A 57,671-nucleotide genomic window follows, 5' to 3' on the forward strand; every position below is an offset into this window, starting at 1 on the left:
TTATAGAGCACCTCTATACGACCATCCACCAAGATTTCTAACCTATTCGGGCTTATAGAGCCCCTCTATACGACCATCCACCAAGATTTCTAACCTATTCGGGCTTATAGAGCCCCTCTATACGACCATCCACCAAGAGTTCTAACTTATTCGGGCTTATAGATTCCTTTTTTCCTCCTGCACATCCATCCCAAGCTTTATGTAAACTATCAGGTCACCTAGAACAAGAAAACCCAAAAAGCACTCCCCAAAGCAAAAATGCTCAAGAGAGTGCTTTTTCACATATCTTAGTAATCCGTATCAGCTGTTAATCCTTTAACAATAGCGATACCAGAGCTTGCTCCTATACGTGTAGCTCCAGCTGCGATCATTTCTTCCGCACCTTTAGCATCACGTACACCACCGGAAGCTTTTACTCCGATTTCAGGTCCTACAGTTTGTCTCATAAGAGCGATGTCTGCAACAGTTGCTCCTCCTGTAGAGAAACCAGTTGAAGTTTTCACATAGTCAGCTCCAGCTTTTACAGCCAGTTGGCATGCTCTTACTTTTTCTTCGTTTGTTAGCAGGCAAGTTTCGATGATCACTTTAGTCAAAGCGCGACCTTTTGCTGCGTCTACTACAGCACGGATGTCACGTTCAACTAGCTCATCGTCACCGTCTTTAAGTGCGCTGATGTTGATAACCATGTCCACTTCAGTGGCACCGTTATCAATGGCGTTAGTTGTTTCGAATGCTTTTACTTCTGGAGTGTTTGCTCCAAGAGGGAACCCAATTACTGTACAAACTTTAACATTGCTTCCTTCTAAAAGTTCTGCAGATGTTTTTACCCAAGTTGGGTTAACACAGACAGATGCAAAGTTGTATTCTCTCGCTTCTTGGCAAAGTACTTCTACTTGTTCTTTTTTTGTATCGGCTTTCAATAATGTATGATCAATCATTTCTCCAATGTTTGTATGCATGTTCATACTCCTTTCAAGTTAAGAGGTCTGACCTCTAACATCATAACATGTTTCAATTATTTTGGCGAGTACAATGTTAGTATTGCCTGCAACTTTTTCTTCACGACAAAAAAGTGACTCCATATTTATGGAATCACTCTCTATATTTTCTTATGAACTCAGACGAATATTTTCTTCTTCAAGTCGTGGAGCATCTTCAAGGACGCGAACGAATTGCCCCTCGTTGTAAGGATATCCAGCTTTTACAATTTTTACTTTTACAAGCTTTCCGACCATTTCTTCCGTTGCAGGGAAAACAACCTTTAGATAGTTGTCTGTGTAGCCAACATATAAGCCTTGGTCTGGTGCTTCTTTGTAGGTTTCTTCTGGAATCACTTCTAACACTTCGTCTTCAAAAGTGGAAGCATATTCTTTTGCCAGTTGATCAGAAAGTGCAATTAAGCGGTGAACTCGCTCATTTTTCACTTCTTCATCCACTTGGTCCGTCATTCTTGCAGCCGGAGTTCCTGTACGTTTAGAGTACGGGAATACGTGCAGTTCGGAGAATTTATGCTCTTTAATAAAATTGTACGTTTCCATGAACTCTTCTTCTGTTTCACCAGGGAATCCAACAATTACATCGGATGTAATCGCAAGTCCAGGTAAAGCCTCTTTCAATCGGTCCAAACGCTCTGCGAAGAATTCCATCGTGTATTTACGACGCATTCTTTTTAACACAGTATTGGAAGCTGATTGAATTGGGATATGAAGGTGGCGTACAATTTTTTCGGAATTGTTCAGAACTTCAATTACTTCGTCGGTAATTTGACTTGCTTCAATGGAGGAAATGCGGATACGTTTTAAGCCTTCCACTTTTTCATCCAATTCACGAAGAAGCATGGCAAAATTATAATCCTTCATGTCTTCTCCGTAACCGCCCGTGTGAATTCCAGTCAAGACGATTTCCTTATATCCTGCATCTACCAATTGCTGTGCTTGTGTAACAACCTCTTGCGGATCACGGGAACGCATAAGTCCACGAGCCCAAGGGATGATACAGAATGTACAGAAATTATTACAACCTTCCTGGATCTTCAAAGAAGCACGTGTACGGTCAGTAAATGCCGGCACGTCCAACTCTTCATAGACACGAGCCTTCATAATGTTGCCGACGCCATTGATTGGTTGACGCTCTTGTTTGAACTGCTCAATGTAATCAAGCATTTTCACACGGTCTTGCGTTCCAACGACTACGTCTACTCCAGGAATAGCCATAATTTCTGCAGGTGATGTTTGTGCGTAACATCCAGTTACACAGATTACGGCGTCAGGATTTTTACGGATGGCACGTCGGATCACCTGACGACTTTTTTTGTCTCCAGTATTTGTAACGGTACAGGTATTGATGACATACACATCTGAAGTACCTTCAAATTCTGTACGTTCATAATTATTTGCTTTGAAAAGCTGCCAGATAGCTTCTGTTTCATAATGATTCACTTTACACCCTAGTGTGTGAAAGGCAACAGTTGGCATGTTTTCCACCTCACATTAATTCAAAATGATACGAAATTGCGGCAAGCGCATAAAGCGGCGCCGTTTCCGTTCTTAATATTCTAGGCCCGAGCGCGCAAGGAACAAATCCATGTTCCACCAGTTTATCGATTTCCTTATCAGTAAGGCCCCCTTCAGGACCGAACACACAAAGAATTGATTCGCCGTGATGCAAGCTTTTTAGAATGTTCGCAAAAGAGGAACGCTCCCCTTCTTTTGCACTCTCTTCATAGGCAACCATTTTATAAGTATAGTCTTTACTTTTCTCTAAAAGTTGGGCAAAAGAAGCAGGTCCCTCAACCACAGGCACCATGGAACGATGGGACTGCTCAGCCGCTTCCTTAGAGATCTTATTCCAGCGTTCTACTTTCTTTTTGCCCTTCTTTTCGTCCCACTTCACAATGGAACGAGCAGCATTAAAAGGGATAAACGATTCTGCTCCAAGTTCTGTTCCCTTTTGTATCACTAGCTCCAATTTATCCCCTTTAGGCAGCCCGTTCGCAATCGTAACACGAACCGGAATTTCCGTTTCAGCCTTTTTCCATTCTACAATATCTGTTACTACCATATCATTGGTAATTTCAGCAATTTTACAAAGGGCCGTCTGCCTGGTTTCCGAACAGCTGCATAGAATTTGATCGTCCACGTTCATCCTCATAACCCGAGTTATATGATGTACATCTTCCCCTGTTATGGTAATAGATGTTTCATCTATTTGATTAGAGTTAACAAAATAACGTTGCACAATCTTCACCCTCGCTTATTCTTCTTTTTTGGCGATAAATGCGACCCAATCTTCCATCATCATCGTTTCTTGTATTTTAAAACCTGACTTAATAAGGGCATCTTTCACTTCTTGCTTTTTCATACTGATGATTCCGGAAGAAATGAATGTCCCACCGTTTTCCAACACGCGGTATACATCATCAGTGAAACGGACAATAACCTCGGCCAAAATATTAGCAACAACCACTTCAACTGGGCCTTCTACATTTTTAAGCAAGTTATTCTGTTTCACCGTCACTGTTGGATGCACTTTGTTCAGCTTGATGTTGAGTTTTGCAGATTCGACTGCAACATCATCTAAATCAAGAGCAAGTACTTCCTTTGCATCGAGCATGGCTGCTGCAATACTTAAAACACCAGAACCCGTACCTACATCAATGACTTTATCTTGAGGTTTGACCGTTCTTTCTATTGCTTGGATGCAGAGTACCGTTGTTGGGTGGGTACCCGTTCCAAACGCCATGCCCGGGTCAAGCTCAATGATTTTCTCATCGGAGTTGACTGGCTCATAGGTTTCCCAAGTAGGAACGATCGTGAACTTCTCAGAAATTTTGACTGGATTGTAGTACTTTTTCCATGCTGTAGCCCATTCTTCTTCGTTCACTTCACTGATGGAAATATTGTTCAGTCCAAGATCAATATCATAGACCAAAAGGTTATTGATTGCATCCTTTATACCTTCCACCGTTTCACCTAAAAAGCTGTTTACAGGCAGGTAGGCTTTCATTACAACGCCTTCTTCAGGGTAATCATCTGGATTGAGTTGGTATATCTCTCCGAATTGATCTTCTCTTTCTTTAGTAAGTTCGAATGGATCCTCTATAACCACCCCACTTGCACCTGCTTCGTGAAGAATATGGGATATCGGTTCCACCGCCTCATTTGTTGTATGGATACTAATTTCTGACCATTTCATACATACCAACTCCAATCCTAGCTTAATGAAAGCTATTGATACTTTTTATTCACCTTTTAGAACACGTTTTACTTTTGAGAAAAAGCTATCTTCTTGTTCGTCCGGAGCTTGCCCGCTTGTTTCGGCAAATTCACGGATTAATTGTTTTTGTTTTTCTGAAAGTTTTGTAGGGGTTACCACTCTGATCTTGATATGTTGATCCCCTTGACCATAGCCACGTACATTGGCAATTCCTTTGCCTTTTAGGCGGAAATTCGTGCCAGTTTGTGTTCCAGCCGGTACTTTCAGTTTCACTTTTCCGTGCAATGTTGGAACTTCTACCTCGTCACCAAGTGCTGCTTGCGCAAAAGTAATAGGCATTTCACAATACACATCATCGCCGTCGCGCTCAAAGAATTCATGTCTGCGAACATGGAAGACTACATACAAGTCCCCTGCAGGTCCACCGTTTACACCAGCTTCTCCTTTTCCTGCTACGCGTAATTGTTGACCTTCGTCCACACCAGCAGGGATGTTAACTTTGATTTTATTGCGCTTTTTCACACGACCTGCGCCATGGCATGTTGTACATTTGTTCGGGATGGATTTCCCTGTGCCGTTACATTTGGAACAAGTTCTTCTGTTAACGATTCGTCCAAATGGAGTGTTCTGCTCTACACTTTCCTGACCTGTTCCACGACATTGAGAACATGTTTCCACTTTCGTACCGGGTTTTGCACCTGTACCAGTACATGTATCACATGTTTCTTCCACAGGAATTTCAATGGTCGTTTCTTTTCCGAATGCTGCTTCTTCAAAAGAAAGGGTCATTGTATATTGTAGATCAGCCCCTTGTCTTGGAGCGTTTGGATCACGACGTCTTCTTCCTCCGCCTTGACCACCGAAAAACGTTTCGAAAATATCTTCAAAGCCAAAACCGCCGTCAAAACCAGCGCCACCGCCAAATCCTTGGTTAGGGTCTGTATGTCCAAATTGGTCATAGTGCGCTTTCTTTTGGTCGTCGCTCAGAACTTCGTAAGCTTCTTTGATTTCTTTGAATTTGTCCGCTGCATCGTCTGCTTTATTGATGTCCGGATGGTATTGTTTGGATAGCTTTCTGTAAGCTTTCTTTATTTCATCTTTCGACGCGCTTTTACTGACGCCAAGCACTTCATAGTAATCGCGTTTACTCATTAAATACCCACTCCCGTTTCATTCACATAAAGGTTATTGTATCACCTGAAAGAGGGAAAAAGCAATAAAAGTTATTTGCTTTAACCCTGTATCTGATTAACTCCTTGGCACCTTCCGTTTCAGGTGCTCGCTTTCCGCGGGGCGGTGCTTGAGCCTCTTCGGCAAGCCTGCGGGGTCTCAAGCTACCGCTACTCCCCCGCAGGAGTCGACCACCTTCCACTCCAGGCTCCAAGGGAATTTCTTATTTACATAAAAAGAAAGCCAAAGCCATGGCTTCGACTTTCTTTTTATCTTTATCAGAAAAGCCCTAGGACTTTATCTTACTTTTTATCGTCGTTTACTTCTTCGTATTCTGCATCGACTACGTTGTCGTCGTTGTTTGCAGCGCCTTCTGCACCTTCTGCTCCTTGAGCGGCTTGTTGTGCTTGTGCAGCCTGCTCATAAAGCTTCATGGAAAGCTGTTGTACGATTTCTTGAAGTGCATCCTTTTTCATGCGGATTTCTTCAAGGTCGCCTTTTTCGATAGCTGCTTTCAATTCTTCTTTAGCTTCTTCTGCTTTTTTCACTTCTGCTTCTTCCACTTTACCTTCTACTTCTTTAAGTGTTTTTTCAGTTGTGAATACAAGCTGATCTGCTTCATTGCGTAATTCTACTTCTTCTTTACGCTTTTTGTCTGCATCCGCATTCTCTTCCGCTTCTTGAACCATGCGGTTGATTTCGTCCTCGGATAAACCAGAAGAAGATTTGATTGTGATTGCTTGCTCTTTGTTTGTTCCAAGGTCTTTCGCACGAACGTTTACGATACCGTTTTTGTCGATGTCAAAAGATACCTCGATTTGTGGCACGCCACGTGGTGCTGGCGGGATATCTGTCAATTGGAAACGACCTAATGTTTTGTTGTCGCTTGCCATTGGACGCTCACCTTGAAGAACGTGAATGTCTACTGCTGTTTGGTTGTCAGCAGCTGTTGAGAACACTTGAGACTTACTTGTAGGAATCGTCGTGTTTCTTACAATAAGCTTTGTGAACACACTGCCCATTGTTTCAATTCCTAAAGAAAGTGGTGTTACGTCAAGAAGTACTACGTCTTTCACGTCACCAGTCAGTACTCCACCTTGAATGGCTGCACCTAGTGCAACTACTTCATCTGGGTTAACCCCTTTGTGTGGGTCTTTACCAGTTTCTTTCTTAATTGCATCTTGTACGGCAGGGATACGAGTAGATCCACCTACAAGGATTACTTTATCAAGCTCAGAAGCAGAGATACCTGCATCTTGTAACGCTTGGCGAACAGGACCCATGGTACGTTCTACAAGTCCAGCAGTAAGATCATCAAATTTTGCACGGGACATGCTCACTTCTAAGTGAAGTGGTCCAGCTTCTCCAGCTGTGATGAATGGTAGAGAAATTTGTGTGCTTGTTACACCAGAAAGGTCTTTTTTCGCCTTTTCCGCTGCATCTTTCATGCGTTGTAATGCCATTTTATCTTTAGAAAGGTCAATGCCGTTCTCTTTTTTGAATTCTGCTACAAGATAGTCAATGATAACTTGGTCAAAGTCATCTCCACCAAGACGGTTGTCACCAGCTGTAGAGCGAACTTCGAATACACCGTCTCCAAGCTCTAGTACAGAAACGTCAAACGTTCCGCCACCAAGGTCATAAACAAGGATCGTTTGATCTTCGTCCATTTTATCAAGACCGTATGCCAATGCTGCTGCAGTTGGTTCGTTGATGATACGCTCTACTTCAAGACCAGCGATTTTACCAGCATCTTTTGTAGCTTGACGTTCTGCATCATTGAAGTATGCAGGAACAGTGATAACAGCTTTTGTAACTGTTTCTCCAAGATATTCTTCTGCATAACCTTTTAAGTGTTGAAGGATGATCGCAGAAACTTCTTGTGGAGAGTACTCTTTTCCGTCAACTTCCACTTTGTAGTCTGTACCCATGTGACGCTTAACAGACATGATAGTGTTAGGGTTTGTGATGGATTGGCGTTTTGCCACTTCCCCTACTTGGCGTTCGCCGTTTTTGAAAGCAACAACAGATGGAGTTGTTCTGTTACCTTCTGGATTTGGGATTACTTTTGGTTCGCCGCCTTCAAGCACAGCTACACATGAGTTTGTTGTACCTAAGTCAATACCGATGATTTTACTCATTTTGTTTTTCCTCCTATTGCAACTTACATTAATATGTAGTTATTTTATATGTTACATTCACAGTTGATTTCCGTTGCAGACACTCGCTTTCCGCGGGGCGACCTTGAGCCTCCTCGCTTCGCTGCGGGGTCTCAACATTGTCGCTACTCCCCCGCAGGAGTCTCGTGCCTTACACTACAATCAACAAGTTATTGCTTTACTTTTACCATAGATGGGCGGATGACGCGGTCTTTGAGTTTATACCCTTTTTGGAACTCTTCCAAAACAGTGTTGGATTCCGCATCTCCTTCTTCCACCTGCATGACTGCCTGGTGTAGGTGTGGATCAAAAGACTGTCCAACTGCTTCGATGGATTCTAATCCTTCTGATTTAAGAGCCTCCACTAACTGACGGTGCACCATTTCCATGCCTTGTAAAAATGTTTTGATTTTCTCATCCTCTGAATCGACTTTAAGCGCTCGCTCAAAGTTGTCTAAGGCAGGAAGTATATCTGTAACAAGATTTTGTGCACGATATTTCTGTGCAGCTTCTTGGTCAAGTCTCACACGACGACGGTAGTTATCAAAGTCGGCTTGCAAGCGAAGTAGGCGATTTTCCGATTCTTCAAGCTTAGCTTCCAATTCGGAGATTTTTTGCTGTTCAGCAGAAACTTCTACTTCTTCCACTTTTTCCGTCGTTTCTTCCGTTGCTTCTGATGTTACTTCTTCATTTTCAACTGTTGCTTGTTCGTTCTCGTTTACCAATGGTTTCACCTCCCTCAAAGTGTAAAAATCATGATGTTTTTCCATAGCGATAGGACGGAGCAAGAACTCCATCCTCTAACAATATTTCCATGCTCAGTCCTTTTGATACAGTTTATTGACGGCCTGTGAAAGGTCGGAACTAACAAGCTGCAAGAGACTGATTACACGGGAATATTCCATTCTGGTAGGTCCAAGTAATGCGATTGTCCCAAGCTGTTCTGGTCCAATGGAATAACTGGCTGAAATAATACTGCAGCCCTCCATACCTGGGATATTATTTTCACTGCCTATCTTTATATGGATGCCAGCTTCTTTTGCACGAATATGCTGGGACAGATCCTTGCCTTGGTCAATCAATAACATCAATGAACGAATTTTATTAATGTCATTAAATTCTGGTTGGGCAAGCATATTCGTTTTGCCTCCAAAAAACACCCTATCCTTTTCTTCCATGTAAAGAGTGGAACTTAAGGATTGCAGTATGTTTTCGTAGTTTCCAATATGTGACCTTAAAAGGGTTGCCACTTCCTTATAGAGCTTGTTGATAAGCTCTGAGAGAGGCACTCCAACTAAGCGTTCATTTAAGATATTGACCATTTTTTGTATGTCGGATGAATCCATGCTTGCTGGAAAAGAAAACATACGATTTTCTACATGACCCGTATCCGTTACGATAATGGCAACTGCCTGTTCAGCATTTATAGGGATGATTTGAAGGTTCTTAAGCCTATGATCCCTGACACCCGGTCCAAGGACAATGGATGTGTATTTGGTCAGATCAGAAAGAATCTGCGCTGATTTCTGAACGGTTTTTTCTAATTCATATATTTGCTCGCGAAAGATGGATTTAATTTCAAATACATCCCTCTTTGTGAGCCTTTCTGGAGAAAGCAGGTGATCGACATAATAGCGATACCCTTTTTCTGACGGTACTCTTCCTGAGGAAGTATGTGTTTTTTCAATAAATCCTAATTCCTCCAAATCTGCCATCTCGTTTCGAATCGTGGCTGAACTGAACGAAATTTCATCTTTCTTTGAGAGCGTTCTGGAGCCAACAGGTTGTGCAGATCGGATAAAGTCGTCAATTATGACTTGCAATACTAACAACTGTCGTTCTGTAAGCACTCAGCATCACCTCTGTTAGCACTCCTATTCATCGAGTGCTAATTCTATAAATAAATTACCAAATACCAATTCACATGTCAATCAGATCGCACCAATAAAAGCTTGAAAAACTTCATTACCTAGAAATTTCCCTTTTCTCGTAAGGCGTATATGGTCATTTTCGTGTTCTAATAGGCCTTTTTTAAGATTTTCTTCAATGGGATCCTTAAAAACTGTCAGCAAATCTTCTTCAAATTTACGCTTGAATATGGAACAAGAGACTCCCTCATTTTTCCTAAGCCCAAGGAACATTTCTTCTTCCATTTTCTCCGTTTTTGTTACCTTATGCTGATCCTTATATGGAAACCTCGTATCTTCTATAGAATCCATGTACTTTTTCAAAGGACCATGATTGGCAATTCTCACTCCATCTATATATCCGTGAGCACCGGCTCCTATTCCATAATAAGCTTCATTGTCCCAATACGTAATATTGTGTTTGCTTTCATAACCCGTTTTAGCAAAGTTGGAAATTTCGTATTGCTGATAGCCGTTTTTCGCCATCTCATCCAATAGCACTTCGTACATTTCCGCTTCTTCTTCTTGAGTTGGTAAAGGAAGCTTGCCTTTGTTCATCAGATTGTAGAAAACAGTTTTGGGTTCAATAATCAAGGAATAAGCAGAATAATGCTCCATCTCTAAGGAAAAAGCCGTTTGCAATGTTTCCTTGAAATCAGCCACTGTTTGATCCGGGAGACTGTAAATCAAATCGATGCTTATATTTTTGAAACCTGCTTGTCTGGCATGTTCGATGGATTGAAACACATCCGCTTTTCTATGGGACCTACCGATTCTTTTCAAAAGATCATCATTAAAGCTTTGCACGCCAAAACTGAGCCTGTTGACACCACCTTCTTTTAAGAGACGGAGTTTATCTAAAGATAGATCACCAGGATTGGCTTCGAATGTGTATTCCATTTCAGGTTTTACCGGAAAATGCTTTTGAACCAATTCTAGCAAATACGCCAATTGTTTCTCATTTAAAGCAGTAGGCGTTCCCCCGCCGACAAAAATAGTTTGTAGTCCTGTGGCAGGGTATTGTTCTATCGTATTTTTCATTTCTGTATCCATATATGACAAGTACTCATCAACCGGCTGGTTTTTCAGAAATACTTTATTGAAATCACAATAGTGACAAATATGTTCACAAAAAGGGATATGGATATAGGCTGATTTAATCATAAGATCACACTTTCGTTTATTTACTTCGTACCTTTTAGCATAACACATGTGGCGCATGTATGAAAAAAATACCGCAGAATGAGCTGCGGTATTTTTCTTATTATTTTTTGTTGGCGTTGTCGTCCATTTTCAAGACAGCCATAAATGCTTCTTGCGGTACTTCTACAGAACCAACTTGCTTCATACGTTTTTTACCTTCTTTTTGCTTATCTAAAAGCTTACGTTTACGGGAGATATCTCCTCCGTAACATTTTGCAAGAACGTTTTTACGCATCGCTTTAATGTTTGACCTTGCAACAACTTTCTGACCTATTGTCGCTTGGATTGGTACTTCGAATTGCTGTCTTGGAATAAGTTCCTTTAGCTTTTCCACTATGATTTTTCCACGCTCATAAGCAGAATCGCGGTGAACGATAAAGGAAAGGGCATCAACCTTCTCAGCATTAAGCAGGATGTCCATTTTAACAAGATGTGAAGGTTTGTATCCAATTAGTTCATAATCAAATGATGCATAACCTTTTGTATTGGATTTCAACGCATCGAAGAAATCATAAACAATTTCTGCTAATGGAATTTCATAAATAACGCTCACGCGAATATCATCCAAGTACTGCATGTCAATGAAGTTGCCACGCTTTTCTTGGCATAATTCCATAACTGCTCCAACGTAATCATTCGGCACCATGATTGTAGCTTTTACATAAGGCTCTTCTACTCGATCGATCGACTGAGGATCCGGCATGTTAGACGGGTTGTCCACACGCAATTCCTCCCCATCTGTTAAATGTACATGATAGATAACGGAAGGTGCTGTTGTAATCAAATCAATATTAAATTCACGTTCAATACGCTCCTGGATAATTTCCATATGAAGCAATCCAAGGAATCCACAACGGAAACCGAAGCCTAATGCTTGGGATGTTTCCGGCTCATATTGAAGCGCAGAATCATTCAGTTCAAGCTTTTCAAGAGCTTCACGCAAATCATTGAATTTGGCAGAATCAATTGGGTATAGTCCACAGAAGACCATCGGATTTAATTTACGGTAACCTGGAAGAGGTTCCGCCGCTCTATTTTTCGCATGAGTGATAGTATCACCGACACGCGTGTCTCCAACATTTTTGATGGATGCAGACAGGAAACCAACATCTCCGACTGTCAGTTCATCTAGCTGGACGGCTTTCGGAGTAAACACTCCAACCTCATTTACTTCAAACTCTTTGCCGGTAGCCATCATACGAATTTTATCCCCGACTTTAACAGTACCTTCCACGATACGGATGTAAGCTACCACTCCGCGGTATGGATCAAAAAGACTGTCAAAAATCAATGCTTTTAACGGAGCATCTGGGTCACCTTGAGGGGCAGGGATTTTCTCTACTACCTGTTCTAAGATTTCACCAATACCAATACCTGCTTTCGCACTAGCCAAAACAGCGTCAGATGCATCAAGTCCGATAACATCTTCAATCTCCTGCCGAACCCTCTCAGGCTCGGCACTTGGAAGGTCAATTTTATTGATAACAGGCATGATCTCGAGTTCATTATCAAGTGCTAAATATACATTTGCAAGTGTCTGAGCTTCAATTCCTTGTGCCGCATCCACGACAAGAACCGCTCCTTCACATGCAGCCAAACTTCTGGAAACCTCATAGGTAAAGTCGACGTGTCCAGGCGTATCAATAAGATGGAAAATATATTCTTCACCATCGTTTGCTTTATATCGTAATTGAACGGCATTCAATTTAATCGTAATCCCGCGTTCACGTTCAAGGTCCATGGAATCAAGCAATTGATTCTTCATTTCCCTTTGTGTCAATGCAGACGTTTTTTCTAAAATACGGTCTGCTAATGTTGATTTCCCATGATCAATATGGGCGATGATGGAAAAGTTTCTAATCTTTGATTGTCGTTTTAACCGTGCTTCTCTGTTCATTATCTGTTTCACTCCTACACTTTCGGCAACGTACACTATTTCTGATTATATCAATACGGACAAGAAGATTCAATGAGTTTTGAAGGGTTTAAGTTTTCACAGATAAAAAGATGCTCCCACCCTGAAGAAAAATGGTGGAAGCATCACTTTTTATATCATCCTGTTTTCTCTTCGACGGTGTCTTGAACTTTGTTGAAGAGTCCGCTCATTATTCCAGAGACTCCGTCTGCTAACTTTTTGCCGGCAGATGAGAAGACATTGTAGGCTTTGATACCTTCTAGCTTTTCTTGTTTTTCTTTCATATCTTGGGTGTCTAGTTGACGTCCAAGGATTGTTCCATTATATCCTTCAGCGGATTCCGCTACATGAAATACTTCTTCTTGAAAGGCAGGATCATCGTATCCCTTCATCTTCCGCATCCCGTCATTGGCCTGTTGCATTCCCAAAAGCACTCCAAGAAACAGCACCAGGGAAATGAATAAACATTTTACCATAAACCTTTTCATCGCACTTTCAGCTCCTTACTATTTATCATTGGGCGTCCCCTTCAGGTGTCCCGTCTACCTTTTCTGCCTGCCAGTAGATTTCACCGAAAACTTCTGCAAAAATCTCAAGGGTTCGGTTCATCTCTTCAAACGTATTATCGACTCCTCCAACCTCTATCAACATGGAATTAGGAGAAAGATCTTGATTGTATATGCCATTACGAGTTTCGACAGCTGGTGGAACAAATATACCCTTGCTCAAACCGGGGTGCAGCTTTTCCAGTTTATTATGAATCTGCTCAGCCAAGTATTGGTTCTTTTCATAGTTTTGATTTTTCTTTCCTATCACAAAATACAAACGAGCATGTGGGACTCCGTTAATGTCCATCGTTGTACTTTTTCTTCTTCCTGAATCTCGGTGAACGTCAATCAGGTAATTCAGGTCTTGGTTGCCTGCCATAGCCTCTTCCACGATTGGTCTTGTTACATCATAGGATTGTCCATATACCCACCCTCTATTTTTCAACGCCAGCGCCGTATCAGTTGTATCTAAGTCTGTCCCAATTCCACGCTGAATCAATTCCTCTTGAAGTTTTTTGCCAAGCCGTGTCACATTTACTTCAGGGTGACTTGCTGCATTTGGACTTGTCACGCCTTCCAAGTATGGCAAAAATGATTCCCTCGAGTGAGAGTGATAGATAAAAACTGTTCGCTTATCACCTGTTGTCTGTGCTGGTGGAGGCGTATCTTCCCCTTCTTCTTCTTCAACTTCAATGATGGAAGCTTGTCTCTCCTCAAGCAGCACTTCCATCGGAGGGGATGATTCCACCGGCATATCTGTGTAATTGACACCTGACCCTGCAACTAAAATTTCTCCATCATAATGAGCAAAACCTGGAATTTCATTACGAATAAGACTGCGCGGGTCATCTAAGTTGAGACTTGTCGTAAGCTCAAACAAGGCGGAAGCGTAGTTCGGTGCCTTTGCTTCACTTGAAAGACCTTGCGTAAAATAGGCATTAGTATACCCGAATATATGTAACAGCGACTCCCCTGAGAATCGTTTGGAGAACTCATGAATAGAGCTTGAGCTGACTCGATATTCTGGTTTTAGAGAGGTCATGACACCGGATACCGCAAAGACGAGAATAAATCCTAAGATCACTGCTACGACTGATTTTTTTAAGCTTGTCCCATTTAATATTACGATGCGTGAGGAGCGGTAGCCCTTCATTTTCTCACCCTTTCACATACTTGTTGCTACTATATGTATGCGAAAGGGAGAAAAGTAGAACTATGCCGTTTAATGAGTATATGCGTCTACATTATCTTGATTCACATGGTAGTGCAGAGCCGCGTTTAACCCTTCTGCTATGACATTTGCCATGTCTTCTATAAAATCATCCACTTCTTTTGGAGTTACCATCAAATTATGACCAAGCGGCGAGAGAACCTCATGGATTAATCTCCGCTTTTCTTCTTCTTCAAGCGTCCCCACAATTCCAAGAAAATTCTTTCGGTGTTCTTCCCCTGGAAGGTCCTCTTCGGTAAGCTTTCTTTTTTCTCCGAACGTCATACCAGCAGGCGCAAGGGACCTTGAAGGACTATCCCCTTCTTTCATCTCTTTGCCAAAGTGCTTCAAAATGAAATCAATCGTATCACTTGCCATTGATACAGCATCGACTACAGTCGGAATACCAATAGCAATTACCGGAATTCCAAGCGTCTCCAAACTAAGTTCTTTACGTTTGTTACCAACACCGGATCCTGGATGAATGCCGGAATCGGAAATTTGGATAGTCGCATTCACACGTTCAATCGATCGCGCTGCCAATGCATCAATGGCAATGACAAAATCAGGTTTCGTCTTTTCTACCACACCTACAATGATGTCACTCGTTTCAATTCCAGTAATCCCCATCACACCAGGGATTATCGCACTTACCGGCCTAAATCCATCTTGAACTGATTCTGGCTGCAGTTTAAAAAGATGTCTTGTAATTAACAGGTTTTCACATACTAAAGGACCAAGTGCATCTGGCGTCACATTTGAATTCCCAAGCCCCACTACTAGACAGGTTGCATCCTTAGAGATATTAAGCGAGTTTAAAAATGCACTAAATTCTTTAGCAAAAACTGCTTCGACCTTCTTTTGAAGGTCACTGTCCTTCTGGCGAATCCCCGTTGTTTCAAGCGTGAGATAATTCCCTGGTTTCTTTCCAGTCATCTCAGCCCCCTTGTCAGATATAGTGACAGTGGTAATATTAACTCCATCTGTCTGCCTTTCCTTTACCACTACACCCTCAATGGATGAAACTGGTTGTGATGTTTGATTGCTTTCGTTTGTTTCATTTTTATTTTGCTGATTCTGATTTCCCCCATTTTGACGGTTTTGTTTTTCAATCGCCATCTGATTGGCTTCTATCGCCAGATCGGTTCTTACTGCGTATTTACTTAGATCTAAAGGTTGTTGCGGTTTTGGTTGAGTCATTGATGCACGCCTCCAGCATTGCCAAATTTTAGTTTTATTTTGACCTTACATTCTTTTTTCATGCATAGGAAAACCCCTGTAATTAACATTCAAGAAAATTCCCTTGACTCCCTATTGCATAATCATTATGGATTTGATAAAATATCACTTGTTCTCATAAGTAAAGAAATGTCGAGTTTATATAATCTCGATCGTCGAATTGTATGGAGGTGAAAGATATGCCAAACATTAAATCTGCTATCAAACGTGTGAAAACTAACGATGCACGTCGTGCTCATAACGCTACTATCAAGTCTTCTATGCGTACTGCTGTGAAGAAAGTAGAAGCTTTTGTTGCTAACAACGATGTTGAAGGTGCAAAAACTGCTTACCTAGAAGCTGCTAAACGTTTAGACAAAGCTGCGCAAAACGGTATCATCCACAAAAATGCAGCAAACCGTCAAAAATCTCGCCTAGCGAAAAAAGTAAACGGAGCTACTGCATAATAAAAGGGCGATCCGGACGGGTCGTTTTTTTATTTTTTGTCCTTTGGGGGTCAGACCCCCAAAGGATTTTTTTGTTTTATGTCGAATACCTTATGATACTGTGGTTTTCTGCTTTCCAGGTGGTGAGAAGTCCAAATGTCCGAAGATTTTTGGTTTTTGACCGAAGTTTCCGCGAAGTTGGCCGAAGTTTTTGCTAAGTTGACCGAAGATTCGAGCTATTTGACCGAACCAATTTTTAAAATGGCCGAACCGACATAAATATTGACCGAACAAGGTGGTGTAAATGTCCGAACCCCCTTAGAAATAGCTAAATGGTTGACCGAACCAACGAAAAAGCTGTCCGAACACTTTCGAAGAAGCTCTAAATGACCAAGAAACTACCCTTTTTTGTTAAATAACGTCCCTCAACACTCCAATTCCCAATAGCACTATTCCCAATACCCCTAAACAACAAAAAACCACCGAACACTTAATTGTTCGGCGGCTAAAACGTGTCTTATTCAATTAGTTCATTTCACCGGCGCAAGCTTAATTAGCAGCATCTCCATCGCCAGCTGTTTATCTATTTTCCCACTCTTCATTAAATAGTCAGCCTCTGCGAGATCGTCCACCATTTTCATCAATTCTGATCGCTCAAAATATCGGCCCTGCTGGGATGCAAGCTTTACACGGTAGGGATGCACCCTTAAGATCCCAGCCATTTTTTGCTGACTGTATCCTTGCTCACTTAAATCTTTCACTTGATACAATAAGCGGAATTGATTGGCAATCAACGCGTGCAGTTTGATTGGCTCTTCGTTGTTGCGGACCAAATCATAAAACAGCTCCAATGCTTCGTCCACTCGCCTATGTACCATTTTTTCAATCAATTCGAATACAGAATGTTCTATGGATTTGGCAGCCAACAGCTTGACTGTATCAACGGAAATTTCCTGCTCAGAAACGCCGATATACATCGCCATTTTATTAATTTCCTGCGAAAGCACGGACAAGTTGACACCTGCGATCTTTAGTAGTTCTTCCGCGGCTGCATCACCTAGATCGGCACCGTTTTGTATCGCTTTTTCCTTCATCCACGACTTAAGATCCCGCTCGCCCAAAGGTTGAACTTCAATTACCTCAGCCTGCTTTTTTAACTGTTTCACGATCTTTTTCCGCTCATCCAACTTCTCATAAGAGGCCTGTATAATAAATATGGTATATGGTGCAGCTTCTTGTATGTATGCAAGAAATCGGTCTGTATTATGTTCCACTTTACTTTTACTTTTTTCTGCAGTCAGAAAGAAAGGATTTGATAAGACCACCACTCTTCTTTCTCCCATGAAAGGCAATGTTTCTGCATCTTCAATAGCCACATCCACTGGTTGTTCTTCCATATCATAATAAGAAAGATTAAAATCATGCTCTTCCGCGTTTAATGCATGCTCTATAATGGAGTCTCTAATTTCTTTCATTAAGAATGCTTCCGTTCCCAATAATAAGTATATGGGCGCAAAGTGTTTGGCCTTTATTTTTTTCAATGCTTCAATTCCCATTTTTTTGCTCCCGTCATCTGTTTCTATACACCCTTATCGTACATGAGAATTATGTAGATTGACAAGCATCAAAGCCATAGCAAAATGCAAAGGAGACTAGTTCTCACCTACAAAGAACTAATCTCCATTTTATATAAACGTTAACGATGCAAGCCCCAGGTAACTCGCTCGTCAACGATTGCCCCGTTTGGGTGTAATACTATGTTCTCCCCTAAATTGCGAACTATTTGTGACAACTCTTGTCAATGGAGGAAAAGCAAAAATGTCTGGTGGATTTTTTTTGCTGTATAGCTTATACTAATGTGTGATAGGAGGGATACTTATGAACGAATTTGAGAAAAGCGTCCAAAGTAAACGTAACGATGCAGTTGATTCTGGTGTCGGTTTTATCGTATCCTTCGGTTTTTTCGCAACAATCTTTGCAATGGCAACATTGATTCAGTACCTAGGATCTTAATGACGGCATAACGATACATACCGTCGTGATTCTTTTCCAAAGCCAGTTGTGAAAAGAATGAGGATAACTCAAAAGCTTCGCTATAAAAGAGACTGCGTCTAACATGGTGCAGTCTCTTTTTCATTTTCGATACTGTATCCTATGGGATTATGGTGGAAAACGTTCCTCCCCGATGTGTAAAATCAAAGAGAATTGCACCATGGAGGTCTGTCCTATATACTTTCGCATCCATTTGTGTTAATCGGTCCAGTACGTCTTGATGCGGATGTCCAAACCGGTTATTCCTTCCTACCGAGATAACGGCAACATCCGGACGAATAGTATTCAGAAAACTGGCAGTTGAAGAGGTGTTACTTCCGTGGTGACCGACTTTCAGTACATCCACATCAAGGTTTGGATAGTGATGTAATAAGTCCCGCTCTCCTTCCTCCCCCATATCACCTGTAAAAAGCCAGTTTTTTTTACCCAACACGGCAAAAAGCACAATAGATCCTTCATTTTTACTCTCATAAAATTTAGACGGATGCAAATATAAAAAGCTCGCTTCACCATTCTTCCAACCTGTGTTAGAAACAGCCATTCCAATACTTACTCCCCTGCGCTGTGCTTCTTTCATTATCTCCTGCTCAACTTCACCTTCACCAAACCCTTTAGGAACAATGACCTCTTCTATTCCTACTTCTCCCCAAAGACTTTCCACATTGCCTGTATGATCGGAATCCCCATGCGTAAGAATCAATTTATCAAGCCGCCTTACTCCTTCTGCTTTTAAAAATGGGACCAATACATCTGAACCGCTATGAAATTCCCTCTTCCTCTTTTCCCATTCTTCTTGTGGAAAATTAAACGCACCGCCAGTATCAATCAAATAATTGCCTTTATTAAACGGCAGGCTAATAAAAATGGCATCCCCTTGACCAATATCCAACACCACTACCTTTCCATAAGGATTAAAGTAATTGATATTCCAATGAGAAATCATGCAAAGAATAAGAACAATCACAGCGGACCGTCGCTTTTTTACTTCCCACTTATAAAAAAAGAAGATGACAGAAAAACCATAGGCTGTCATTAAAAGGATGGAAGGCTTTCCGAACACCAATGTGCCTATTGGAACTTCTGCCATTCGAACTACAAATGAATTCATAATTTTTAACGGGTAGGACAAAAAAGGAACAAAGAGGGAGACATGATCTGGAGAAAGTAAAAGGATAAAAAACAGCAAAAATGAAACAGGAAGTACATAAAGGGAATAGAATGGGACAAATAGTAGATTTAAAAATGGACTCCACAGAGAGAACTGGTAAAAGTGGTATAGAAGTAAAGGCAAGGAGGCAACTTGGGCGATGATGGAGACAAAAAATAATTGAACAACGCTATTCTGCACTTTATGAAGGCTACCTGATGCTAATAGTAACGACAGACTGACCGAAAAGGAGAGCTGAAAGCCTATATGATAAAGATAATATGGACTCAAAATCAAAACAAAGATACAAGCCAAACCAATGGTATCAATAGATAAAACCTTCTTTTTCATCAGCAATAGAGTAAGCGCCACCCCTGTCATGGTTGCCGCTCTCATCACAGATGGTGCTTCGCCTGCAAGCAGGACATACAAGGGCAAAAGTAAAAGCAAAAACAGATTCATCCACTGCCTGCTAAATCCAATCCTGATTCCAAGGTAAAAAGTTGCTGCCGTGATGATTCCAACATGCAACCCGGAAATTGCCAACAGATGGACTAGTCCCAACTGCTGATAGGTATCAAGTAGACTCTCATTAAGACTGCTGCGGTCCCCGAAAATTAATGAAATCATAAAACCGGCATTCGGCTGATCCATATAGTGGCTAATTAGATTTATCCCTTGTTGCCTGATTTGTTTCATTGATGTTAAGAAGGGGGTTTTTGGTGGGGAGAGGCAGGCTTGCGGTAGTGCATTCAAAGAAAGGATCCAGTGGATTTTTTGTTCATATAAATATTTTTTGTAGTTAAATGCGTGAGGGTTACTTGCTGGTTGGGGCTGCTTTAATATTCCTGACCATATACATTTGTCCCCTACTGCCAGTTCATGGAGCTGAAACGACTCATCCTCCCGTTCCAAATAATATTCTACCATTAACACTTCATTAAGATTGCTTTTCATTTGGAAACTTGCCTTGTTTCCATCAATGATAAGTGGGGAATGGACAGTGCCTTGGAATTCAGATTCACCTTTAAGGTGCATGGAGAAATTATGATGGTCCACGTAAGTCATATAGCTATAAAAACCCACAGTGAAAAGGATGGTTAGAAAAAACAATCTTCGCGGTTTTTCATCAATACTATAGATAAGATAAAAAAATAACAGAGCAAGGAGAAGCAGCCCCCAATGGAAATCCGACCTGGAGACTGCAATGCCCAAACAACTTGCAATAGCTAAATAAGCATAAAAGCCTGTCCTTTGTTTCATCGCAAGCTATCCTTTTTTGCTGAATAAATCAGTGGAACGCTCGTACCAGCTTTTTATTTCTTCATCACTCGCACCGGAATCCTCCAGTCTTTCGATTAGACTTTTAATGAATCCTAATTTCTCCGGGTCATTCAAACTAACCGCCATCTCAGCCAGCTCCACTTGCTCCACTCTCACATCGGCTTGTTCAAACATTTCCAAAGCATATGGATGATTTTTGTACTCCATCGCGTAATAGACCGTTTTGATTCCTGCTTGAATGATGGCCTTACAGCAGTGAAGGCATGGAAAATGAGTGACATAAATTTCGGCTCCACTTGTAGGTACACCAAACTTGGAGCATTGAAGCAATGCATTCATTTCAGCGTGAATCGTTCGTACACAATGATTGTCAATGACATAACAGCCTTCATCTATGCAATGCACGCCACCTGCTATCGATCCGTTATATCCCCCTGCAATGATGCGCTTGTCACGTACGATGGTTGCTCCAACGGCAAGTCTTGTACATGTACTGCGCAATGCAAGCAAATGGCTTTGTGCCATAAAGTATTGATCCCATGATATTCTCGTCATCCTCCATCAAGCCTCCAGTTTCTTATAACAATATGCAATAACTCTAGTGTATCGGCTCTACTTGAATTTCGTCAATTCAATTGGCAACAGTAATTTCATTTCTTAACTTTTCAAAAGATTTTTGTCCGATTCCGGTAACCTGCATGATATCTTCAATATTTTTAAACAAACCATTATCGGTCCTGTGGTCTATAATGGCTTTAGCTTTGGAAGGACCAATTCCAGTTAAGCTTGTCAACTCTTCCTCGGTTGCTGTATTGATATTGACCAGACCGCCAGAGGTTCCAGGTTCTCCGCTCTCATTGGTCACCGGGTGCTGAATCACTTCCTTTATCACTTCGCCCTCCTTTGGAACAATAATGACCATTTCATCTACCAACAAGGCTGCTAAATTAACCTCATTAGTATCTGCTCCCTCCATAAAACCACCTGCCTTTTCTACCGCATCGATGATTCTGTCTCCTATTTTCATACGGTAAACGCCAGGCTCCATGACTTGACCTTTCATATCAATTAGAATTTCCTGATTGGCAATCTCAACTTCCTCCATTTCGTTCTCTTCTTCTAAGCTGATTGATTCATTTTCTTCCACTGGCACTTCTTCAATAAAACTTATTTGCTCTATAGAAGACTCTGCTTCACTCTTACTGAGACTTGACCAACCAAGTATGGAAATCAGCGCTAATACACTGATTGATACTAATACTTTAATTTTATGGACAGACCATAATTCTTTCATTGCTTTCACCTTCTATTCATAATAGTAAGCTTAAAAACATATAGTGTATGAGAAACTTTTTTGGATGGAGGAGGGAATTAACATGAAGATTGGAATGATCGGCACAGGCAACATGGGGAGAATCTTGGTTGAATCATTTGTCGACTCGAAAGCAGTACCTCCTGAGAATATTACGATTACTAATCGATCAATAGAGAAGGCGTTTAAAATACAGAGCAAATACCCAGATCTCCATGTTGCGGAGACCGCCGAAGAGGTGGTTAGAGCTGCTGATATTATTTTTTTATGTGTAAAGCCATTGGATATACACCCCCTTTTAACAAAGATAAATAAGAATCTTACTGGCGATAAATGTGTTATTTCCATTACCAGCCCAGTATCTGTAGGCCAACTGCAAACATTGGTCACTTGCCAAGTAGCTAGAATAATTCCGAGCATCACCAACCGTGCATTAGCTGGTGTCACTTTAGTAACGTTCGGGGATAATGTTGAAGAAGAATATAGAGAATATTTACTTTCCATATGTTCGCAAATATCTACTCCGATTCATATTAAGGAAAATGTTACAAGGGTTGCCTCTGACATAGTGAGCTGCGGTCCGGCATTTTTCAGCTACATTCTACAAAGATTCATTGACGGAGCAGTAAGCGAAACGGCTATTTCTAAGGAACAGGCGACGGATTTGGCAAGTCAAATGATTGTAGGGATGGGTAAGCTGATTGAAAAGGATATTTATACATTACAGACTTTACAAGAAAAGGTTTGTGTAAAGGGCGGTGTCACCGGAGAAGGCATTAAGGTGTTAGAAAACGAGCTTGGTGATGTGTTCCATCATGTGATTCAGAAGACGCATGAGAAGTTTGATGAGGACATTACAGAGGTTAAAAAACAGTTTCATTGATTAAGGTATTCGCTATCACTCGACAAATTCCTTTAAAATTTTGTAAGTTTTTCAAAAAAAAAGGCGCCCTTTGATAGGCGCCTATTTTTGTGCAACAAAAAACACTCTTTCCGCATGTTCAGCCATATATTCGGTAGAATAATCGCCGGTTATTGATCTAACGGTGAATCCTACTTCTTCTAGCCACTTTTTGTATGTTTCCACATCGAAAGTCCGTTGGAAATGCAACTCGTCAAAACGCAAATAGCGGTCTGCTTCTTCTTCTTTTACAAAAAAAGATAGTTCATGCTCCACACTATTTGGGTGCTCTCCAGGAAAACTGTTCCAAATATAAGATACATCCTCTTCCACACTTGTAAAGGTATTATTCATGAACACTTGTGTCATTTTATAAAGAGAGTGAACATCAAAGAGCAGTAGCCCGCCTTTTTTCAACTGTTTGAAAGCTGATTGAAACGTTTTTTTTACGTCACCCTCTGACTCTAAGTAGTTTAATGAGTCGCAAAAAATCGTGATGCAATCTACCTCTTCAAAGCCTTCTAACTCCGCCATATTTTGCTCGAACAGAGGGATGGAAAGCCCAGAATTCGAAGCTTTTTCATGAGCGATGGCCAACATACTTTCTGATAGATCAACTCCTGATACTTCCCATCCTTCTTGGGCAAAACGAATCGCAAGCTCTCCTGTACCACAACCAACATCTACAACGGAAAATCGTTCAGAGTCATCAGTCATGTACCTTTGTTTAACCGTTTGGACAAAGGAGACCCACTTGTCATAAGGAACATCCTGCATCAATTGGTCATATATATGGGCAAATTGTCCGTAAGCCATATTACGTTAACTCAATTTGTATATCTTCACGAGGAGCGTCTCCCCAAAGACGTTCTAAATTGTAATATCCACGCTCATCTTTATGGAATACATGTGCCACGACGTCACCTAGGTCCACAAGAATCCAGCGAGCTTCATCAAAGCCTTCCATTCTGCGTACATGTTGTCCGCTTTCTTCTGCAGCTTCTTTAATAGCACGGGCAATTGCCTGTACTTGTTTGTCTGAGTTACCGTGGCAAATCAAGAAATAATCTGAAACAAGTGAAATTCCTTGCATATTCAAAGCTACCAATTCTTCTGCACGTTTATCATCTGCAGCCTTTGCTGCAAGCTGTAATAATTCATTTGACATTTATGTTAACTTCCTTTCTTTTACCTTCATAGTCATATCGTTATAAGCATGAAACGTATCGGGATAGACTGGTTGATTTCGCGTTATTAAGTATGTGATGGTATTTTTCATGGCCTGGATAACCGCGATATCCAGCGAGCTCTTTGCAGAATCTCGAACTTGTTCAACTCCCGGAAAGTCCCGGCCAGGCTCGATATAATCTGCTACATACAAAACTTTGTCAAGTGTACTCATGTTTATCTTACCCGAAGTATGGCATCGTATCGCTTCAAGAACTTCGTTATCAGAAATTCCTGCTTCTTTTTCCACAAGGTATGCGCCTACAGGAGCATGCCATAACTCATCATGAAACTGCAATAAATCCTGAGGCATCTTCTGATCGATGATGATTCTGCGCATTTCTTCTTTACCTCTAAACTTGGCATAATCATGAAAAATTGCTGCAAGCTCTGCTTTTTCCTTATCAACATCATAGCGCTCGGCAAGTTCGATTGCAGTTTCCATGACACCAATTGTATGAACATAACGCCGCTCTGTTAATTGCTCTTTAACCAATCTTAACGCTTTTTCTCTATTCATATAGGCGTTTCTCCTCTATGATTTCTTTTACCTTATCAGGCACCAAGTATTGAGAAGTCCATCCATCACGCACTCGCTTCCTTATTAAGGTGGAGCTAATGTCCATTTCCGGTGTTTCCACCTCTAGCACTGGGAATGGAGATGAGAAAGAATATCCCGGACGCTTTACTCCTACAAATGTGACGAGTTCCAGCAATTTTTCTATGTTATGCCATTTAGGCAAAAACTCGACCATATCTGCCCCTATGATAAAGTAGAAGCGAGTTTCAGGATACTTTTTTGTTAATAACAACATTGTATCATATGTATAGGAGGGACCCTCCCTTTGAAGCTCAATGGTTTCCACCCGAAAGCACCTATTTGTCGCAACAGCAGCTTTAATCATTTCAACCCTGATGGGCGTCGGGGTTATCGATTTATTTTGCTTATGAGGAGGGATATGATTCGGCATAAACCATATCTCATCTAATGCAAGCTTCTGCCTGACATCATTTGCAATCAGAAGATGACTGATATGAGGCGGATCAAAGGTCCCGCCGATTATGCCCACTTTCTTCACGAAAATCCCTCCATCCCATTATCTTGGCAAGACGATTTGTTTGTTTTCTTTCGATTCTTTGTAAAGAATGATCGTACTCCCGATAACTTGTACTAGTTCAGCTTTCGTACCGGCAACAAGTTCTTCGGCCACATCTTTACGGTCTTCATCACAGTTTTGCAACACACTGACTTTCAGCAGTTCCCTTACTTCTAAAGCTTCTGAAATCTGCTTTGTCATATTTTCATTCACTCCGCCTTTTCCTACTTGAAAGATCGGATCAAGATGATGTGCCTCTGCTCGTAAAAATCTTTTCTGTTTACCTGTTAACATGTTTTTCCTCCTAGATGTTCTTTTACTAATTTTTTCATTCTATCTGTATCGGGTAACTTCCCTGTCCAAAGTTCAAACGCTAAAGCTGCCTGATAGGCAAACATATGGATGCCGTTTTGCGTAATAGCACCAAGTTTTTTTGCTTCCCTTAATAATTTTGTTTCTAAAGGATTATAAATTATATCACTAAAAACTGCATGTAGTTTAATAAAGTTCACCGCTAGTGGAATGTCATCAATTTTAGGGAACATCCCCACCGAAGTGGTTTGAACTACCACATCATACCTATCCAGCTCTTTTGCGGCTTGTTCCACAGTAATACTTCGTGAAATCCGTTCCAATGAGAATTCTTTCATTAAATCATCTGACTTGGATACGGTTCGATTACAAATATCGAGTTGTATCCCTTCTTCCAATGCCAAAGTGTAAAATATAGACCTAGCAGCCCCACCGGCACCGATAATAAGTACATGCTTATCTTTAAGCTCCACCACTTCTTTTAAAGCCTCAACAAAACCTCTGCCATCGGTATTATAACCGATGAGCTTTCCATTTTTATTTACCACCGTGTTAACTGCACCAATTTTCAAAGCTGCCTCATCCACACTATCTAACAGTGGAATGATCGCTTCTTTATGGGGAATGGTTACATTGAATCCATTAACACCAAGGGCACGCATACCGGCAACCGCCGTCTCTAACTCACCGGCATCTACATGAAAGGCATGATAATGCGCGTCTATTCCGTTTTGAAGAAACGCGTCATTATGGATGAGGGGAGACATGGAATGTGCAATGGGAGACCCGATTACTCCGTAAAGACTCTTCATCAGCCTTCCTCCCTTTTAGATCAACGATTTTCTTACCATGACTCCTACACCTTTTGGAACATGAGCCACCACTTTAATTCCAGGTTCATTGATTGTAACCCAACCAAGACCTGAGAAGACAATATCCGTTTTTTCATCTTTTATCGTAAACTCATGCGCAACAAGTTCGGGGAATGATTCTACAAAGTCGTTACCAGGTGGTTGCAACAAATCTCCTAAATGTTCTTTATACACATTATCTGCATTCTCAAGCTTGGTACGATGGATATAAAGGTCATTAGATACGTAGCATGTAAAGGAGTTACGTCCGCCTTTCACATAATCAAACCGTGCCAAACCACCAAAGAATAACGTTTGAGCTTCATTTAATTGAAAAATCTTTGGTTTGATTTCTTTCTTAGGAGAGATGACTTTCAATTCCTTTTTATCAACAAAATGCGCCATTTGATGACGATTAATAATTCCCGGTGTATCAAACAACGAAGCTCCGTTGTCCAATGGAATATCAATCATATCAAGTGTTGTGCCAGGAAACTGGGAGGTTGTGATAACATCTTCCTCGCCAGAGAATTCACGGATAATGCGGTTAATGAAGGTCGATTTGCCGACGTTCGTACAGCCAACCACATACACGTCCTTTCCATCTCTGTAATCTTCAATGGCCTGAGCCAATTCTTTGACACCTGTTCCTTTATCCGCACTGATTAAGAAAACATCTTCCGGTTTCATGCCAAGCTCTTTTGCGGCTTGCTTCATCCAATTGATCACTTTATTTGGCTTTACGGACTTTGGCAGCAAATCCACCTTGTTTCCAACTAATAATACTTTGTTATTGCCGACAAAACGATGTAAGCCCGGCAACCAGCTGCCGTCAAAATCAAAAATATCTACAATCTTCACCACAAGACCTTGTGTCTGACCTATGGAGTTCAATATCCGGATAAAATCATCATCAGTCAAGGAAACATCCTGTATTTCATTGTAATGTTTCAGGCGAAAGCATCTCTTACAGATAACCGCTTCCTTATTTAAAGAGGAAGGAGGTGCATACCCCAATCCTTCTGGGTTCTCTGTCTGAATGGCCACTCCGCACCCGATACATACTATTTGTTCTTCCATATTCCTTAATCCTCCCAATTAATCATACCTTTTCGCTTCATCCACGAAAGAATTCGTCTTTCTACACGGCGATTAAATTTTGTAATGAAACCGTCCGTTTGCGCAACCGGAACAACAAGAATGGTATGTAAGCCAATCCGATTGCCTCCTAGCACGTCTGTCAAAAGCTGATCTCCAATTACGACCACTTCTTGTTTTTGAAGCTTCATATCTCTCAGAGCTCTTCTGAATGCACGACGCATCGGCTTCCTTGCTCCATAGATATAGTTGATACCAAGTGGATCAGAAAACATCTTCACCCTTTTCAACTTATTATTGGAAACAATCGTCACTAAGATGCCTACCTCTTGCATTTCTTTAAACCATTCAATCAATGCAGGTGTCGCTTCCGGTCGATCCCATTCTACAAGCGTATTGTCTAAGTCTGTAATGATTCCTTTAATTCCCTTTTCTTTCAAATCCATCGGCTTTATTTCAAATACACTTTTTACGTGCTGTGCAGGCAGAAAATACTTGATCATTTAATCACCCTCAATTTGTTTCTATAGTTATCGTTGTGAACATATTTAAATGGATGTTTACGTTCAAATTAACACTTTACCATCTTACCTAAATTCCTTCTCCGTGTTAAGCATATTATTGATATTTCTAGTGTTCTCATGCTTCTGTTTTCTAATGAAAAGAATTGAAAATAAAAATTTTTCGACAAATTCCTGTCGATTTCAACACCTGTGGATAAACTTATCTACATTATACAGTGTGCCCTATAACGTTTATTGGTAATTATAAACAAAATACCCACATGTTATCCACCGTTAACTGTGGATAACAGAACGGTTGTTCTAACAAAAAATACATGGTAGAGTAATCGTACAACCTTCAGAATTTACAATTATATGCATGATAAGTGTAGAAAAGAACTAAATCTAAACATAATTCTTACAACCATACATAGTAACGTAATAATAGGAGGTGTAGGGCAGAGGCCAATCTGATGAGAAAACTTTCTGATGAACTTTTACTAGAATCCTATCACAAAGCGACCGAGTTGAAACTAAGTACAGATTTTATCCTACTGATCGAGTTAGAGATTAAACGCCGTTCCCTAAGCTACAAAATAAAAGCAACTTCCTAAAAGAGCCGGTAACCTGGCTCTTTTTTGTATGAATAGATTTCTAGCTGTTGATTGGTGCAAAAGGCGAAGACTCCAGCGGGAGAGCAGCGGCAATGTTGAGACCCCGCAGGCAAAGCCGAGGAGGCTCAAGGTCGCCCCGCGGAAAGCGAAGCCAATTGCGGAAATCAACAGCGGAGAAAAAAGAAAGAAAGCTAGTGCTCTCACTAGCTTAGCCAAGTTCCAATCTTTTGACCGACCTTTACCTCTTCCTTCTCTTTCAATGTATCCTCCATCATAAAACCATCTTTCTCAAACAATAAAATAACCGTGGAGCCAAATGAGAAGTATGCCATTTCTTCCCCTTTTACGAGCTGCTCGCTTTCATGTGTCAACTCGATGCTATTAACAAACATAGCGCCAACTTTTACAACGACAACGTGTTTACCATCGTGTTCAATTTCTGTCAACCTGCGATAGTTTTTTGCTAGTGGTTCTTTTCCGTACTTTAATCCCAATTGATTAACAGGGTAAGATTTCCCACCAAGTGTCCACTGTTTTTTGACATTCCCAGAAATAGGTGTATGAATTTTATGATAGTGGCTTGGACTCAAATAAAGGACCAAATAGGAACCACCCATATATTTTGTTGCTAACTCAGGATCTGAAAGCATTTCTCCAACAGAGTAATCGATCCCTTTTGCTCTCAGTTGCAGAGAATCTGTAATAAGCCCTTTCTTTTCAATTACCGCATCAACCGGGCTAACCACTGAGCTTTTTCCAGAATCTATCGGTCTGACATGAGGCTTTAAGTTTCGAATGAAGAATTGTTGCAAGGTAGGAAATGTATCCATCTTTTCCTGCATTTCTTCTGTATTTATATTATATACCTTCGCAAACGAAGGGATAAACCGCTTGCTAAGCTTCGAACTGGCAAAACGCTTAACAGCCATTGAAGAGATCTTATGATTGGTCAGTTCAATAGCAAGTCTGTATATACTTTTCAACAAATCGCATTCCTCCAAGATAATAATCCTATATATAAATGAGTTAATCTGCAGTGTGTGTTCTTCTACTTAAACTCCATGAGTGATATTATAACATTTGAGCTTCAGAAAAGGCATCCCTATATTCAGGGATGCCTCAACTATCTACCTATTTGTTTGTAAGTTGTAAAAACTCTTCCACATCTTCAAGCGATTTTTTTACTGCTTTTTCCCAGAAGTCTCGTTGTGTCAGATCAACACCTAAATGCTTCATTGCTAAGTCTTCCACTGTCATAGAAGCTGTATCTTTTAATAGTGCAATGTATTTTTCTTCGTAGTTCGTACCTTCTTCTAATGCTTGGGAGTAGATGCCCAATGAGAACAAGTATCCAAACGTATAAGGGAAGTTATAGAACGGTACTTGCGTTATAAAGAAGTGCATCTTGGAAGCCCAGAACGTTGGATCGTATTCCCCTAAAGCATCGCAATATGCTTCTTTTTGCGCTTCTACCATTAAATCGTTTAACTTTTCCACACTTACCAATCCGTTTTTACGCTCTTCATAGAATCTAGTCTCAAATAAGAAACGAGCATGAATATTCATGTAAAATGCTACACTGCGCTGTATTTTGTCTTCTAAAAGAGAGATCTTTTCCTGCTCATCCTTTGCATACTTAACAGCAGCATCGGCCACAATCATTTCAGCAAAAGTAGAAGCTGTCTCTGCAACATTGCTTGCGTAGAAACGATTTAAAGTTGGCACTCCATGCATGGCGTGTTGATGGAATGCATGTCCTAATTCATGTGCCAATGTGGAGACATTAGAAAGTGTTCCAGAGTATGTCATAAAAATTCTCGATTGTCCGGAGACAGGGAAACTTGTGCAGAATCCACCTGGTCGCTTTCCTGCTCTATCCTCCGCCTCAATCCAGCGGTCTTCGAATGATTTCTTTGTAAATTCTGTCAGTTCAGGACCAAACTTGGAGAACTGTTCTATTATGAATTCTGCTCCTTCTTGATAAGAAAGAATGGTTTCTTCTGAAGATAAAGGAGCGGACACATCATACATGTTCAATTTTTCAAGCCCTAATAGTTCCGCCTTGCGTTCAAGGTACTTTTTCAACGTGCCTTTATGGTCCGTGATTACTTGCCACATAGTATCTAACGTTTCTTGCTTCATTCTATTGTTCTCGAGTGGTTCTTTCAGTACAGAATCCCAGCCTCTTTGCTCATATACTTGCAGTCGGAACCCTGCGAGATGGTTTAAAGCAGATGCAATGGTTTCAGCTTGGCTTTCCCACGCTTTTTTCCACGAATCAGAAATATTCTTGCGAACACTTCGGTCTCCATTTGAAAAACGATTATGGGCTTGTCCAACGGATAACTCCTTCACTTCTCCGTTTTCTTCAACAGGTATTTTGATAGTACCAACGATAGAGTTATATAGTTTGCCCCAAGCATGATAACCATCAACAGCTAATGAAGTTACCAGTTTCTCCTGTGCTGCCGGTAATTTGTCACCAGCTCTACGTCTTCTTTCATTTAAAACATATTCTAATGGTTGAAACACATCTCTTTGGATTAGATTTGCCCATGTAGCTTCATCAATTTCAACCAACTTTTCATCTAATGCACCTAGCTGAACTTGTAATTTGGCATGCAGTTGTGCTACTTTCCCTTGAAGCTGTGAAGCAGCCTTGTCCTTAACATCCTGTGCGAGAAGACAACCGATGAAAGCAGATGCTTGTACCACTTTTTTGACGACGTTCTCATAGGAAACCAAAATCCCTTCAAGATTTTCGGTGGAGAAAACTTCTATTTGTTGCTCAAATGCAAGAAGTTCTGATTGAATTTCTGTTAAATATGTATGAAAAGCTTCTGAATTGCTTCCTCCTTGGAAAAATACATCTAAATCCCAAGTTTCACTATATGTTTTCGTTGCCACGTTGTAACTCCCCCTTTTAGTTTCATAGATTAATTATAAACGAAGAGTGTAAATATTTCTACAATTCCAAACTATTTGACTGGCGTAAATTTCGTATTGCGAAGTTTTTTTATTTAAAGATAAGAAAAAAAGCCCATGCTAGAAAGCATAAGCTTATCTGTATAAGTGGTTTTTGCAATAATAAGCGCCGCCAATAAGCAACAAGATAAACAGTATCACTAGAAGGCCATACACCCATCCACCATAAAATCCAGGTCCGCATGGTCCAGGATAAGGAGGAGGACAACACCCAAAACCTCCGTAAGGGTACCCGTACATACCAACAACCCCTTTCTCCAACTAGGTATCTACACTACTACCATATGCACATCCCACTAAAGAGACAGGGCAAACGCGGAGAAAACCACAATTAATTTTGGGAAAGTTCATGATTTTTTTGTTACAGTAATATTAAAATCCTGTGTGGGGGTCAGACCCCCACAGGATTTTCGCCCACCATGTCGAAACCCCTTGGCAGGATTAATAGCCAAGGGGTTTTTTATGTTATTGTTTCTTCTTTTCTTTTTCAGCCCGGTAAAATTCGTGGAACATTTTCATGAGGGCTCGCTTTTCGATCCTTGATACGTAACTTCTGGAAATGCCCAGTTCTTTCGCTATTTCACGTTGCGTCTTTTCATCTTTAAGATCAAGGCCAAAGCGACCGACGATAACCTCTCGTTCCCTTTCATCAAGGACGTCTATATAAACTTTTATCTTCTCCAATTCCATATTAAGCTGTATAGTATCAATGACATCTTCCGATTCTGATTTCAGCACATCGATCAAACTGATTTCGTTTCCTTCCTTATCTTGACCGATTGGATCATGTAAGGAAACATCCTTCTTCGTTTTCTTTAACGCCCTTAAATGCATCAATATTTCATTTTCAATACACCGAGCAGCATAGGTTGCTAGCTTCGTCCCTTTTCCGGAGTGAAAACTTTCGATTGCTTTAATCAATCCAATTGTCCCGATGGAAATTAGATCCTCTGAATCTTCCCCGGTATTTTCAAACTTTTTGACAATATGCGCCACAAGCCTAAGGTTATGCTCAATAAGTAGATTCCTTGCCTCTTCATTCCCTTCTGCCATCAACTTTAGGTATTTCGCCTCATCACCTGATGACAATGGTTGTGGAAATGCATTGTTCTTGACGTAAGAAACTAGAAAAACTAGTTCTTTGATTAAGTATCCTACCGATGCTAATATGCTTGACACACTTTCACCTCCATAAGAAATGCTTAGGCAAGAGCCCAGTAATAATTCTTATGTAGGAAAAGGCCATCATGTGCAAGTACACTTCAAAATAAATCCAAATTAAAATGGCATATTATCATGGCGTTAAAATGTTTTATTTATGTTACAATTCTGACGATTAATGGTACAATTTGATAAAGAGGAACAAATGTTCAAAAAATAAAAAATCCCCCTATTAAATAGGAAGATTTTAATACTTAATATAAGGATACTTTTTCAACTTGGAAGGTATGGTACCTTTACCGACTTTCACCACACTGTACTCTTGGAACAATGTTTCAAACCATTTTGAAACTTCTGCATATGTTTTATTTTTGTAATCTACAAGCTGGGCAACACGGTAATGCCTACGCGCCTTTTGCTCACGATCAACAACGATAAACCAAAAGCATGTAAGCTCAAAAGTGTTTGTACTAGTAGCCGACATGGTATCAACCTTCCTTTGTTAATTTATTTATTAATGTTGGTATGGTAATTCTTGCGTCTCATAACCACCGGTAGGTGCAGCAGAAGAAACACCTTGGGACCCAATTAATGCGAAAGAAACAAGTAAAGTAGTAATTAATAATTTTTTCATACGATATTACCTCCATCTTTGATAGAATAATTGTAAGAAAATTTTTATTCCTTAATAGGAATAATACACTATCTTTTAAAAACTTTCTTTGGTCGTTTTCAGCGATTTTATGAGATTTATAATAGTTTTTCTTCGTTTTCCTACCAAAATCGTAGGACAATATAACTCTAGGAATAATTTATAGGAAGTGAAGATTATGGATTTTTCAGTAATTGGAAAGGAAATTAAGGCTCTTCGACAAGAATTGGGGATTTCTCAAGCAGAATTAAGCAATGACATTTGTACACAATCGCAAATAAGCAAAATTGAAAAAGGAGAAGTATTTCCGTTAGCTAATACTCTCTACTTTATTGCTGAAAAGCTTGGCGTAGATGTTAACTATTTCTACGACTTAGCTACGACCCCCCACTTAGAATATGTAAAAATGGTAAAAGAACAAGTGAGATCCGCTCTAAACGAATACAACTACGAAGAAGTTTATCGAATTATCAACACCGAAAAAAAGAATCCTCTCTTTTTCAACAATAGGAAAAATTCACAATTTTTACTTTGGAATGAAGGAATATGTGTTTATTATACAAAAAAAGAGAAGGGGTCTGCACTAAAATTATTTAAAGAAGCCCTGGACTTGACTAAAATGACAAATAAACTGTTAGGCGAAAGAGAAATAGAAATAATAAATAGTATTGGTATCATCCATTCAGAAACCGGTGAATATCAAAAGGCCATTGAAACATTTAATCAGGCATTAATTAATTTTGTAAAACTTCCTTCATTCCATGACTATACAATTAAAACCAAAATTTTTTACAATAAATCTAAAGCACTGACCAATATTAATAAATATTATGAGGCTGTTGAGGAATGCCAAAAAGGAATAGCCTGGTGTGTTAAAAATAACAGTCTATATTTACTAGGTTCTCTTTATTATCATATTGGGTATAACTACTCATTTTTGGGAAAGAAAGAGGAGGCTATTACTAATTATCAAAAGGCAATTACAGTTTTTGACTTACAGAAAAATGTAGATTTTAATCTTTATATACAAGATAAAATTACTCAATTAAAAACAGATACAGCACCCTCTTCTACAGTTTAAAATGAGCTGTGAGTTCACAGCTCATTCTTTAATTATGTGTCTATTCACCAATCAAGCCTTTCTCTTCCAAAAACTCTTTGGCTACTTCATAAGTCGTTTTTCCTTCTACGGTTACCTGGTAGTTCATGTCACGCATTTCGTCATCATTTATTTGGTTTTCCAATTGATTTAGGATGTCTTCTAGTTCTGGATGCTCTTCAAGGGTTTCTTTTCTGAGCAGTGCCGCTCCTTGGTAAGGAGGGAAAAGATTTTTATCGTCTTCAAGAACTCGCAGATTGAATTGCTTGATTTCTGCATCTGTCGAGTAGGCGTCTACTAAGTTTACATCGCCATTTTCCACTGCCTGATAGCGTAGTTTTGCTTGCATGGTGGTCAGGTTAGGGAAGGTGATGCCGTACACTTCTTGAATTCCTCGGTACCCGTCTTCACGGTCAGAAAATTCTAAAGTAAATCCTGCTTTAATTTCATTTTTGGCACCGTTCAAATCAGATATTGTATTAATGTTATTTTGTTCAGCAAAGTCTTCCGGGATAGCTAGCGCATAAGTGTTATTAAAGCCCATTGGTTGGAGATACACAAGCTCATCTTGCTTCAGCAATCCTTTTTTGGCCTGCTCAAACACTTCCTCATCGTCAATGCTGACAGGTTCCTCTTCCAATAAGGTGACAATGGCTGTACCCGAATACTCAGGGTATATGTCAATGTCCTTATTTTTCAAGGCTCGGTATACAAAACTTGTGTTTCCAAGAGACGGGCGCAATTCAACACGGAGATCTGTTTCTTCTTCAATCAACAATTTGTACATGTTAATGATGATATCGGGTTCTGCGCCAATCTTTCCACTGATAACAAGGTCCGCTTCTGTCGCTTTCATGACTGCAAAAGGAGAAAGAAAAAGAAGAACCACAGCAATTCCTATGATGAGTGCTTTTTTACCAGATCCTTTTCTTGCAGCAGTTTCAATCATACGTAAAATGATATCGAACAATATCGCAAGGAGTGCTGCAGGAATTGCTCCTAGTAAAATTAACGCATTGTCGTTCCGGTCTATTCCAAGAAGAATGAGACTTCCTAATCCTCCTGCTCCAATTAATGCGACAATGGTCGCAGTACCGATAATCAATACCATCGCTGTCCGTATACCTGCCATAATAACAGGCAAAGCAAGTGGTAACTCCACTCGAAATAACCTTTTCATAGAAGTCATTCCCATTGCTTTTGCCGCTTCACGCAAGGAAGAATCTACTTCTTTTATTCCTGTATAGGTATTTCTTAAAATCGGGAGCAATGCATAGAGAAATAATGCGATGACTGCTGGAACAAACCCAATCCCAACAAGAGGAATTAATAGCCCTAACAAAGCAAGAGAAGGGATAGTCTGCATGACCGCTGTTATACCAATAATAGGCTCTGCAATACGCTCTTTTCTTGTTAATAACACACCTAGTGGTACAGATATGAACACTGCTATCGCCAGTGCAATGACCGATATTTGAATATGCTCTAATAGCGCAGTCCATAGTTGATCGCCACGAGCTGCATATAGTTCTTGAAGGAATGTCATTATACAAGCCCCCCTTCTTCGCTGTGCTCATGAAGGAAGCGAAGTACATCTTTCCTAAAAAGGACACCTAAAGGTTGGTTTGCTCGCATAATGGTAACAGCCTCTTCATCTGCAAAATATGCGAGGAGTTGTCCAAGTGTTAGCTTACTATCTACTTCGCGGAAAGGCGTTTCTGAAGAGCCTATTATCAAGTCTTCTATTAGTTCCTCGATGGTTTTCTGAAGTACACTGCGTCTATTCCCGATAAAAGATTTCACAAAATCGTTTTTCGGGTTATTGACGAACTCTTCTGGGGTTCCTACTTGTACTGCCTCTCCATCTTTCATTAGGCAGATCCGGTCGCCAAGTGTTAGAGCTTCGTTCATATCGTGAGTGACAAACACGATGGTTTTTTGGATTTTCTTTTTCAAGCTAAGAAAATCTTGTTGCAACTGTTCTCTGCTGAGGGGATCAAGCGCACTAAATGGCTCGTCCATTAAGATGATTGGTGGATTGGCTGCCAATGCTCTAGCCACTCCTACTCGTTGTTGTTGACCTCCTGATAATTCAGATGGCTTTCGTTTTTTATAGGTAGACGGCTCCAGTCCTACAAGCTCGAGCAACTCATCCACTCTTTTGGAGATGTCTGCTTTTTTCCAAGATTTAAGCTCTGGCACGATGGATATGTTCTCCTCGATTGTCATATGTGGAAAAAGCGCAATTTGCTGGAGAACATAGCCAATATTCCAACGAAGTTCGTGGATATTATGTTCTGAAATACTCTTCCCGTCAATGAGGATATCCCCATTGGTTACATTATGTAATCGATTGATCATTTTCAATGTGGTTGTTTTTCCGCATCCACTCGGTCCTATTAGGACAAAGAATTCTCCTTCTTTAATTTCTAGATTAAAGGATTGGACAGCGGTTGTCCCATCTTCATATGTTTTTGTTACATCCTGAAAGGTTATCAAAACCTTCTCACTCCCCCATACAAGTATTTATTTCTCTACAGTATTTCCTAAAAGCACAAACAATAAATACCCTACTTTTTAGAGTGTCAAACTTTGTTTTAAAAATCGCGCAGTACAAGACTTGATGCATGATATAATGAGGAATACTTTTTTGCACCGAAAGGAGACACCTATGAGAATAAAATTATATACATGGTGTTTTGTTCTTGTTCTTGTATTGGCAGGCTGCTCTTTGGATGAGAGTTCCTCCACTGTGACAGAGAACAATTCACCTGAATCAGTTCAGGAGCTAGTTGATCCACGTGATGAGAGTTCAGCCGAAACAGAAACAGAGATAGAGAATCTTGAAGATACCGAACACGAATATAAAAGAACAGAGGTCCCTCTCGTTCGTGTCATAGATGGAGACACAATAAAGGTGAAAATAAATAATAAAGAAGAGAATATCCGTTTCTTGCTTATAGATACTCCAGAAACGAATCACCCTAAAATGGACGGTCCCCAGCCGTTTGGTCCAGAAGCGAAAAAGTTCTTGGAAGAGTTCATGGAAGGCGGAAAAGTGGAAATAGAGCTCGATGTAAGCGAACGGGACCACTATGGACGAATTTTAGCACACGTATATGTGAATGGTCTGTCAGCACAGGAAGAGCTTCTCGAGCGTGGGTTGGCACGAGTAGCATATATTTTCCCACCTAACACGAGATATGTAGATAGCTATCAAGTTATTCAAAAGAAAGCTCAAGCGCAAGGGATAGGCATTTGGAGTGTGGAGAACTATGCACAGGAAGATGGTTTTTTTCCTGAATACGTTGAAGACCCTGAAATTAAAGCTCCAGCCGAGGAAAAACCCGTGTCGGACAGCTGTACAATAAAAGGTAATATCAGCTCAAGCGGAGAAAAAATCTATCACGTGGAAACAGGAGCCTACTATGACCGGACCATTCCTGAAGCATGCTTTAACACCGAAGAAGAAGCAAAAAAGGCTGGATATCGGAAGTCGATGAGATAAGGTATCAAGGTGATAGTAGTCCCTTGTTGATTGGAGTGGAAGGCGCGCAGACGCCCGCGGGAGAAAGGGACAGGTGAGACCTCTGAAGCGTTGTGAGGAGGCTCACGGACCGCCCGCAGGCAAGCGAAGCACCTGGAACGGAAATCAACAAATTAATAAGAAGAGGAACCTTCAATAAGGGCTCCTCTTCTTATTGTTCATCCTGTTCTTGTAAAATCTTTTTCAACTTTCTCGCTCTCCATACAAAAAACACTGCCCCACCAAGTAAAACAACTGTGGCACCCATCATCGTATAGATCTGTAAAGCTTCTTTCCCTGCATGCTGAAAAGCAACTCCAATATATAAAAACACACTGACGGTCGTTAAAATAATGGCATATCTAGTATAATCTTGAATCTTTGCGTGTAACACCTTCGTATTCATCTAGATTCCCCCCATCTACTATTCACTCTAACATAGTTTGCTAGGTTTTCCGGCATGTAATTTCTTCCGGAAAACGTCAAAAGCCTTCTGCAGCTAAACAGAAGGCTTTTTTCCTATTAGTTAATAATATTAAAATTGATAGATAGCAGAATACTTCTCTTCTAAGTATCTTACCAAATATTTTGCATCCAGTTCTTCTCCCGTCACTTTCACAATCAATTCGTTTGGAGAATAAAGTTTTCCATATTGATGGATATTCTCTCTTAACCACCCGCTGATTGCCATGAAGTCTCCCTGTTCAATCTTGTCATAGAAATCTGGCATTTCCTTGATAAACGTATAGAGAATTTGCGCTGCATAAAGATTACCTAGTGAATAAGAAGGGAAATATCCGAATCCGCCAAAGGACCAGTGTACATCCTGAAGGACACCAAGTGTGTCTGTTGGTGGCGTAATCCCTAAATATTCTTCCATCTTTTCATTCCATACTTTTGGCAGATCTTTCACTTCATATTCCCCGGCAAATAAACCTTTTTCAATTTCATAGCGTATCATGATATGAAGATTATATGTCAGCTCATCTGCTTCCACACGAATGAAAGACGGATCCACCCTGTTTGTGGCAGCATAGAAATCATCCAATGAGACATTTTGCAGTTGCTCCGGAAAATGCTCTTGTAAATCTTTATAAAAACAAGTCCAAAATTCCTTACTGCGTCCAACCATATTTTCTAAGAAGCGAGATTGCGACTCGTGAATACCAAAGGATGTCCCTCGTCGAATCACTCTTCCTTCATAGGCAGGATTAACTCCTTGTTCATACATTCCGTGTCCAGCCTCATGGATGGTGCCAAAAATAGCGGAACGAACATTATCTTTCAAGTAGCGCGTAGTGATTCGAACATCTCCAGTATTGACAGAAGAAGCAAACGGATGCACCGTTTCGTCCAAGCGACCGCCTTCCATATCGAACCCGATTAGAGGCAAAATATATTGATTAAATTTCTTCTGAGCTTCTATATCATACTCCTGTGCGAAAATATCTTCTCGCGGTTGGGATGGTGAAGCTTTGATTTTATTTAATATCTCTACACTTTTTTCACGAAGCTCTTTAAACAATGGATCAAGCTTCTCAACAGTCAATCCCGGCTCAAACTCATTTAGCATCGCATTGTATGGATGCCCTTCATAGCCATAATATTCGCCAAACTTTTTCTTGAATGCCAGTACTTTTTCAAGAACAGGTGCGTAAGAGGCGAAGTCATTCTTATCGCGCGCTTCTTCCCATGCCTCATTCGCATCATTAACAAGAATCACATATTCTTGATATTCATCTGCAGGGATTTTTATCGATTTATCATAATTATTTTTCCTCTCGCCTACACATGCCTTTGTCGCTTCATCCAATTGCTCCCAAACTTTTTCTTCTGTTAAGTATGTAAGCAACTTTCCCATTTCTTCTGAGATAGATAGTTTGAAAGCTTCAGTTGATAATGTTCCTCTTGCTTTTCCAAACAAGGAACGGCCTTTTTTAGGTGCTTTTGTTTTAGAATCCCAGCTAAGGAGCCCCAACACATCATTATAATGGCAAAGCTTCTCATCAAGCTTGTTGAATGCATCCACTTTTTCTTGAACGTTCTTTTCTAATACAGGTACTGTAGACATGATAATCCTCCTAGTGTAAATAGTATGAAAATTATGTATTATTTTTATATTATATCAGATTTTTACTAGAACGCTAATCAACAGACACAAAAAAAGCCCTATAAGAGCTATACTCTCATAGGACCTTACATCACTTTTATCCTTCAATAGCCTGTTTCAAATCAGCAATAAGATCTTCTACATCTTCAATACCAACTGATATACGTACCAATCCATCAACAATTCCAAGTTCTGCACGACGTTCAGCTGGAATGGACGCATGCGTCATACGTGCTGGAACAGAAATCAAGCTTTCTACCGCTCCTAGACTTTCCGCTAGCGTGAAGTATTTAATTCTTGCCAACAGCTGATCTGCTTTCTCTGCACTTCCGATATCAAAGGACACCATACCCCCAAAACCGCCAGCTTGCTGCTTGGCAACTTCATGGTTCGGATGATCTTCCAACCCAGGATAATAAACTTTTCCTACAAACGGATGGCTTTCAAGGAATTCAACGATACGGTTAGTGTTCTTTTCGGTCGCTTCCATACGAAGTCCAAGCGTCTTAATTCCACGCATCAATAACCAAGAATCCTGCGGCCCTAAGATGCCTCCCGTTGAATTTTGAACGAAATGCAGCTCTTCTGCCAATTTCTCAGAGTTAACGACAACAAGACCAGCCACCACATCACTGTGCCCTCCAATGTACTTCGTCGCACTATGAAGGACAATGTCTGCACCAAGATTGATTGGCGTCTGCCAGTATGGCGTGCTGAATGTGTTATCAACAATCGTCAGTAGATTATGCTTTTTCGCAACTAAACTCGCTTTTTGGATATCGGTCACTTTTAACAATGGGTTGGTCGGTGTTTCAATGAAGAGCGCCTTCGTATTTTCTTGAATGGCAGCCTCAATATTTTCCACCTTGCTAGTGTCTACAAAAGTAGAACTGATCCCCATTCTGTTTAGCACCTTTGTCATGACACGGTATGTTCCACCGTACACATCATCTGTTAAGACTACGTGGTCACCGCTGTCAAACAACATCATAACTGCAGTTATGGCCGCCATACCAGAACCAAACGCAAATCCGGCTTTCCCATTTTCTAAATCCTTGATTAATTCTTCAAGCGCATGACGTGTAGGATTTCCAGTTCTGGAGTATTCATACCCCTTGAAGTTTCCTACACTCTCCTGTTTATACGTACTAACTTGATAGATGGGAGTGGAAACCGCACCTGTATGAGGATCTCCAAAAATTCCACCATGTATCAACTTTGTTTTTTTATGCATATCAAATTCCTCCTTCATAAATCTTTTTGCTTAAATAGCGTTCGCTGCTATCGGCAAAAATCATCACAATGTTGGTTCCAGGTTGGGCAATTTTTGCTTCTTCCAAGGCTGCATGAAGTGCTGCCCCTGATGAGCTCCCGACCAACAACCCTTCTTTTTGCGCCAATTCTTTGACGCGTTCAAACGCATCCACATCATACACCGTGTGGATGGAGTCGAAGTATGTTTCATCCATGTATCCTGGTAAAAATTCCATCCCTATGCCTTCTGTTTTATGCGGACCGGACTCGCCGCCATTAAGAATCGATCCCTCTGGCTCCACGATGACCGTTTTCACATCCGGGTTCTTTTCTTTCAGATATTTTGCTGTTCCCATGAATGTTCCACCAGTTCCAGCTCCTGCAACAAATACATTCACCTGTCCATCCAACTGCTCCCAAAGCTCAGGACCCAGTGTCTTGTAATAGGTTTCTGGATTGGCAGGGTTACCGAACTGCTGTGGACAATAGGAATTGGGAATTTCCTTGTTAAGCTCTTTCGCTTTCTCAATGGCCCCCTTCATACCGAGTGGTGTAGGCGTGTGAACAATCGTTGCACCAAGTGCCTTCATGAGCTCTTGCTTTTCCACACTGAACTTCTCCGGCATACATACCATCACCTTATAGCTGGTGCCGACTGCTGCTAGAGCAAGACCAATACCAGTATTACCAGCCGTTGGTTCAATAATCGTCCCGCCTTCTTTCAGCTTTCCGGAACGAACCGCATCTTCTAAAAGCTCTATTCCTAATCGGTCTTTAATACTTCCGCCTGGATTATAAAATTCAAGCTTAGCAAAAAGGCGCACCCCTTGTGGCACCTCAAAATTAGTCAACTCCACGACAGGTGTATTTCCTATCAAGCCATGGACATTTTTAAAAACGTTCATCATTTATCCCCCCGCAGACATTACTTCCGTGTGTTAAGCGTTTTTCAGCTCACTCAGCATATTTTCAATTAACATGGAAGAATGCAATGCTGCTTTACTTAGGAATTGATCGAAACTGATATTGGATTCCTTTCCAGCGATGTCAGACAGTGCACGGATTACCACAAACGGTACTTCAAACGCATGACAAACTTGCGCAATTGCCGCCGCTTCCATTTCCGCAGCTTGCAGCTCAGGCATCTTTTCCCGAACCGCTTCCACACGTACCGGATCATTCATAAAGGAATCTCCTGTTGCAATCAGTCCTTCCACAACCTGCATGCCACTTACATTCTCAGCAGCTTTTTTTGCTAAAGCCATAAGCTTTGCATCTGCTTCAAATGCTGCCGGCAAGCCCGGAACTTGTCCGTATTCGTATCCAAAAGCCGTCACATCCACATCATGATGACGAACTTCCGTCGAAATAACAACATCTCCAACATTTAATGCTGGCGAGAACCCACCGGCAGATCCTGTATTAATAACTACTTCAGGCTTGAAACGTTCTAATAGTAAAGACGTACTAAGCGCCGCATTTACTTTCCCAATTCCTGATTTTGAAAGAACAACATCCACGCCATTCAATGTTCCTGTATAATATTCACAACCTGCAACAGTTGTTGTTTCCATACCTTCAATCTTTTCACGCATGATGGTTACTTCTTCTTCCATTGCTCCGATAATTGCTACTTTCATTATAAAATCCCTCTTTTCTTAATATGAGCGGCAGGAACATCCACCTCTTTAGAAAAGAGAACATGTAATGCCCACCTGCTATTGTTTCGTCGCTTCCATTACCCAGACAAAATGATTAAATCGCTGGTACTCCACTTCAAATCCATGCTTTTCAAAAATAGCTGTCAGGACATCCAGTGTTGTATAGTATTCAGTCTTTAAATCATTAGCCAGATTTAAAAACGTATGCTTTTCTGCCTGTTCAATTGTCGCAATGTACGCCTCTTTATTTTCAAAGACCGTATCAGCAAATACTATTTTACCACCTTTATCAAGTAACTTTCCATAGTGCGCCACCGCTTCTTCCTTTTCTGCATCTGTTAGATGGTGAAACGCATACGTGCTGACAATGGATTTAATTGGTTCAGGTGGTATCGGAAAGCTCAGGAAGTCACCATCCTCAAGGCTAACCGTCTTCGGAAGCTTTTCGACAGCTTTTTCGCGCATCGTTTTGGAAGGCTCGATAGCAAAAACTTCATGGCCTTTTTTCAGCAACTGTGCTGTGAGGTTCCCGGTACCTACACCAAATTCTACGACAGGACTTAATGCCTTAGAGGCCACATCCTTCAAGATATCATCATACCCACGGAAAACCTCTGCATATTCTTGATCCTTCCCACTTACTGTCGCATCATAATAATTTGCCCAATCGTTAAACAGTTCGACGAATTCACGTCCCATAGATGATCACTCCAAGAATAATTTATATAATTCCTATAAGCATAGTATGTTTTAAAAAAATAACTGTTCTCAATCTAACACATGTTTCTATTTTCTTCAATGAAAATGTTTGGTAGGATATACTTAGATAGTTGGTAGGAGTAGGGTTAGAGCAATTTCAAAAGGGCTACAAAACTACATGGTATAAACCCGATGAAAGGACTTGGAATTATGAACTTTGAATTTAGTTTGTTGGAAGATAAAGTGGAATTCTTTGAAGCGCTTGATTTAAAGACGTTAGAGAAAAAGATAAATGAGCAAATCGACCATAATCGCGCCATTATGCTTGGTGTTCACTCCGTTTCTCATCAGATGCATGTGGATGAGGAAGGCAGACGCTTTTATAGCGCAGTCGTGCATTTTAGGTTGAAGGGGAAATAATCTCTGATATGTGTAACTATATGGAAGAACAGTTCGTCTAGTAAGTTGAGAAGGAGGCGGACTGAATGCGTGTATTAATCTCTATGTTGGGATTTGTAATTATTTTGTTGGTGACCGGATGCTCCGGGATGTCAGGGGAGGTTGATACGGAACGGATAACACCCCCTGAAGCTGTTGTAATAATTGATGGAGATACATATGAAACGGTCCGAGGGAGCTTCTGTTGGAACAACAAACGTCAAGGAGTGTGTGAAGATTACTCCGGCTCTGTTGGCCTTTTGGCAGATAAAGAACCAATAATAGTAGCTCCAGGTGAGGAAATAACAATTGATATACCAGATGGACCGGAGCCTAGTGAATATTCGGTGGATTTTTCGTTGACTGATCAATATGAGAACATTGTTGTCTTAGCAGTTGAGAACAAATTTAGTGCACCAACGGAAGAGGGGCTCTATTACTTCTCCTACTTTGCAAGGTGGAAAAATAAAGCATATGACGGAGATGCCTACTACGCATTTCTGATTGAAGTGGACGAAAGCGCTCGGGAGTGAGCGTTTTTTGTATTATTTCTCTACAGGAAATATCTTCTACCTTTATAGTCCCCTTCGAATCTAAGGTTTAATGAGGATAAGTATTTGGAAGTAGCTGTTGGAGAAGGCAATTGAAGAAACCACCGTATTTCTTTATTTGTGACTATATCCCCTATTAACAATTTATGATCTGAAAGTGCTTCTAGGTGTGAGACTTTAGAACAATCTCCACATTTTAAGCAATGCCATGTTGATCTCTTTTTTTGCATTGGGACACATGTACAAGAATTACAGATTACCCCAAGTATTAGTTCATGGGGTTCAATATTATAATAGGCAAGAAGATTAAACTTATCAGGAGTATGCTTTTTTATCATCAGTTTTGAAAGTTTTACTAGATCTTTCTTACTTAGGTGTTCGTGCCTATGATTACTGTTAATCTCTTGTATTCTGTTTGGAAGGTTCGTATGAAAAGTAACATTTTTTAGAATAGAGGATGTGGTCTTGATAAGAGTGGCATTAGTATGAGTTAAAGCGATGAGACTTGCGATTGGTAACGGAGGGAAATTGTGTTTCTCTAGCCAAAGTCTAAGCTGAAGCCTTTGACGTGCCGTTTGAGAAATTGGATCGCTTAATTTTTCTATGCCTCCATTGTCAGGTAAGTGTCTTATTAGTTGATTTGCCTGCTGGTCAAACTCTAAAACTCCATTTATATACTTTGAATCAACTATAATGCAGTGTGTCTGCGAGAGAAGAAATGTGTCCATTTGAAAGAATCTACCTTTTGGATCTTCAAGCCTGAGACTGTTTACTATTAGGTATTTGTCATCAGGGAGATAGGTTAAAAAGTAATCCATTGCCTCTTCCCCTTTATGGCCGTAGAATAATCTACCATGTTCTTTTTCCATTAGTGAGTATTTAGGATGATTTTTTGGGACTCTTCGCATTGCCGCTTCATGAGTTAGAAGTCTATGCGACTTTTCCCTTTGCTTTTTGATCATTTTCCACCTCCGCTTTTCATTCTTAAGTGTATTCTCTTCTTCTTAGTTAATTTCCTGCACAATAGTCATCTTTTTATAAGCATTTGTTTTACGTAACCAATTCTAGAAATCTCGTTGAAAAGTTTATTTTCCAAACTCCTATATTTATTTTCCGTTACGGAAATATACGAGCAGTAACGCACTATTTGTTTTCCGTTTTTCAAAAATACGAGCCGATACATGACATTTACGAGCAGTTCGACAAAATACCCCAACACCCGACACCCGGGATACCCCTGTTTTGTTGCCCCCGCCCCCCAACGCTAAACCACTACCCCACCAAAAGCCCTTCAACACTTCCATCCCTTGACCTAGCTCCCAAGTTCAACCCCACAAAAAAAGACCCACCCCCATTGGGATAGGTCCGCCACATTTATTAAAATCACATACTTTACAACGCCTTAACCTGCTCCACCTTTGTAGGCTTCCAACCTTTGTTGGTTACCCACTCCAAATAGACTTTGAAGTTCTCGCCGGTGGATTTGTTTTTGATGGACGCTACAGATAAGTGCTCGCTGCCGCCATTACCTAGGAAGTACAATGTGTAATCCCCACTCTTTAAACGGGTAGCTGCTTCCACGGCTTTCAGCTTTTCATTCCAGTCTACATGGCCTTCTTCATACACGGATGTATGTGGTTCAGATTGAGAAGTTCCTACAGGTCCCCAACCAGGGTTGGTCATCGTTTTGATGACATTTGGGTCATCGGAGTTTTCGGAAACCTCTGTCTCAGAATCGTCAGCTTCTTCGGATTCTTCCTCTTTTTCCTTTTCCTCTTTTTCCTTTTCTTTCTCAGCAGATTCTTCCGCTTCCTCAGATTCTGCTTCGGCTTCTTCCTCGTCAGTTGGAGCAGCTTCCTCGGATTCTTTCTCCGCTTCGTTCTCTTCTGTTTCACTTAATTCCTGTTCCCCTGTAGCCAGCTGATTTTCGTTATCTGTGGCTGGGTCATTCTTTCCGAAGAACAAGGAGGAAGCAAGGACGATGATAAATATGAATACAACACCAATCAGGATATTCAAGATCATGTTTGTTTTTTTACGTTTGGTTGTTCGGCCGTAACGTGAGCCACCTTTGTTAAAGTCTAAAGACACGACAGTCCCTCCTAGTCAAAGCCAAATATAGTATAATTACAATAGCTTATTGTACCATCAATACTATAAAAAGCACAGTGAAAAGGATTGCCATTACCTTTCTTGGTTTTCCCAGTTGTATATTTCTTCGACCATTTTTGAATACACAGATGAGACATTGTTCTCATCAATCACGTCTAATTCGACCATAACCATGGCATACTTAGGACTTTTGATTGGAAAATAACCTGCAAACCACCTATTTAATAATTCCCGATTGTCTTCCGTAAATTTCCCCGTTTGCGCAGTACCGCTTTTTCCGGCAACTTCGTAAGAGAGGCCATTCATCCTCCAACCTGTCCCAGTTTCCCCTGCCACTACTTCTCTAAGCAAGTGCTGGAGTTGCATAACGGTATAGGATGATAGTTTCTCAACATCTCTATCCTGGTCAGGAAAAGAAAACAATGTTGTTCCGTTTTTGTATAGGATGTCACTAACAAGCTTCACTTCCTTAGATTCTCCACCACGCGCTATTGTTGCCATCATATTTGCCACGGCGAGCGGAGTCACTTTGACATCTTTTTGTCCAATAGATGTCTGCGCAACCGCGAGGGGAACTCCTTTATCTTCGTCGTTAGCCCAAACCATATTCTCTTTTTCACTAGGTATTTGTACAAAATCATTAAAGCCGAACATATCACCCTTCCATCCAACGGTTCCTGTTAACCCCAACATGGTTGCATACTTATCTAATGCATTTTTATCTTTTTCCACCAACAGCTTTCCAATCTCACCAAAAGTGTAGTTACAACTCTGGGCAAAGCTTTCTTCCAGATTGATCGTACCCATACGCTTCTTTTCATCCTCGAGCAGATCCCCCCTAATATCCAAATCACAGTTAAACACCATTTCATTGTCCACAACGTTTTCCTCAATTGCTGCTGCCGTCACGACAGTTTTGAACACTGAGCCTGGAAAATGGGGTTCTAGCATGAAATTATGTGCACCCGCTCCTTTTGTCGGATTTTCAGGATCTAAGGATGGTTTGGACACCATTGCGACCACTTCATTTGTTTCAATATCAATCACCACCAGCCCGCCCTTTTTCACCTGGTATTCATTGAGCGTTTTTTCCGCCAGCTGCTGAATGTTCTTGTCAAGGGTCGTTTGGACAGTAAGAGGATAATAGGGATTGGACGGAGACATATAACGGACATCAATTCCAAACAACGGACCGCCAAAACGATCGACGTGATAGAGTAATTTTGTAGAGCCTTCAGGCAGGATGATTTCATCGAATGCCTCTTCTAAGCCCGAGACCCCGATTGGCGTATGCGGGGAATAGTTTTCTTTCTCGACCTTGTCGGCATAACGCTTCATAAATGTATCGTCGTCCTCTCCTGTCACACCAATAACGTGTTCTGCCGTTTTTTCATCCAGTTCAAACTGGCGATACAGTGCGACTATGCCTGGATAATCAAGCTCGTTAATTTGTTCCATTTTTTCATCAGTTAGACTTTCTGATAAAACGACCGGTTTTTCCGCATCAACAAGCAGGTTGTCTATCTCGGTTGCATTCATCTCCAAAATACCGACAAGTTCATCTTTTGGCCAATCAAGTCCATTTAGGAAAGGGAATAAGATGACACTTGGGAAATAGTCATGAGTTAGCGGAAGGCCATTACGGTCGATGAATCTGCCACGGCCTTCATCTATTACAAGAGACTGTGTTCGCTGTTTCACGCTTGCTTCAATTAGGTTTATATGTTGATCGGTAAAAGATTCTGTGCTGATTAGTTGCACTTGAACAAGCCTTCCGATAAGCAGGCTTAAGAGCAGGACGACACAGATTCCGAGTTTATTGATTCTCCCTTTGATTAACCGTTGCATAAAAAAACACCTCATCAACATTGTTGACGAGGTGTGTTCTTTTTAATCAAAAGCTGTTTTCTAATTGATTTGTGTAATTGGCTTTATAGATTAAACGTTACTTTGCGCTACAGGCACTCGCTTTCCGCGGGGCGGTGCTTGAGCCTCCTCACAACGCTTCAGGGGTCTCAAGTCTACCGCTACCTCCCGCCGGAGTCGAGTGCCTTACGCTACAATCCACTTGTCCGTCTAACTTTATTATACCAACGAATCTTTAAAAAACAGCTTTTAAAAGTATTATTTTACAGAAACAATCTTCACGTTCATTTCTCCGCCTGGAGTTTGGATGGTTACTTCATCGTTTACGCGTTTGCCCATTAGGGAGCTTCCCATTGGGGATTCGTTAGAGATGTTACCTTCGAACGGATCAGCCTCTGCGCTACCTACGATTGTGTACGTTTCTTCTTCGCCGTCTGGTAGCTCCACAAATGTTACCGTTTTCCCAAGGCCGACTGCGTCTGTATCCTTATTTTCTTGGATGATCTTTGCGTTGCGGACCATTTGCTCAAGAAGCGTGATGCGTCCTTCTACGAATGCTTGCTCTTCTTTTGCAGAATCGTACTCAGAGTTCTCAGAAAGATCTCCGAAACTGCGTGCTATCTTAATACGTTCCACTACTTCTTTACGTCTTACGGATTTTAGGTGTTCTAATTCTTGTACAAGCTTGTCTTTCCCAGCCTGTGTCATTGGATATACTTTCTCTTGTGCCATGACTTTTCACTCCTTCTAGTAATTGCATTCCCCAATTTACGTTGTATCTTTATGGCAATATGGTTCAAAGCCTATGTAAATGTGGAAAAAGATGTACCCATTAAATGGAATACATCGTCGCTCCTTCCACAATTGGAAAATTCTCTAGCTTCTCATATGTTATTACAAAATCTCTTTTTGTTCAAGAATTGTTTGAATTTTTGTTACCATCAGGTCGATAGCAACGTGATTTTGTCCACCTTCAGGGATGATGATATCTGCGTATCGCTTCGTTGGTTCAATGAACTGATTGTGCATTGGACGAACAACCGTCACATATTGTTCAATGACAGAGTCAATCGTACGTCCGCGTTCTTTAATGTCACGCAGCATACGACGGATGAAGCGCAAGTCAGCATCTGTGTCTACAAAAAGCTTTATATCCATTAAGTTACGCAAACGTTCGTCTTCTAATACCAAAATTCCTTCAACAATGATAACATCTTTCGGTTCTACTTCAATCACTTGAGATGACCTTGTATGAAGAGTGTAATCGTAGACAGGTTTGTTGACTGTATCATAGTTTAATAAATGCTGAATGTGTTCAATCAATAAGTCGTTATCAAATGCCAAAGGATGGTCATAGTTAGTTTGTAACCTTTCTTCCATCGGCACGTCTGTCTGGTCTTTATAATAGTAATCCTGTTCAAGCATTAGGATGGATTTCTCTGTAAAATGATCAAAAATAGCTTTGGTTACACTCGTTTTTCCTGAGCCAGATCCTCCGGCTACACCGATTACGATCGGTTTTTTCCCCATGGTATTACTGCCCCTTTCGCATCATGTTGTTCGGATAAATTGGCTTTTCCACTTTGAATTTCACAATTTGTAATGGATGGCGGGCAGCATCTAGTTCATTGCCTTTCTCATCCCAAACCTTCTCTATTTTTTGTGTGAAGTTTTCAATTTCCGGACCGAAGAATTCCACTTCATCGCCTAGTTTAAAAAAGTTTCTTTGTTGCAAGGTCACTATTTGAGTTTCCTTATCATAGTCAAGTACCAGGCCTACAAAGTCAAAGTCTGTCTTCTTGCTATGGTTGCCAAACATTTGCTCTTTATACCCCGGAACACCTTCAAAGAAAGCAGGAGCTGTTTCCCGGTTTGCACATTTATCAAGCTCTTCCAGCCATTCTTGTTGGATCGTGAAGTTCTCAGGATCTGCACAATAAGCGTCGATTACTTTGCGGTACACACTTACTACTGTTGCTACATAGTGAATGGATTTCATGCGGCCTTCAATTTTCAAGCTGTCGATTCCCAATTCAATCATTCTAGGAATGGATTCAATAAGCTTTAAATCTTTCGGACTCATGGCAAATGGCGCATCACCTTCAGCAAAAAGCGCCTTTTCATTGCTACCATCCAATTCGTACAAATCGTAATCCCAACGGCAAGACTGGCAGCAGCCTCCACGGTTAGAATCTCGTGCTGTCATATGATTACTTAGCGTACAGCGTCCAGAGTATGCGATACACATGGCACCGTGAATGAAGGTCTCAATTTCGATGTCCACTTTCTCTTTCATTTCACGAATTTCCTCAGCGCTTGTTTCACGCGCAAGTACGACACGCTCTAAGCCTTCCTCTTTCCAAAACTGAACTGCTTTCCAGTTAGATAGAGATTGTTGTGTACTTAAGTGAACTTCAAGTTTGGGTGCCACTCTTCTACATGTTTCAATGATGAGCGGGTCAGCAACAATAATTCCATGTACTCCTGCACCTTCAATGCCGCGAAGATAATCATCAAGTCCGTCCATGTTTTCATTGTGTGCGAAAATATTAGTGGTTACATAGATGCGAGCGCCAAATTTTTCAGCAAATTGAACACCTTCCGCCATTTCATCAAAGGTGAAATTACCTGCATTGGAACGCAATCCGTATTCCTGACCACCGATAAACACGGCGTCTGCACCATATTGAACAGCTATTTTTAATTTCTCCAGGTTACCTGCTGGTGCAAGTAATTCTGGCTTTTTGACGATCACTCGTTTTCCATCTACTATCTTGGAAATCTTATCATTTACATAGGTTGTCATAAAAGGCTACCTCCTTTTCACATTAATAGACTGTTTCTTTAAAGAAGAACCCAGTGTCCAATGGACGGTGTTCTTGTTGAAGGTTTTCCATTTCATTTAACAGATCATCTTTGATGTCTTCGTAGGCTTCTCTGTCATCTGCACAGAGGTCTATTGCTTTTCTGTATCTTTTTGTTACTTCTACGATATATTCAGGTGTTTGTAATACACCATCGATTTTGAAGCTATCCACTTCTGCATCTATCATTTCTTCTAGTTCGTCAATGATGCACATGTCGTTTGGACTCATGATGTGTGTGCCGTTTTCATCTTCATAGACAGGATATTTATTGCTTCTTTCTTTGTCATGAAGGATCATTGCACGCTCTTTGCCTTTCTCCACTTCCATCTGTTTGCCTTGATATTCAAAATAGTGCCCAAGCAATGAACGTTTGGATTGGAACATACAGGTCATGCCATGGACTTGGACTTCTATTTCCACTTCTGCGTTTTCCTTGATTTCAACAATAGCATCCATATTGATTTCTCGAGCTAACACGGCACGTTTGGAGCCCTTTCTGCCCCAATAATTACAGGTGTAGTAGTTGGTTGCTGTCGTTTCCGTATTCCAATGTAGCGGTATGTTTGGAGCAACTTCTTTTGCTGCCATTAAAACAGCCGGATCCCCGAAGATAACCGCATCCGCTCCTGCTTCATTCAAGAATTGAAGATAGACGGATAACTCGTCCACTTTTTCATTATGAAACAGTGCATTCATTGCCACATACACTTTTTTCCCGTGTTTATGGGCAATTTCAATGGCCGCCTTCACTTCTTCTTTTTTGAATTCTCCGGCTAAGCGAAGCCCATAGCGTTCTTCTCCGACAACAAATGCATCTGCTCCTGCATCTATTAAATCCTTTAAATTTGTTAAGTCTTGTGGTGTCACTAATAACTCAGGTTTTTTCAACGTTCTTCACCTCTTTTTATACTGATTGCAATCCCGTCACCAACAGGCAAAATTGTGGTGATGTAGTCCGGATGTTCCATCAACCATCTATTGTATTGGTCAATTTTTTTTACTAGGTTTTTAATTCTTTTCGGTTCTATCGATTCGTGGTTTTCTGCTACCATCCCACGGAAGAGGACGTTATCGGTGATGATGATTCCCGCTTCATTTAAAAGGGTTTCATACATGGTAAAGAACCGTTCATACTGCCCCTTTGCTGCATCAACAAAAATGAAATCAAACGGTGCTTCTTTTTCCACTTGGTCCAATACTTCCAATGCGTCTCCGAAGATCAGTTGAATTCTATCTTGGAGGCCGGCTTGTTCTATGTGCGCTTTTGCTTGCATGTATCTGTGCTCATCACGCTCTATCGTCACAATGGTGACCTCAGGTAAAGCTAGTGCCATTCTGATTGCTGAGTATCCGATAGCTGCGCCAATTTCTAAGATTCTTTTTGGCATGGATAGTCTTAAGAGTTGCAGAAGTGTTTCCATTCCTACTAGGTCCATGATTGGGACATTCTCTTTTTCTGCAAGGTTTTCCATTTTGCTGACAAGTTCATTTCTAGGGGGAGTTAGATTATTCAAATAAGTAATTATTTTATTTTCATTGGCTTCCAACTTTGGACGCCTCCTTTATTCTTGCTAAAAACAAAGAAAATAGAGGTGACCTCAATGGAGGAACCCTCTTTAACGTTACAATTAATTTAGTTCAAAACAACTCGATATATTTTACCACAAAAAAATAGGGAATGCGAATTAATTTCGCACTTCCCTATACTATAAATCTTACCCATTGTCCTGACTTGAGATATGTTCGTTTTTGTCAATATTATGTTCTTCCAACGTTTCGTTGAATAGCACTTCACCATCAGGTGTGGCCAGGAAGTAATAATACTCCGTTTCAGCAGGACTTAATGCAGCTTGAATGGATGTTAAACCTGCATTGGCAATTGGTCCTGGTGGCAGACCTTGATTCAAGTACGTATTATAAGGGGAATCCACTTCAAGATCCTCATACAGCGTTCGCTCTTTATGTTCACCGAGCGCATATAACACCGTTGGATCTGTTTGAAGCGGCATTCCTACGTCAAGTCGGTTGTAGAATACACTTGAAATTTTTTCACGATCTGCTTGCATAGTTGCCTCAGCTTCAATCAAACTTGCCATTGTCAGCAATTCATGTGTTGTTAACTCTATATTTCCCATACCTATTCGAACTGCGTCATCCTGAAGAACCTCGTTTGTTTTTTGAAGCATAACATCAATAACTTCTTCTGCAGTAGGGTTCTCTACATAGAATGGATAGGTTGCAGGGAACAGATAGCCCTCCAAGGCATACTTTACGTTTTCGTCAAACATTTCATCGTTAATTACCTTTGGATATTTCTTCCTCATTTTATCAAGAAAGTCTTTGTCATTTGCTTTTTCCAGAAACTCTTTTTCTGAAAGCCCCATTCTATTTTCAAGGATTACAGCAATTTGCTCCAATTGACGTCCTTCGGGAATGGTAATTTGAAATACCACTTCTTGTTGAACTCTTCCTTCTTTTAAGTGACCGATAATTTCATCTAATTTCATGGAAGGACTTAACTCGTATTCTCCAGCCATAAATCCTGATTCATTCTTAAACTTTACATAGTAACGAAATACTTTCCCATTATTGATGATACCATTTTCCTCTAAAATTCGACCAATTGATGTTGGGGAAGATCCTATCGGAATTTCAACCTTTTCGGTTTTGGTTTCTTCCTCATTCACAGGCTGCAATGCATTTTTTATATAAAAATAACCGCCGCCGATTACACCAGTCAGGGCTAGCATAAGTATGATAAATACTGTAAAGACAATGCGGCGCACAATCTTTGCTTCAAAATGTTTTTCTTTCAATTTTTCTTGAATATAGTCTTTATTATTTTTTTCAGACAAAAAAATACCCCCTCTCGTACACCTAACAATTATACAACAAATTCTTTATTTTTTTGACAAAAAGCATGTATTTTCTCTTTTCCGACACATTCCCACATCATATTTTACCATTTTTTTCGCGATATTCATTACTTTTTTTCCTAAATATTTTGAATTTATTAGGTTGTTTAGCTTACAGTCATTTAGTAGTTTTACCATTTTCAATCAGAATAAAGGGTATGGTAAAATAAATTTGGAGGTAGAATATGAAACTAACACTATACACTGACTACTCATTGCGAGTTCTATTATATTTAGCAAGTGCACCTGATAACAACAAACTCATTCAAATTAAAGAGATAGCTCAAGCATATGGTATTTCAAAAAATCACCTTATGAAAGTAACCTTTCATCTTGGAAAGTTAGGGTACGTGGAGACGATTCGCGGCCGTAATGGGGGGTTGATGTTAGGAAAAGAACCCAAGGAAGTGAATATTGGTGAACTCGTGCGGCAAACAGAAGAGGATTTTCACATTGTGGAATGTTTTCAAGATCACGCTTCCTGTGTGATATCACCTCACTGTAAGTTAAAAGGGGTGCTATATCAAGCAACACAAGCCTTTATTTCCGTGTTGGATCAATATTGTTTAGAGGATTTGATTATCAATAAAGAGCAATTAACCACTCTATTGTTTCCGGATGTAGAGAGCACGGACGGCCAAAATAAAGAGAGCAAACAGGAATAACCTGCTTGCTCTCTTTTTTCTTACTCTTCTTCTTCAGCCAAGAAAGTGTTTAACATTTCTTCAATCATGTCCCACTCTTCATCCGTTTCCACCGGTTGAAGGTCGCCACCTTCTTCTGATTCGCTAGGAACGAAGCTTGATGCATGGATTTCGATATCATCCTGGTCATCATTTTCTGCTCCTACTGGGTAATAAAGTACATAGGATTTTCCAAATTCCTCAGAATCAAATGTGAAAAGCACCTCACATAATTGCTCGTTTCCGTTTTCGTCTACTACTGTGATATTTTGTTCTCCGTGTTCCATTATGCTCACCTCTAATTTATTGTTGGCTGTCAAGATATCCTTGTAAAATGACAACGGCAGCCATCTTGTCTATTACTTGCTTTCTTTTTTTTCTACTTACGTCAGCAGAAAGCAGAATTCTTTCTGCTGCTACAGTAGAAAGCCTTTCGTCCCAATAGATGATCGGAAGTCCCGTTTTGGCAGTCAGCATTTCGCCATAATGCTTGCTGGCTTCTCCGCGTGGACCGATGGTACCGTTCATATTCTTTGGTAAGCCGATAACGACTTTTTCAGGCTTATATTCAGCGATGATCTGCTTCAATCGCTTAAAACCCAAGTTTTTTATTGCTTCATCAATTTTTATCGTTTCCAAGCCCTGTGCTGTCCATCCCATTTCATCACTGATGGCAACACCGACTGTTTTGGAACCGACGTCTAAGCCTAAAATGCGCATGTACTACTCCTTGCGGTGCTGTTCTAGGTAAGACTTCACTAATTCTTCAATTAGCTCGTCCCTTTCAATTTTCCGAATAAGCGTTCTTGCTTCTTTATGACGCGGAATGTATGCTGGGTCTCCAGATAGCAAGTAACCAACGATCTGGTTGATAGGGTTGTAGCCTTTTTCCTGCAACGCCTCATAAACTGTTATTAATACGTCATCCACATTAGCTTCCAATGCATCTTCCGGAAAGTTAAACTTCATTGTTTTGTCAAAGGAGCTCATCATTTGCACCTCTCTCTTAGACTTCTTTTTTCTAGGATCCGTTAAAACCGCTGTTGATTTACGCCCTGGGCTTCGCTTTCCACGGGGCGGTACTTGAGCCTCCTCACAACGCTTCAGGGGTCTCAAGTCTACCGCTACCTCCCGTCGGAGTCTTCGCCCGGTGCTCCAATCAACAGCTCTAATATTCCAATATCAATAGAAACTATTTTAACTTAGCCTTTTCTATCTGCTTGTAAATTGTTACCTATATTGTACACCAAATGTCGGCAATGTTAAACGGATTTTATCCAATCTTCAACAGATTGTAATGCAGAATCGACTTGTTCTGGGTTTTTTCCGCCTGCTTGTGCCATGTCAGGACGACCTCCGCCGCCTCCACCGCAACGTGTAGCCACTTCTTTAACAACCTTACCGGCATGGTAACCTTTTTCAATTAGATCTTTGGTTACCCCTGCAGAAATGTTTACTTTTCCATCTTGTACACTTGCAAGTACTATGATACCAGAACCAAGCTTATTTTTTAAATCATCCACCATTGTACGCAAGTTGTTCATGTCTGTATCAGCTACCTTGCTCACAAGCATTGTTACGCCATTGACGTCCTTTGCTTTTGATGAAAGGTTGGATGCTTCAATGTTTCCAAGCTTAGAAGCCAAGGATTGATTTTCTCTTTGCAGTTCTTTCATATCGGATAAAAGAACGTCGATTCTTGTTCCTACTTCCTGTGGTTTCGTTTTAAGCTTAGCTGCTGCTTCTTTCAAGAGCTGAACTTGATCATTTAGTAGGCGATAAGCGCCTTCACCTGTCACAGCTTCCATACGGCGTGTTCCTGCTCCTATACCAGACTCAGAAACAATTTTGAATAGGCCGATCTCAGACGTGTTTGGTACATGACAACCACCGCAAAGCTCCAGGCTGTATTCCCCAACCTGAACAACACGAACTATATCTCCGTATTTTTCACCAAACAATGCCATTGCACCCATCTCTTTTGCTTCAGTGATGGATTTGTTTTCAATGACAACATTGATGCTCGCCCAAATCTTTTCATTAACAATCGCTTCAATCTTCTCGATTTCCTCTTGTGTCACTTGACCAAAATGAGAGAAATCAAAACGAAGGCGGTCAGCCGTTACTTGAGATCCTGCCTGGTTTACATGAGTTCCCAGCACGTCTTTTAAAGCTTGGTGGAGTATGTGTGTAGCTGTATGGTTCTTAATAATCTGTGCACGGTTTTTTGCATGCACTTCTGCTTTGACAGCCTGTTCAGTCCTCAATACACCTTCTTCTACTACGATTGTGTGTAGGTTTTGTCCATTAGGAGCTTTTTGTACATCCTTCACAAACCCTCTACCTGTTTCTGTAACGATATATCCATGGTCAGCGATCTGGCCACCACTTTCAGCATAAAAAGGTGTTTCTGTTAACATTATTTGTACTTCTTCACCCGTTTGTGCATCATTAGCAAGCTCACCATTTTTTACGATGACAGAAAGCGTTGTATCTGCACTAAGCTGGTTGTATCCTATAAAGCTGCTTTCAGTACGGATTTCTCCTAGCACACCAGATTGAACTTGCATGGAACTGGAGTCTTGACGCGCAGAACGAGCACGGTCACGTTGCATTTCCATTTCTTTTTCGAATCCTTCATGATCAAGTGTCATGCCCTGTTCTTCCACATATTCCTCCGTCAGTTCTACAGGGAACCCGTAC

At 40.7% G+C, this 57,671-nt stretch carries 59 protein-coding genes (1 of these 59 running past the window's edge); 9 read left to right on the forward strand and 50 right to left on the reverse strand.

The genetic code is table 11. The annotated features are described in order from the left end of the window. Positions 1-287: 287 nt before the first annotated feature. The 13 genes from deoC to gpr all read right to left on the reverse strand — a co-directional run bounded on the left by deoC (position 288) and on the right by gpr (position 15,527). On the reverse strand, positions 288-959 hold the full coding sequence (deoC, locus tag HF078_RS18045) for a deoxyribose-phosphate aldolase (RefSeq protein WP_169292399.1): 672 nt from the start codon (positions 957-959) through the stop codon (positions 288-290). Positions 960-1,109: 150 nt separating this feature from the next. Further along, positions 1,110-2,474 (reverse strand): tRNA (N(6)-L-threonylcarbamoyladenosine(37)-C(2))-methylthiotransferase MtaB, encoded by a 1,365-nt coding sequence (mtaB, locus tag HF078_RS18050; RefSeq protein ID WP_169292400.1) that lies wholly within the window; start codon positions 2,472-2,474, stop codon positions 1,110-1,112. A gap of 10 nt (positions 2,475-2,484) precedes the next feature. Continuing rightward, positions 2,485-3,237: a 16S rRNA (uracil(1498)-N(3))-methyltransferase gene (locus tag HF078_RS18055; protein ID WP_169292401.1), complete on the reverse strand. Its 753-nt coding sequence runs from the start codon at positions 3,235-3,237 to the stop codon at positions 2,485-2,487. Between the two features lie 15 nt (positions 3,238-3,252). Beyond that, positions 3,253-4,194 carry a 50S ribosomal protein L11 methyltransferase gene (gene prmA / locus HF078_RS18060; protein WP_169292402.1) on the reverse strand — a complete coding sequence of 314 codons (942 nt, stop codon included), beginning with the start codon at positions 4,192-4,194 and terminating at the stop codon, positions 3,253-3,255. A 45-nt stretch (positions 4,195-4,239) separates the two neighbouring features. Further along, complete coding sequence (dnaJ, locus tag HF078_RS18065; protein ID WP_169292403.1) at positions 4,240-5,367, reverse strand: molecular chaperone DnaJ; 1,128 nt, start codon at positions 5,365-5,367, stop codon at positions 4,240-4,242. 320 nt (positions 5,368-5,687) lie between these two features. After that, on the reverse strand, positions 5,688-7,526 hold the full coding sequence (dnaK, locus tag HF078_RS18070) for a molecular chaperone DnaK (protein ID WP_169292404.1): 1,839 nt from the start codon (positions 7,524-7,526) through the stop codon (positions 5,688-5,690). 188 nt (positions 7,527-7,714) lie between these two features. After that, positions 7,715-8,314, reverse strand: a complete 600-nt coding sequence (gene grpE, locus HF078_RS18075; RefSeq protein ID WP_169292475.1) for a nucleotide exchange factor GrpE — start codon at positions 8,312-8,314, stop codon at positions 7,715-7,717. Between the two features lie 48 nt (positions 8,315-8,362). Continuing rightward, on the reverse strand, positions 8,363-9,394 hold the full coding sequence (gene hrcA / locus HF078_RS18080; RefSeq protein ID WP_169292405.1) for a heat-inducible transcriptional repressor HrcA: 1,032 nt from the start codon (positions 9,392-9,394) through the stop codon (positions 8,363-8,365). Positions 9,395-9,475: 81 nt separating this feature from the next. Beyond that, positions 9,476-10,615 carry a radical SAM family heme chaperone HemW gene (gene hemW / locus HF078_RS18085; protein WP_169292406.1) on the reverse strand — a complete coding sequence of 380 codons (1,140 nt, stop codon included), beginning with the start codon at positions 10,613-10,615 and terminating at the stop codon, positions 9,476-9,478. Positions 10,616-10,715: 100 nt separating this feature from the next. Then, a complete protein-coding gene (lepA, locus tag HF078_RS18090; protein ID WP_169292407.1) occupies positions 10,716-12,551 on the reverse strand; it encodes a translation elongation factor 4 in 1,836 nt (611 codons plus the stop codon). A gap of 155 nt (positions 12,552-12,706) precedes the next feature. Beyond that, positions 12,707-13,057 (reverse strand): DUF3679 domain-containing protein, encoded by a 351-nt coding sequence (locus HF078_RS18095; protein ID WP_148987660.1) that lies wholly within the window; start codon positions 13,055-13,057, stop codon positions 12,707-12,709. A 25-nt stretch (positions 13,058-13,082) separates the two neighbouring features. Then, the gene (gene spoIIP / locus HF078_RS18100) at positions 13,083-14,270 is read right to left on the reverse strand and encodes a stage II sporulation protein P (RefSeq protein ID WP_169292408.1); all 1,188 of its coding nucleotides are present in this window, start codon (positions 14,268-14,270) and stop codon (positions 13,083-13,085) included. Between the two features lie 69 nt (positions 14,271-14,339). Further along, positions 14,340-15,527, reverse strand: coding sequence for a GPR endopeptidase (gpr, locus tag HF078_RS18105; RefSeq protein ID WP_169292409.1), 1,188 nt, complete (start codon positions 15,525-15,527; stop codon positions 14,340-14,342). A 218-nt stretch (positions 15,528-15,745) separates the two neighbouring features. On the opposite strand from gpr, the gene rpsT reads away from it, so the two are divergent. After that, positions 15,746-16,012 (forward strand): 30S ribosomal protein S20, encoded by a 267-nt coding sequence (gene rpsT, locus HF078_RS18110; RefSeq protein WP_060665089.1) that lies wholly within the window; start codon positions 15,746-15,748, stop codon positions 16,010-16,012. A gap of 509 nt (positions 16,013-16,521) precedes the next feature. Here rpsT and holA read toward each other — a convergent pair. Next, entirely contained in the window at positions 16,522-17,547 is a 1,026-nt protein-coding gene (holA, locus tag HF078_RS18115; RefSeq protein WP_169292410.1) for a DNA polymerase III subunit delta, read from the reverse strand. A 322-nt stretch (positions 17,548-17,869) separates the two neighbouring features. Here holA and HF078_RS18120 point away from each other — a divergent pair, with 322 nt between their 5' ends. Continuing rightward, the gene (locus HF078_RS18120; protein WP_010196171.1) at positions 17,870-18,004 is read left to right on the forward strand and encodes a YqzM family protein; all 135 of its coding nucleotides are present in this window, start codon (positions 17,870-17,872) and stop codon (positions 18,002-18,004) included. Positions 18,005-18,143: 139 nt separating this feature from the next. Here HF078_RS18120 and HF078_RS18125 read toward each other — a convergent pair whose 3' ends face one another. The 3 genes from HF078_RS18125 to HF078_RS18135 all read right to left on the reverse strand — a co-directional run bounded on the left by HF078_RS18125 (position 18,144) and on the right by HF078_RS18135 (position 21,768). Beyond that, a complete protein-coding gene (locus HF078_RS18125) occupies positions 18,144-20,453 on the reverse strand; it encodes a DNA internalization-related competence protein ComEC/Rec2 (RefSeq protein ID WP_169292411.1) in 2,310 nt (769 codons plus the stop codon). Positions 20,454-20,459: 6 nt separating this feature from the next. Next, positions 20,460-21,029 carry a ComE operon protein 2 gene (locus HF078_RS18130; protein ID WP_169292412.1) on the reverse strand — a complete coding sequence of 190 codons (570 nt, stop codon included), beginning with the start codon at positions 21,027-21,029 and terminating at the stop codon, positions 20,460-20,462. Positions 21,030-21,105: 76 nt separating this feature from the next. Then, complete coding sequence (locus HF078_RS18135; protein WP_169292413.1) at positions 21,106-21,768, reverse strand: helix-hairpin-helix domain-containing protein; 663 nt, start codon at positions 21,766-21,768, stop codon at positions 21,106-21,108. 82 nt (positions 21,769-21,850) lie between these two features. Between HF078_RS18135 and comER the strand changes: the two genes are divergently transcribed. Further along, positions 21,851-22,669: a late competence protein ComER gene (gene comER / locus HF078_RS18140; RefSeq protein WP_169292414.1), complete on the forward strand. Its 819-nt coding sequence runs from the start codon at positions 21,851-21,853 to the stop codon at positions 22,667-22,669. 81 nt (positions 22,670-22,750) lie between these two features. Here comER and HF078_RS18145 read toward each other — a convergent pair whose 3' ends face one another. The 8 genes from HF078_RS18145 to HF078_RS18180 are packed head-to-tail and all read right to left on the reverse strand — an operon-like array spanning position 22,751 to position 27,772. Next, positions 22,751-23,503 (reverse strand): class I SAM-dependent DNA methyltransferase, encoded by a 753-nt coding sequence (locus HF078_RS18145; RefSeq protein ID WP_169292415.1) that lies wholly within the window; start codon positions 23,501-23,503, stop codon positions 22,751-22,753. Between the two features lies 1 nt (position 23,504). Then, on the reverse strand, positions 23,505-23,855 hold the full coding sequence (rsfS, locus tag HF078_RS18150; protein WP_169292416.1) for a ribosome silencing factor: 351 nt from the start codon (positions 23,853-23,855) through the stop codon (positions 23,505-23,507). Continuing rightward, the gene (gene yqeK / locus HF078_RS18155) at positions 23,856-24,434 is read right to left on the reverse strand and encodes a bis(5'-nucleosyl)-tetraphosphatase (symmetrical) YqeK (RefSeq protein WP_169292417.1); all 579 of its coding nucleotides are present in this window, start codon (positions 24,432-24,434) and stop codon (positions 23,856-23,858) included. Then, positions 24,427-24,993 (reverse strand): nicotinate-nucleotide adenylyltransferase, encoded by a 567-nt coding sequence (locus tag HF078_RS18160; RefSeq protein WP_169292418.1) that lies wholly within the window; start codon positions 24,991-24,993, stop codon positions 24,427-24,429. The genes yqeK and HF078_RS18160 overlap by 8 nt, the downstream gene beginning before the upstream one ends. 18 nt (positions 24,994-25,011) lie before the next feature. Next, positions 25,012-25,305: a ribosome assembly RNA-binding protein YhbY gene (gene yhbY, locus HF078_RS18165; protein WP_169292419.1), complete on the reverse strand. Its 294-nt coding sequence runs from the start codon at positions 25,303-25,305 to the stop codon at positions 25,012-25,014. Then, positions 25,299-26,135, reverse strand: coding sequence for a shikimate dehydrogenase (aroE, locus tag HF078_RS18170; RefSeq protein WP_169292420.1), 837 nt, complete (start codon positions 26,133-26,135; stop codon positions 25,299-25,301). Before aroE ends, yhbY begins: the two co-directional genes overlap by 7 nt. Before the next feature lie 15 nt (positions 26,136-26,150). Continuing rightward, a complete protein-coding gene (gene yqeH / locus HF078_RS18175; protein WP_169292421.1) occupies positions 26,151-27,254 on the reverse strand; it encodes a ribosome biogenesis GTPase YqeH in 1,104 nt (367 codons plus the stop codon). 5 nt (positions 27,255-27,259) lie between these two features. Beyond that, positions 27,260-27,772, reverse strand: a complete 513-nt coding sequence (locus tag HF078_RS18180; protein WP_346775376.1) for a YqeG family HAD IIIA-type phosphatase — start codon at positions 27,770-27,772, stop codon at positions 27,260-27,262. A 476-nt stretch (positions 27,773-28,248) separates the two neighbouring features. On the opposite strand from HF078_RS18180, the gene sda reads away from it, so the two are divergent. Then, the gene (gene sda / locus HF078_RS18185; RefSeq protein WP_010196138.1) at positions 28,249-28,389 is read left to right on the forward strand and encodes a sporulation histidine kinase inhibitor Sda; all 141 of its coding nucleotides are present in this window, start codon (positions 28,249-28,251) and stop codon (positions 28,387-28,389) included. A gap of 203 nt (positions 28,390-28,592) precedes the next feature. On the opposite strand, the gene HF078_RS18190 is transcribed toward sda, so the two are convergent. The 4 genes from HF078_RS18190 to HF078_RS18205 all read right to left on the reverse strand — a co-directional run bounded on the left by HF078_RS18190 (position 28,593) and on the right by HF078_RS18205 (position 33,019). Continuing rightward, complete coding sequence (locus HF078_RS18190) at positions 28,593-29,375, reverse strand: phosphatidylserine decarboxylase (protein ID WP_169292423.1); 783 nt, start codon at positions 29,373-29,375, stop codon at positions 28,593-28,595. A gap of 145 nt (positions 29,376-29,520) precedes the next feature. Beyond that, entirely contained in the window at positions 29,521-31,296 is a 1,776-nt protein-coding gene (locus tag HF078_RS18195) for a M3 family oligoendopeptidase (protein WP_169292424.1), read from the reverse strand. Positions 31,297-31,839: 543 nt separating this feature from the next. Then, positions 31,840-32,553, reverse strand: a complete 714-nt coding sequence (gene sigK, locus HF078_RS18200) for an RNA polymerase sporulation sigma factor SigK (RefSeq protein WP_010196129.1) — start codon at positions 32,551-32,553, stop codon at positions 31,840-31,842. 229 nt (positions 32,554-32,782) lie between these two features. Further along, the gene (locus HF078_RS18205; protein ID WP_060665104.1) at positions 32,783-33,019 is read right to left on the reverse strand and encodes a hypothetical protein; all 237 of its coding nucleotides are present in this window, start codon (positions 33,017-33,019) and stop codon (positions 32,783-32,785) included. Between the two features lie 346 nt (positions 33,020-33,365). On the opposite strand from HF078_RS18205, the gene HF078_RS18210 reads away from it, so the two are divergent. Next, a complete protein-coding gene (locus HF078_RS18210) occupies positions 33,366-34,268 on the forward strand; it encodes a helix-turn-helix domain-containing protein (protein ID WP_169292425.1) in 903 nt (300 codons plus the stop codon). A gap of 40 nt (positions 34,269-34,308) precedes the next feature. Here HF078_RS18210 and HF078_RS18215 read toward each other — a convergent pair whose 3' ends face one another. Both HF078_RS18215 and HF078_RS18220 read right to left on the reverse strand, forming a co-directional pair. Beyond that, on the reverse strand, positions 34,309-35,832 hold the full coding sequence (locus HF078_RS18215) for an ABC transporter permease/substrate-binding protein (RefSeq protein WP_169292426.1): 1,524 nt from the start codon (positions 35,830-35,832) through the stop codon (positions 34,309-34,311). Next, positions 35,832-36,785 carry an ABC transporter ATP-binding protein gene (locus HF078_RS18220; protein ID WP_169292427.1) on the reverse strand — a complete coding sequence of 318 codons (954 nt, stop codon included), beginning with the start codon at positions 36,783-36,785 and terminating at the stop codon, positions 35,832-35,834. Before HF078_RS18220 ends, HF078_RS18215 begins: the two co-directional genes overlap by 1 nt. A 172-nt stretch (positions 36,786-36,957) precedes the next feature. Between HF078_RS18220 and HF078_RS18225 the strand changes: the two genes are divergently transcribed. Next, on the forward strand, positions 36,958-37,794 hold the full coding sequence (locus HF078_RS18225; protein ID WP_169292428.1) for a thermonuclease family protein: 837 nt from the start codon (positions 36,958-36,960) through the stop codon (positions 37,792-37,794). A 190-nt stretch (positions 37,795-37,984) separates the two neighbouring features. Here HF078_RS18225 and HF078_RS18230 read toward each other — a convergent pair whose 3' ends face one another. The 6 genes from HF078_RS18230 to HF078_RS18255 form a co-directional block, all read right to left on the reverse strand. Then, positions 37,985-38,218 (reverse strand): YrhC family protein, encoded by a 234-nt coding sequence (locus HF078_RS18230; protein ID WP_169292429.1) that lies wholly within the window; start codon positions 38,216-38,218, stop codon positions 37,985-37,987. Between the two features lie 129 nt (positions 38,219-38,347). After that, positions 38,348-39,883, reverse strand: a complete 1,536-nt coding sequence (locus HF078_RS18235) for a carboxypeptidase M32 (RefSeq protein WP_169292430.1) — start codon at positions 39,881-39,883, stop codon at positions 38,348-38,350. 136 nt (positions 39,884-40,019) lie between these two features. After that, positions 40,020-41,156 (reverse strand): bifunctional cystathionine gamma-lyase/homocysteine desulfhydrase, encoded by a 1,137-nt coding sequence (locus tag HF078_RS18240; RefSeq protein WP_168864440.1) that lies wholly within the window; start codon positions 41,154-41,156, stop codon positions 40,020-40,022. Position 41,157: 1 nt separating this feature from the next. Next, positions 41,158-42,081 carry a PLP-dependent cysteine synthase family protein gene (locus tag HF078_RS18245; RefSeq protein ID WP_169292476.1) on the reverse strand — a complete coding sequence of 308 codons (924 nt, stop codon included), beginning with the start codon at positions 42,079-42,081 and terminating at the stop codon, positions 41,158-41,160. A gap of 33 nt (positions 42,082-42,114) precedes the next feature. Continuing rightward, entirely contained in the window at positions 42,115-42,816 is a 702-nt protein-coding gene (gene mtnN / locus HF078_RS18250; protein ID WP_169292431.1) for a 5'-methylthioadenosine/S-adenosylhomocysteine nucleosidase, read from the reverse strand. Positions 42,817-42,894: 78 nt separating this feature from the next. Next, positions 42,895-43,536: a class I SAM-dependent methyltransferase gene (locus tag HF078_RS18255; protein WP_169292432.1), complete on the reverse strand. Its 642-nt coding sequence runs from the start codon at positions 43,534-43,536 to the stop codon at positions 42,895-42,897. 210 nt (positions 43,537-43,746) lie between these two features. Here HF078_RS18255 and HF078_RS18260 point away from each other — a divergent pair, with 210 nt between their 5' ends. Beyond that, positions 43,747-43,956: a YrzA family protein gene (locus HF078_RS18260; RefSeq protein WP_148979855.1), complete on the forward strand. Its 210-nt coding sequence runs from the start codon at positions 43,747-43,749 to the stop codon at positions 43,954-43,956. Positions 43,957-44,021: 65 nt separating this feature from the next. Then, a complete protein-coding gene (locus tag HF078_RS18265; RefSeq protein WP_169292433.1) occupies positions 44,022-44,507 on the forward strand; it encodes a hypothetical protein in 486 nt (161 codons plus the stop codon). 20 nt (positions 44,508-44,527) lie between these two features. Here the strand turns inward: HF078_RS18265 and HF078_RS18270 are convergent, their stop codons facing one another. From HF078_RS18270 to mltG, 9 genes are all read right to left on the reverse strand, one after another. Continuing rightward, the gene (locus HF078_RS18270; protein WP_169292434.1) at positions 44,528-45,487 is read right to left on the reverse strand and encodes a nuclease-related domain-containing protein; all 960 of its coding nucleotides are present in this window, start codon (positions 45,485-45,487) and stop codon (positions 44,528-44,530) included. A gap of 430 nt (positions 45,488-45,917) precedes the next feature. Beyond that, on the reverse strand, positions 45,918-46,616 hold the full coding sequence (locus HF078_RS21230) for a DUF1510 family protein (RefSeq protein ID WP_169292435.1): 699 nt from the start codon (positions 46,614-46,616) through the stop codon (positions 45,918-45,920). A gap of 93 nt (positions 46,617-46,709) precedes the next feature. Next, a complete protein-coding gene (locus tag HF078_RS18280; protein WP_205831679.1) occupies positions 46,710-48,485 on the reverse strand; it encodes a peptidoglycan D,D-transpeptidase FtsI family protein in 1,776 nt (591 codons plus the stop codon). 276 nt (positions 48,486-48,761) lie between these two features. Beyond that, entirely contained in the window at positions 48,762-49,235 is a 474-nt protein-coding gene (greA, locus tag HF078_RS18285; RefSeq protein WP_169292436.1) for a transcription elongation factor GreA, read from the reverse strand. 162 nt (positions 49,236-49,397) lie between these two features. Further along, positions 49,398-50,033 carry a uridine kinase gene (gene udk, locus HF078_RS18290; protein WP_169292437.1) on the reverse strand — a complete coding sequence of 212 codons (636 nt, stop codon included), beginning with the start codon at positions 50,031-50,033 and terminating at the stop codon, positions 49,398-49,400. Between the two features lie 4 nt (positions 50,034-50,037). Further along, positions 50,038-51,309, reverse strand: a complete 1,272-nt coding sequence (locus HF078_RS18295; protein ID WP_169292438.1) for a peptidase U32 family protein — start codon at positions 51,307-51,309, stop codon at positions 50,038-50,040. A 22-nt stretch (positions 51,310-51,331) separates the two neighbouring features. Next, on the reverse strand, positions 51,332-52,258 hold the full coding sequence (locus HF078_RS18300; protein ID WP_169292439.1) for a peptidase U32 family protein: 927 nt from the start codon (positions 52,256-52,258) through the stop codon (positions 51,332-51,334). Next, positions 52,255-52,917: an O-methyltransferase gene (locus HF078_RS18305; RefSeq protein ID WP_169292440.1), complete on the reverse strand. Its 663-nt coding sequence runs from the start codon at positions 52,915-52,917 to the stop codon at positions 52,255-52,257. Before HF078_RS18305 ends, HF078_RS18300 begins: the two co-directional genes overlap by 4 nt. Before the next feature lie 168 nt (positions 52,918-53,085). Next, positions 53,086-54,225: an endolytic transglycosylase MltG gene (mltG, locus tag HF078_RS18310; RefSeq protein ID WP_169292441.1), complete on the reverse strand. Its 1,140-nt coding sequence runs from the start codon at positions 54,223-54,225 to the stop codon at positions 53,086-53,088. Between the two features lie 245 nt (positions 54,226-54,470). Here mltG and HF078_RS18315 point away from each other — a divergent pair, with 245 nt between their 5' ends. Continuing rightward, positions 54,471-54,950, forward strand: a complete 480-nt coding sequence (locus HF078_RS18315; RefSeq protein ID WP_169292442.1) for an Rrf2 family transcriptional regulator — start codon at positions 54,471-54,473, stop codon at positions 54,948-54,950. A gap of 20 nt (positions 54,951-54,970) precedes the next feature. On the opposite strand, the gene HF078_RS18320 is transcribed toward HF078_RS18315, so the two are convergent. The 4 genes from HF078_RS18320 to alaS form a co-directional block, all read right to left on the reverse strand. Then, entirely contained in the window at positions 54,971-55,255 is a 285-nt protein-coding gene (locus tag HF078_RS18320) for a DUF1292 domain-containing protein (RefSeq protein WP_010196082.1), read from the reverse strand. A 16-nt stretch (positions 55,256-55,271) separates the two neighbouring features. Then, entirely contained in the window at positions 55,272-55,688 is a 417-nt protein-coding gene (gene ruvX / locus HF078_RS18325; RefSeq protein ID WP_169292443.1) for a Holliday junction resolvase RuvX, read from the reverse strand. 3 nt (positions 55,689-55,691) lie between these two features. Continuing rightward, positions 55,692-55,958, reverse strand: coding sequence for an IreB family regulatory phosphoprotein (locus HF078_RS18330; RefSeq protein ID WP_010196077.1), 267 nt, complete (start codon positions 55,956-55,958; stop codon positions 55,692-55,694). A 272-nt stretch (positions 55,959-56,230) separates the two neighbouring features. Further along, positions 56,231-57,671, reverse strand: partial view of an alanine--tRNA ligase gene (gene alaS, locus HF078_RS18335; RefSeq protein WP_169292444.1) — the 3' portion only. 1,193 nt of this gene lie beyond the right edge of the window; 1,441 of the gene's 2,634 nt are visible here — the last part of the coding sequence; its start codon lies beyond the right edge, outside the window — the gene reads right to left on this strand; the stop codon is at positions 56,231-56,233.

This window comes from Bacillus sp. RO2, from assembly GCF_012911845.1.
GTDB lineage: Bacteria > Bacillota > Bacilli > Bacillales > Bacillaceae_I > Sutcliffiella_A.

Coding starts and splice junctions, on each gene's coding strand:
- HF078_RS18270 (WP_169292434.1), bottom strand. CDS start 45,487: ATGATCAAAAAGCAAAGGGAAAAGTCGCATAGACTTCTAACTCATGAA.
- dnaJ (WP_169292403.1), bottom strand. CDS start 5,367: ATGAGTAAACGCGATTACTATGAAGTGCTTGGCGTCAGTAAAAGCGCG.
- aroE (WP_169292420.1), bottom strand. CDS start 26,135: ATGAAGAGTCTTTACGGAGTAATCGGGTCTCCCATTGCACATTCCATG.
- HF078_RS18320 (WP_010196082.1), bottom strand. CDS start 55,255: ATGGAACACGGAGAACAAAATATCACAGTAGTAGACGAAAACGGAAAC.
- HF078_RS18225 (WP_169292428.1), top strand. CDS start 36,958: ATGAGAATAAAATTATATACATGGTGTTTTGTTCTTGTTCTTGTATTG.
- HF078_RS18280 (WP_205831679.1), bottom strand. CDS start 48,485: ATGCAACGGTTAATCAAAGGGAGAATCAATAAACTCGGAATCTGTGTC.
- yqeH (WP_169292421.1), bottom strand. CDS start 27,254: ATGGAAGAACAAATAGTATGTATCGGGTGCGGAGTGGCCATTCAGACA.
- HF078_RS18210 (WP_169292425.1), top strand. CDS start 33,366: ATGGATTTTTCAGTAATTGGAAAGGAAATTAAGGCTCTTCGACAAGAA.
- greA (WP_169292436.1), bottom strand. CDS start 49,235: ATGGCACAAGAGAAAGTATATCCAATGACACAGGCTGGGAAAGACAAG.
- HF078_RS18095 (WP_148987660.1), bottom strand. CDS start 13,057: ATGAAAAGGTTTATGGTAAAATGTTTATTCATTTCCCTGGTGCTGTTT.
- HF078_RS18240 (WP_168864440.1), bottom strand. CDS start 41,156: ATGCATAAAAAAACAAAGTTGATACATGGTGGAATTTTTGGAGATCCT.
- prmA (WP_169292402.1), bottom strand. CDS start 4,194: ATGAAATGGTCAGAAATTAGTATCCATACAACAAATGAGGCGGTGGAA.
- dnaK (WP_169292404.1), bottom strand. CDS start 7,526: ATGAGTAAAATCATCGGTATTGACTTAGGTACAACAAACTCATGTGTA.
- HF078_RS18145 (WP_169292415.1), bottom strand. CDS start 23,503: ATGGCTTACGGACAATTTGCCCATATATATGACCAATTGATGCAGGAT.
- ruvX (WP_169292443.1), bottom strand. CDS start 55,688: ATGCGCATTTTAGGCTTAGACGTCGGTTCCAAAACAGTCGGTGTTGCC.
- mtaB (WP_169292400.1), bottom strand. CDS start 2,474: ATGCCAACTGTTGCCTTTCACACACTAGGGTGTAAAGTGAATCATTAT.
- HF078_RS18215 (WP_169292426.1), bottom strand. CDS start 35,832: ATGACATTCCTTCAAGAACTATATGCAGCTCGTGGCGATCAACTATGG.
- mtnN (WP_169292431.1), bottom strand. CDS start 42,816: ATGAAAGTAGCAATTATCGGAGCAATGGAAGAAGAAGTAACCATCATG.
- gpr (WP_169292409.1), bottom strand. CDS start 15,527: ATGACTCAACCAAAACCGCAACAACCTTTAGATCTAAGTAAATACGCA.
- lepA (WP_169292407.1), bottom strand. CDS start 12,551: ATGAACAGAGAAGCACGGTTAAAACGACAATCAAAGATTAGAAACTTT.
- HF078_RS18125 (WP_169292411.1), bottom strand. CDS start 20,453: ATGAAACAAAGGACAGGCTTTTATGCTTATTTAGCTATTGCAAGTTGT.
- HF078_RS18260 (WP_148979855.1), top strand. CDS start 43,747: ATGAACTTTGAATTTAGTTTGTTGGAAGATAAAGTGGAATTCTTTGAA.
- HF078_RS18265 (WP_169292433.1), top strand. CDS start 44,022: ATGCGTGTATTAATCTCTATGTTGGGATTTGTAATTATTTTGTTGGTG.
- hemW (WP_169292406.1), bottom strand. CDS start 10,615: ATGATTAAATCAGCCTATATCCATATCCCTTTTTGTGAACATATTTGT.
- HF078_RS18130 (WP_169292412.1), bottom strand. CDS start 21,029: ATGACGAGAATATCATGGGATCAATACTTTATGGCACAAAGCCATTTG.
- rpsT (WP_060665089.1), top strand. CDS start 15,746: ATGCCAAACATTAAATCTGCTATCAAACGTGTGAAAACTAACGATGCA.
- yqeK (WP_169292417.1), bottom strand. CDS start 24,434: ATGAATAGAGAAAAAGCGTTAAGATTGGTTAAAGAGCAATTAACAGAG.
- comER (WP_169292414.1), top strand. CDS start 21,851: ATGAAGATTGGAATGATCGGCACAGGCAACATGGGGAGAATCTTGGTT.
- grpE (WP_169292475.1), bottom strand. CDS start 8,314: ATGGAAAAACATCATGATTTTTACACTTTGAGGGAGGTGAAACCATTG.
- udk (WP_169292437.1), bottom strand. CDS start 50,033: ATGGGGAAAAAACCGATCGTAATCGGTGTAGCCGGAGGATCTGGCTCA.
- HF078_RS18230 (WP_169292429.1), bottom strand. CDS start 38,218: ATGAATACGAAGGTGTTACACGCAAAGATTCAAGATTATACTAGATAT.
- rsfS (WP_169292416.1), bottom strand. CDS start 23,855: ATGTCAAATGAATTATTACAGCTTGCAGCAAAGGCTGCAGATGATAAA.
- HF078_RS18330 (WP_010196077.1), bottom strand. CDS start 55,958: ATGAGCTCCTTTGACAAAACAATGAAGTTTAACTTTCCGGAAGATGCA.
- spoIIP (WP_169292408.1), bottom strand. CDS start 14,270: ATGAAGGGCTACCGCTCCTCACGCATCGTAATATTAAATGGGACAAGC.
- HF078_RS18135 (WP_169292413.1), bottom strand. CDS start 21,768: ATGAAAGAATTATGGTCTGTCCATAAAATTAAAGTATTAGTATCAATC.
- HF078_RS18120 (WP_010196171.1), top strand. CDS start 17,870: ATGAACGAATTTGAGAAAAGCGTCCAAAGTAAACGTAACGATGCAGTT.
- deoC (WP_169292399.1), bottom strand. CDS start 959: ATGCATACAAACATTGGAGAAATGATTGATCATACATTATTGAAAGCC.
- HF078_RS18255 (WP_169292432.1), bottom strand. CDS start 43,536: ATGGGACGTGAATTCGTCGAACTGTTTAACGATTGGGCAAATTATTAT.
- HF078_RS18235 (WP_169292430.1), bottom strand. CDS start 39,883: ATGTCTACAGTACCTGTATTAGAAAAGAACGTTCAAGAAAAAGTGGAT.
- HF078_RS18245 (WP_169292476.1), bottom strand. CDS start 42,081: ATGAACGTTTTTAAAAATGTCCATGGCTTGATAGGAAATACACCTGTC.
- HF078_RS18315 (WP_169292442.1), top strand. CDS start 54,471: ATGAAACTAACACTATACACTGACTACTCATTGCGAGTTCTATTATAT.
- yhbY (WP_169292419.1), bottom strand. CDS start 25,305: ATGTTAACAGGTAAACAGAAAAGATTTTTACGAGCAGAGGCACATCAT.
- holA (WP_169292410.1), bottom strand. CDS start 17,547: ATGGGAATTGAAGCATTGAAAAAAATAAAGGCCAAACACTTTGCGCCC.
- HF078_RS18205 (WP_060665104.1), bottom strand. CDS start 33,019: ATGTCGGCTACTAGTACAAACACTTTTGAGCTTACATGCTTTTGGTTT.
- sda (WP_010196138.1), top strand. CDS start 28,249: ATGAGAAAACTTTCTGATGAACTTTTACTAGAATCCTATCACAAAGCG.
- HF078_RS18295 (WP_169292438.1), bottom strand. CDS start 51,309: ATGACAACCTATGTAAATGATAAGATTTCCAAGATAGTAGATGGAAAA.